Origin of the sequence: Azonexus fungiphilus (genome assembly GCF_003634965.1) — a bacterium.
In the GTDB taxonomy this organism is placed as follows: Bacteria; Pseudomonadota; Gammaproteobacteria; order Burkholderiales; family Rhodocyclaceae; genus Azonexus; species Azonexus fungiphilus.
Window position 1 is genome coordinate 267,297 of sequence record NZ_RBXP01000016.1, and the last position, 54,789, is coordinate 322,085.

General features: G+C 66.0%; 57 protein-coding genes, 1 other RNA gene and 1 riboswitch (2 of these 59 running past the window's edge). Of the genes, 40 read left to right on the plus strand and 18 right to left on the minus strand.

Annotated elements, in window-relative coordinates; translation table 11 throughout:
- Together DFR40_RS12320 and DFR40_RS12325 are read left to right on the plus strand one after the other, a co-directional pair.
- Positions 1-785: the 3' portion of a 2-dehydropantoate 2-reductase gene (locus DFR40_RS12320; RefSeq protein ID WP_121458792.1), read on the plus strand. 196 nt of this gene lie to the left of the window's left edge; the window shows 785 of its 981 coding nt (coding positions 197-981); its start codon lies beyond the left edge, outside the window; its stop codon occupies positions 783-785.
- A complete protein-coding gene (locus DFR40_RS12325) occupies positions 782-1,441 on the plus strand; it encodes a hypothetical protein (protein WP_121458793.1) in 660 nt (219 codons plus the stop codon). The genes DFR40_RS12320 and DFR40_RS12325 overlap by 4 nt, the downstream gene beginning before the upstream one ends.
- A 28-nt stretch (positions 1,442-1,469) precedes the next feature.
- On the opposite strand, the gene cobO is transcribed toward DFR40_RS12325, so the two are convergent.
- From cobO to DFR40_RS12345, 4 genes are read right to left on the minus strand one after another with little or no spacing between them, the layout of a single operon-like run.
- The gene (gene cobO, locus DFR40_RS12330; RefSeq protein ID WP_121458794.1) at positions 1,470-2,060 is read right to left on the minus strand and encodes a cob(I)yrinic acid a,c-diamide adenosyltransferase; all 591 of its coding nucleotides are present in this window, start codon (positions 2,058-2,060) and stop codon (positions 1,470-1,472) included.
- Between the two features lie 4 nt (positions 2,061-2,064).
- Entirely contained in the window at positions 2,065-2,838 is a 774-nt protein-coding gene (locus tag DFR40_RS12335; RefSeq protein ID WP_121458795.1) for an ABC transporter ATP-binding protein, read from the minus strand.
- A complete protein-coding gene (locus DFR40_RS12340; protein ID WP_121458796.1) occupies positions 2,835-3,818 on the minus strand; it encodes a FecCD family ABC transporter permease in 984 nt (327 codons plus the stop codon). Before DFR40_RS12340 ends, DFR40_RS12335 begins: the two co-directional genes overlap by 4 nt.
- A gap of 5 nt (positions 3,819-3,823) precedes the next feature.
- The gene (locus tag DFR40_RS12345) at positions 3,824-5,656 is read right to left on the minus strand and encodes a TonB-dependent receptor domain-containing protein (protein WP_121458797.1); all 1,833 of its coding nucleotides are present in this window, start codon (positions 5,654-5,656) and stop codon (positions 3,824-3,826) included.
- 106 nt (positions 5,657-5,762) lie between these two features.
- A riboswitch (cobalamin riboswitch) is annotated at positions 5,763-5,967 on the minus strand.
- A gap of 115 nt (positions 5,968-6,082) precedes the next feature.
- Here DFR40_RS12345 and DFR40_RS12350 point away from each other — a divergent pair.
- The 5 genes from DFR40_RS12350 to DFR40_RS12370 all read left to right on the plus strand — a co-directional run bounded on the left by DFR40_RS12350 (position 6,083) and on the right by DFR40_RS12370 (position 8,132).
- Complete coding sequence (locus DFR40_RS12350; protein WP_121458798.1) at positions 6,083-6,280, plus strand: hypothetical protein; 198 nt, start codon at positions 6,083-6,085, stop codon at positions 6,278-6,280.
- A 1-nt stretch (position 6,281) separates the two neighbouring features.
- The gene (locus DFR40_RS12355) at positions 6,282-6,608 is read left to right on the plus strand and encodes a cell division protein ZapA (protein ID WP_121458799.1); all 327 of its coding nucleotides are present in this window, start codon (positions 6,282-6,284) and stop codon (positions 6,606-6,608) included.
- A 27-nt stretch (positions 6,609-6,635) separates the two neighbouring features.
- Positions 6,636-6,816, plus strand: a non-coding RNA gene (ssrS, locus tag DFR40_RS12360) — 6S RNA.
- Positions 6,817-6,867: 51 nt separating this feature from the next.
- The gene (locus DFR40_RS12365; RefSeq protein ID WP_121458800.1) at positions 6,868-7,335 is read left to right on the plus strand and encodes an EVE domain-containing protein; all 468 of its coding nucleotides are present in this window, start codon (positions 6,868-6,870) and stop codon (positions 7,333-7,335) included.
- Complete coding sequence (locus tag DFR40_RS12370) at positions 7,296-8,132, plus strand: sulfite exporter TauE/SafE family protein (protein ID WP_425453952.1); 837 nt, start codon at positions 7,296-7,298, stop codon at positions 8,130-8,132. The genes DFR40_RS12365 and DFR40_RS12370 overlap by 40 nt, the downstream gene beginning before the upstream one ends.
- A gap of 4 nt (positions 8,133-8,136) precedes the next feature.
- On the opposite strand, the gene DFR40_RS12375 is transcribed toward DFR40_RS12370, so the two are convergent.
- A complete protein-coding gene (locus DFR40_RS12375; RefSeq protein WP_245985678.1) occupies positions 8,137-8,823 on the minus strand; it encodes a GntR family transcriptional regulator in 687 nt (228 codons plus the stop codon).
- A 192-nt stretch (positions 8,824-9,015) separates the two neighbouring features.
- Here DFR40_RS12375 and dctP point away from each other — a divergent pair, with 192 nt between their 5' ends.
- The 11 genes from dctP to DFR40_RS12430 are packed head-to-tail and all read left to right on the plus strand — an operon-like array spanning position 9,016 to position 18,892.
- On the plus strand, positions 9,016-10,041 hold the full coding sequence (gene dctP, locus DFR40_RS12380) for a TRAP transporter substrate-binding protein DctP (protein ID WP_121458802.1): 1,026 nt from the start codon (positions 9,016-9,018) through the stop codon (positions 10,039-10,041).
- Positions 10,042-10,090: 49 nt separating this feature from the next.
- Positions 10,091-10,675 carry a TRAP transporter small permease subunit gene (locus tag DFR40_RS12385; protein ID WP_121458803.1) on the plus strand — a complete coding sequence of 195 codons (585 nt, stop codon included), beginning with the start codon at positions 10,091-10,093 and terminating at the stop codon, positions 10,673-10,675.
- The gene (locus DFR40_RS12390; RefSeq protein ID WP_121458804.1) at positions 10,672-12,012 is read left to right on the plus strand and encodes a TRAP transporter large permease; all 1,341 of its coding nucleotides are present in this window, start codon (positions 10,672-10,674) and stop codon (positions 12,010-12,012) included. Before DFR40_RS12385 ends, DFR40_RS12390 begins: the two co-directional genes overlap by 4 nt.
- 19 nt (positions 12,013-12,031) lie before the next feature.
- Positions 12,032-13,684, plus strand: coding sequence for a malonate decarboxylase subunit alpha (gene mdcA / locus DFR40_RS12395; protein ID WP_121458805.1), 1,653 nt, complete (start codon positions 12,032-12,034; stop codon positions 13,682-13,684).
- Between the two features lie 5 nt (positions 13,685-13,689).
- The gene (gene mdcC / locus DFR40_RS12400) at positions 13,690-14,004 is read left to right on the plus strand and encodes a malonate decarboxylase acyl carrier protein (protein ID WP_121458806.1); all 315 of its coding nucleotides are present in this window, start codon (positions 13,690-13,692) and stop codon (positions 14,002-14,004) included.
- Entirely contained in the window at positions 14,001-14,897 is an 897-nt protein-coding gene (locus tag DFR40_RS12405) for a biotin-independent malonate decarboxylase subunit beta (protein WP_121458807.1), read from the plus strand. Before mdcC ends, DFR40_RS12405 begins: the two co-directional genes overlap by 4 nt.
- Positions 14,894-15,616: a biotin-independent malonate decarboxylase subunit gamma gene (gene mdcE / locus DFR40_RS12410; protein WP_121458808.1), complete on the plus strand. Its 723-nt coding sequence runs from the start codon at positions 14,894-14,896 to the stop codon at positions 15,614-15,616. The genes DFR40_RS12405 and mdcE overlap by 4 nt, the downstream gene beginning before the upstream one ends.
- 3 nt (positions 15,617-15,619) lie before the next feature.
- The gene (gene mdcG / locus DFR40_RS12415) at positions 15,620-16,288 is read left to right on the plus strand and encodes a malonate decarboxylase holo-[acyl-carrier-protein] synthase (RefSeq protein WP_121458809.1); all 669 of its coding nucleotides are present in this window, start codon (positions 15,620-15,622) and stop codon (positions 16,286-16,288) included.
- Positions 16,281-17,159, plus strand: a complete 879-nt coding sequence (gene mdcB, locus DFR40_RS12420; RefSeq protein WP_121458810.1) for a triphosphoribosyl-dephospho-CoA synthase MdcB — start codon at positions 16,281-16,283, stop codon at positions 17,157-17,159. The genes mdcG and mdcB overlap by 8 nt, the downstream gene beginning before the upstream one ends.
- 1 nt (position 17,160) lies before the next feature.
- Entirely contained in the window at positions 17,161-18,075 is a 915-nt protein-coding gene (gene mdcH / locus DFR40_RS12425; RefSeq protein ID WP_121458811.1) for a malonate decarboxylase subunit epsilon, read from the plus strand.
- 10 nt (positions 18,076-18,085) lie between these two features.
- Positions 18,086-18,892: a sulfite exporter TauE/SafE family protein gene (locus DFR40_RS12430; protein ID WP_121458812.1), complete on the plus strand. Its 807-nt coding sequence runs from the start codon at positions 18,086-18,088 to the stop codon at positions 18,890-18,892.
- Between the two features lie 9 nt (positions 18,893-18,901).
- Here DFR40_RS12430 and DFR40_RS12435 read toward each other — a convergent pair whose 3' ends face one another.
- Entirely contained in the window at positions 18,902-19,678 is a 777-nt protein-coding gene (locus DFR40_RS12435; RefSeq protein ID WP_121458813.1) for an enoyl-CoA hydratase/isomerase family protein, read from the minus strand.
- A 125-nt stretch (positions 19,679-19,803) separates the two neighbouring features.
- Here DFR40_RS12435 and DFR40_RS12440 point away from each other — a divergent pair, with 125 nt between their 5' ends.
- A complete protein-coding gene (locus DFR40_RS12440; RefSeq protein WP_173580934.1) occupies positions 19,804-20,124 on the plus strand; it encodes a DUF485 domain-containing protein in 321 nt (106 codons plus the stop codon).
- Positions 20,124-21,785: a cation acetate symporter gene (locus DFR40_RS12445; protein ID WP_121458814.1), complete on the plus strand. Its 1,662-nt coding sequence runs from the start codon at positions 20,124-20,126 to the stop codon at positions 21,783-21,785. Before DFR40_RS12440 ends, DFR40_RS12445 begins: the two co-directional genes overlap by 1 nt.
- A gap of 101 nt (positions 21,786-21,886) precedes the next feature.
- On the opposite strand, the gene DFR40_RS12450 is transcribed toward DFR40_RS12445, so the two are convergent.
- On the minus strand, positions 21,887-22,552 hold the full coding sequence (locus DFR40_RS12450; protein ID WP_121458815.1) for a GntR family transcriptional regulator: 666 nt from the start codon (positions 22,550-22,552) through the stop codon (positions 21,887-21,889).
- A gap of 166 nt (positions 22,553-22,718) precedes the next feature.
- On the opposite strand from DFR40_RS12450, the gene scpA reads away from it, so the two are divergent.
- The 5 genes from scpA to DFR40_RS12475 all read left to right on the plus strand — a co-directional run bounded on the left by scpA (position 22,719) and on the right by DFR40_RS12475 (position 29,812).
- Positions 22,719-24,869: a methylmalonyl-CoA mutase gene (scpA, locus tag DFR40_RS12455; protein WP_121458816.1), complete on the plus strand. Its 2,151-nt coding sequence runs from the start codon at positions 22,719-22,721 to the stop codon at positions 24,867-24,869.
- Between the two features lie 7 nt (positions 24,870-24,876).
- On the plus strand, positions 24,877-25,887 hold the full coding sequence (meaB, locus tag DFR40_RS12460; protein WP_121458817.1) for a methylmalonyl Co-A mutase-associated GTPase MeaB: 1,011 nt from the start codon (positions 24,877-24,879) through the stop codon (positions 25,885-25,887).
- A 27-nt stretch (positions 25,888-25,914) separates the two neighbouring features.
- Positions 25,915-27,450: an acyl-CoA carboxylase subunit beta gene (locus DFR40_RS12465; protein ID WP_121458818.1), complete on the plus strand. Its 1,536-nt coding sequence runs from the start codon at positions 25,915-25,917 to the stop codon at positions 27,448-27,450.
- Between the two features lie 21 nt (positions 27,451-27,471).
- Positions 27,472-29,484 (plus strand): acetyl-CoA carboxylase biotin carboxylase subunit, encoded by a 2,013-nt coding sequence (locus DFR40_RS12470; protein ID WP_121458819.1) that lies wholly within the window; start codon positions 27,472-27,474, stop codon positions 29,482-29,484.
- A 70-nt stretch (positions 29,485-29,554) separates the two neighbouring features.
- A complete protein-coding gene (locus DFR40_RS12475) occupies positions 29,555-29,812 on the plus strand; it encodes a hypothetical protein (protein ID WP_121458820.1) in 258 nt (85 codons plus the stop codon).
- A 3-nt stretch (positions 29,813-29,815) separates the two neighbouring features.
- Here the strand turns inward: DFR40_RS12475 and ccmI are convergent, their stop codons facing one another.
- The 10 genes from ccmI to DFR40_RS12525 form a co-directional block, all read right to left on the minus strand.
- Positions 29,816-30,655 carry a c-type cytochrome biogenesis protein CcmI gene (ccmI, locus tag DFR40_RS12480; protein ID WP_121458821.1) on the minus strand — a complete coding sequence of 280 codons (840 nt, stop codon included), beginning with the start codon at positions 30,653-30,655 and terminating at the stop codon, positions 29,816-29,818.
- Complete coding sequence (locus DFR40_RS12485; protein WP_121458822.1) at positions 30,652-31,131, minus strand: cytochrome c-type biogenesis protein; 480 nt, start codon at positions 31,129-31,131, stop codon at positions 30,652-30,654. Before DFR40_RS12485 ends, ccmI begins: the two co-directional genes overlap by 4 nt.
- Positions 31,128-31,715, minus strand: a complete 588-nt coding sequence (locus DFR40_RS12490) for a DsbE family thiol:disulfide interchange protein (RefSeq protein WP_121458823.1) — start codon at positions 31,713-31,715, stop codon at positions 31,128-31,130. The genes DFR40_RS12485 and DFR40_RS12490 overlap by 4 nt, the downstream gene beginning before the upstream one ends.
- On the minus strand, positions 31,712-33,682 hold the full coding sequence (locus tag DFR40_RS12495) for a heme lyase CcmF/NrfE family subunit (protein ID WP_121458824.1): 1,971 nt from the start codon (positions 33,680-33,682) through the stop codon (positions 31,712-31,714). Before DFR40_RS12495 ends, DFR40_RS12490 begins: the two co-directional genes overlap by 4 nt.
- 2 nt (positions 33,683-33,684) lie before the next feature.
- The gene (gene ccmE, locus DFR40_RS12500; protein WP_121458825.1) at positions 33,685-34,173 is read right to left on the minus strand and encodes a cytochrome c maturation protein CcmE; all 489 of its coding nucleotides are present in this window, start codon (positions 34,171-34,173) and stop codon (positions 33,685-33,687) included.
- Entirely contained in the window at positions 34,170-34,358 is a 189-nt protein-coding gene (ccmD, locus tag DFR40_RS12505; protein ID WP_211329790.1) for a heme exporter protein CcmD, read from the minus strand. The genes ccmE and ccmD overlap by 4 nt, the downstream gene beginning before the upstream one ends.
- A complete protein-coding gene (gene ccmC, locus DFR40_RS12510) occupies positions 34,355-35,101 on the minus strand; it encodes a heme ABC transporter permease CcmC (protein WP_121458826.1) in 747 nt (248 codons plus the stop codon). The genes ccmD and ccmC overlap by 4 nt, the downstream gene beginning before the upstream one ends.
- Entirely contained in the window at positions 35,098-35,766 is a 669-nt protein-coding gene (ccmB, locus tag DFR40_RS12515) for a heme exporter protein CcmB (RefSeq protein ID WP_121458827.1), read from the minus strand. Before ccmB ends, ccmC begins: the two co-directional genes overlap by 4 nt.
- 10 nt (positions 35,767-35,776) lie before the next feature.
- Positions 35,777-36,391, minus strand: a complete 615-nt coding sequence (gene ccmA, locus DFR40_RS12520; protein WP_121458828.1) for a cytochrome c biogenesis heme-transporting ATPase CcmA — start codon at positions 36,389-36,391, stop codon at positions 35,777-35,779.
- Between the two features lie 124 nt (positions 36,392-36,515).
- Entirely contained in the window at positions 36,516-37,520 is a 1,005-nt protein-coding gene (locus DFR40_RS12525) for a cytochrome-c peroxidase (RefSeq protein ID WP_211329791.1), read from the minus strand.
- Between the two features lie 158 nt (positions 37,521-37,678).
- Between DFR40_RS12525 and DFR40_RS12530 the strand changes: the two genes are divergently transcribed.
- Positions 37,679-38,584, plus strand: coding sequence for a hydrogen peroxide-inducible genes activator (locus DFR40_RS12530; protein ID WP_121458829.1), 906 nt, complete (start codon positions 37,679-37,681; stop codon positions 38,582-38,584).
- Here the strand turns inward: DFR40_RS12530 and DFR40_RS12535 are convergent.
- A complete protein-coding gene (locus DFR40_RS12535) occupies positions 38,566-42,819 on the minus strand; it encodes an EAL domain-containing protein (protein WP_121458830.1) in 4,254 nt (1,417 codons plus the stop codon). The genes DFR40_RS12530 and DFR40_RS12535 overlap by 19 nt on opposite strands.
- Positions 42,820-43,099: 280 nt before the next feature.
- Between DFR40_RS12535 and DFR40_RS12540 the strand changes: the two genes are divergently transcribed.
- From DFR40_RS12540 to hybE (DFR40_RS12600), 14 genes are all read left to right on the plus strand, one after another.
- Positions 43,100-44,200 (plus strand): hydrogenase small subunit, encoded by a 1,101-nt coding sequence (locus tag DFR40_RS12540; RefSeq protein ID WP_121458831.1) that lies wholly within the window; start codon positions 43,100-43,102, stop codon positions 44,198-44,200.
- 1 nt (position 44,201) lies between these two features.
- Positions 44,202-45,998, plus strand: a complete 1,797-nt coding sequence (locus tag DFR40_RS12545) for a nickel-dependent hydrogenase large subunit (RefSeq protein ID WP_121458832.1) — start codon at positions 44,202-44,204, stop codon at positions 45,996-45,998.
- Between the two features lie 22 nt (positions 45,999-46,020).
- The gene (gene cybH, locus DFR40_RS12550) at positions 46,021-46,725 is read left to right on the plus strand and encodes a Ni/Fe-hydrogenase, b-type cytochrome subunit (protein WP_121458833.1); all 705 of its coding nucleotides are present in this window, start codon (positions 46,021-46,023) and stop codon (positions 46,723-46,725) included.
- A 102-nt stretch (positions 46,726-46,827) separates the two neighbouring features.
- The gene (locus tag DFR40_RS12555) at positions 46,828-47,439 is read left to right on the plus strand and encodes a HyaD/HybD family hydrogenase maturation endopeptidase (RefSeq protein WP_121458834.1); all 612 of its coding nucleotides are present in this window, start codon (positions 46,828-46,830) and stop codon (positions 47,437-47,439) included.
- Positions 47,439-47,741: a HypC/HybG/HupF family hydrogenase formation chaperone gene (hypC, locus tag DFR40_RS12560; protein ID WP_121458835.1), complete on the plus strand. Its 303-nt coding sequence runs from the start codon at positions 47,439-47,441 to the stop codon at positions 47,739-47,741. The genes DFR40_RS12555 and hypC overlap by 1 nt, the downstream gene beginning before the upstream one ends.
- Positions 47,738-48,196 carry a thioredoxin domain-containing protein gene (locus DFR40_RS12565; protein ID WP_121458836.1) on the plus strand — a complete coding sequence of 153 codons (459 nt, stop codon included), beginning with the start codon at positions 47,738-47,740 and terminating at the stop codon, positions 48,194-48,196. Before hypC ends, DFR40_RS12565 begins: the two co-directional genes overlap by 4 nt.
- Entirely contained in the window at positions 48,193-49,068 is an 876-nt protein-coding gene (locus DFR40_RS12570) for a hydrogenase expression/formation protein (protein ID WP_211329792.1), read from the plus strand. The genes DFR40_RS12565 and DFR40_RS12570 overlap by 4 nt, the downstream gene beginning before the upstream one ends.
- Positions 49,065-49,265, plus strand: coding sequence for a rubredoxin (locus DFR40_RS17255; protein ID WP_211329793.1), 201 nt, complete (start codon positions 49,065-49,067; stop codon positions 49,263-49,265). Before DFR40_RS12570 ends, DFR40_RS17255 begins: the two co-directional genes overlap by 4 nt.
- On the plus strand, positions 49,262-49,735 hold the full coding sequence (hybE, locus tag DFR40_RS12575; protein WP_211329794.1) for a [NiFe]-hydrogenase assembly chaperone HybE: 474 nt from the start codon (positions 49,262-49,264) through the stop codon (positions 49,733-49,735). The genes DFR40_RS17255 and hybE (DFR40_RS12575) overlap by 4 nt, the downstream gene beginning before the upstream one ends.
- Positions 49,732-50,634: a hypothetical protein gene (locus DFR40_RS12580; protein WP_121458838.1), complete on the plus strand. Its 903-nt coding sequence runs from the start codon at positions 49,732-49,734 to the stop codon at positions 50,632-50,634. Before hybE (DFR40_RS12575) ends, DFR40_RS12580 begins: the two co-directional genes overlap by 4 nt.
- A complete protein-coding gene (hypA, locus tag DFR40_RS12585) occupies positions 50,627-50,968 on the plus strand; it encodes a hydrogenase maturation nickel metallochaperone HypA (protein ID WP_121458839.1) in 342 nt (113 codons plus the stop codon). Before DFR40_RS12580 ends, hypA begins: the two co-directional genes overlap by 8 nt.
- A 17-nt stretch (positions 50,969-50,985) precedes the next feature.
- Positions 50,986-52,041 (plus strand): hydrogenase nickel incorporation protein HypB, encoded by a 1,056-nt coding sequence (gene hypB, locus DFR40_RS12590; protein ID WP_121458840.1) that lies wholly within the window; start codon positions 50,986-50,988, stop codon positions 52,039-52,041.
- Positions 52,038-54,353, plus strand: a complete 2,316-nt coding sequence (hypF, locus tag DFR40_RS12595; protein ID WP_121458841.1) for a carbamoyltransferase HypF — start codon at positions 52,038-52,040, stop codon at positions 54,351-54,353. Before hypB ends, hypF begins: the two co-directional genes overlap by 4 nt.
- A protein-coding gene (gene hybE, locus DFR40_RS12600) for a [NiFe]-hydrogenase assembly chaperone HybE (protein ID WP_121458842.1) crosses the window boundary here: on the plus strand, positions 54,350-54,789 show its 5' portion. 58 nt of this gene lie beyond the right edge of the window; the window shows 440 of its 498 coding nt (coding positions 1-440); its start codon is at positions 54,350-54,352; its stop codon lies off the right edge, out of view. Before hypF ends, hybE (DFR40_RS12600) begins: the two co-directional genes overlap by 4 nt.

Genomic DNA, 54,789 nt, shown 5'->3' on the forward strand with positions numbered 1-54,789 from the left:
TTCACGAGCAGATTCCTTCTGCCTGTCATCCCGATCTGGTGTTGCTGTGTGTCAAAAGCCGCGCCACTGAAGCGGCAGCGCAGGCGCTTGAGCGCCATCTGGCGGCGGGCACCCCGGTGCTGTCGCTGCAGAACGGCCTGCACAACGTGACGCTGGCGCAGGCTGTGGCGCCCGGTCTGAATTGGCTGGCGGGCATGGTGCCGTTCAATATTGCCGAAATCGGGCCCGGCTGTTTTCACCGTGGCAGCAGTGGCCAGCTGGCAGCCGAGGAGCATGCCCGGCTGCGTGCCTGTACCGGTCTGTTCGCGCAAGCCGGCGTGCCACTGGCCCTGCATGCCGACCTGAAACCGATCCAACGGGGCAAGCTGTTGCTCAACCTCAACAATCCGGTCAATGCGCTTTCCGGTCTGCCGTTGCGTGCCCAATTGCTGGACGCGGCGCACCGCCGGCAGTTTGCCGGCTTGATGCGCGAGGCGCTGGCGCTGATGCGGCTGGACGGGACAGAGCCGGCTGTGCTGACGCCCCTGCCCTGGAATCTGCTGATCCGCATCCTGTGCTTGCCGACGCCGCTGTTTCGCCTGATAGCCGCTCGCTTGCTGCGTATCGATCCGCAGGCCCGTTCCAGCATGGCGGACGATCTGGCTGCCGGGCGGCCGACCGAGATCGACGTACTTTGCGGCGAGATCGTGCGCCTGGCCGAGCGGCTGGGTCGGCGCGCCCCGCTGAACGAGGCCATGGTCGCCCGCATTCAGGCCCTGAGTACCGGCCCGACGACTGCGCCATGATGACGACGACCCAACGCGATGCGGGCTTCAGCCTGCTGCTGGCTTGCCTTTTTCTCGCCCTGTGCTTTGGCGCTGCCGAATGGACGGCGGGCACGCCCTTGTTTTCGCTTTCGCCACCGGGCGGCGGTGCCGCCGATATGGCCGAGTCCTTGCGCCAGGACCTGCACCTGACCTTTTTCACCATCTGGGCCGCATTGCTGCTGGCCGCGCCAGCGCTGGCGCTGTTGCCCGGCATCAACCGTTCACGCCAGGCCTGGCGTTGGTGGCGCATCACCTGGAGCGCTTCCCTGGTGGTGTTCGCCGTGCATTTCTACTGGGCCGTGGTCATCATTTTCGACAACGACTGGTCGCGCATCCTGAACACTCCCCGGGTCACCGTGCCGCGTCTGGACACCGTGTTTGCCGTCTGGTGGGTGATTGACGTCGGCCTGGCCTGGACCTGGCAGACCAGGGCGTACTGGATGCTCTGCCAACGCTGGGCGCTGCACCTGCTGGCCTTTGTCCTCTTCTTCGTAGGCGCGGCGCGCGAGGGAGAGTTGCCGATTTCCCGCGCACTCGGCTGGGCCATGGCGGTGCTTGTGCTCCTCGGTCTGCTGCGCTGGCTGTTCCGTCGAAATACTGCCGCTGACTTGGATTCGGGCGTGTTCCGGCGGTAGTCGGAAGGCCTTGCTTAGGCCCGGGGAATCACCACTCCAGCCCCGGCATCGCCTTGACCCCGGCCTGGAAGGCATGCTTTTCCATGCCGATGTCGCTGACCGTGTCGGCAGCGTCGCGTAGCGCCTGCGGCGCGGCTCGGCCGGTGACGATGACGTGCTGCAGGGCCGGGCGCGAAAGCAGTTTGGCGATTACCGCATCGAGGTCGAGCCAGCCGTACTTGAAGGCGTAGGTCATCTCGTCGAGGACGACCAGACCGATCTCCGGATTTGCCAGGTGGCCGCAGGCGATTTCCCAGGCTAACTGGGCGGCCTTGGCGTCGCGGTCCTTGTCCTGGGTTTCCCAGGTGAAGCCTTCGCCGCCGACGTGCCAGGCGACGTTCGGCTGCTGGCGGAAGAAGGCTTCTTCGCCGGTGTCCGAGCGGCCCTTGACGAACTGGACGACGCCGACCTTCATGCCGTGGCCGAGCGCCCGGGCGACGACGCCGAAGGCGGCCGAGGACTTGCCCTTGCCGTTGCCGGTGTTGATCACCAGCACGCCGCGTTCCTGCTGGGCGGCGTCGATCTTGCCGTCGATCACGGCTTTTTTCTTCTGCATGCGTTGTTCGTGGCTGATCGCCATGGGCTTACTCCGGGATGAAACAGCGCTGGCCGCGGTCTTCGATCTGCCGCAGGCCGTAGCCGTAGAGTTCGGACAGCGTTTTTGCCGTCAGGATGGTGTCGACCGTGCCCTGTTCGCAGCGGCCGTCGCCGTAGACCAGCAGCGCCCGGTCGCAGAAGCGGTGGGCCAGCGCCGGGTCGTGCAGGACCATGACGACGCCGGCGCCGCAGTCGCGGGCGGTACCGGCGAACAATTCGAGGACCGCCATCTGGTGATTGAGGTCGAGGTGCGACAGCGGTTCGTCGAGCAGGTAGAGCGTCGCCGCCTGGGTCAGCAGGGTGGCGATTGCCAGGCGCTGGCGTTCGCCGCCGGACAGCGTGTGCACCTGGCGCGTCTCCATGCCGGCCAGACCGAGCGCCTGCAGCGCGCCGCGCGCCAGTTCGGCGTCGCGCTTCGATTCCCAGGCCCAGCGGCCGAGGTGCGGATGGCGGCCGGTGAGCGCGGTTTCGAGCACGGTCGAACCGAAGGGATCGTTCTGGAACTGGCCGAGCCAGGCCCGGCGCAGCGCCGCCTGGCGCGGCGGCAGCAGGGTGCAGTCCTCGCCGTCGAGCAGCACGGCGCCGGCCTGCGGTGGGCGCAGGCCGGCCAGCGTGGACAGCAGTGTCGACTTGCCGGCCCCGTTGCGGCCGAGGATGGCCAGGCGTTCGCCCGGCTGCAGGTTCAGGTTGAGACGGTCGACGACGGTCTTGCCGCCGATGTCGAGGCTGAGTTGCCGGGCTTCGAGCAAGGGGGCGCTCACTTCGGTTGCCTCGACAGCAGGAAGAGGAAGACCGGCACGCCGATCAGCGCGGTGAGGACGCCGACCGGCAGCTGTTGCGGGGCGATCACGGTACGCGCCGCGGTGTCGGCGAGCACCAGCAGCGAACCGCCGGCCAGCACCGAGGCCGGCAGCAGCAGGCGCTGGTCGTTGCCGATGGCGAGCCGGACCAGGTGGGGGATGACCAGGCCGACGAAGCCGATCGAGCCGGCGGTGGTCACCGAAGCTGCCGTGGCCAGCGAAGCGAGCAGGTAAATTGCGTAGCGCAGGCGGTCGACCGCGACACCCAGCGCCTGCGCCTGCATCAGGCCACGCGACAGCAGGTTGAGTTCGCGGGCGAAGGGCATCGCGCAGAGTAGTGCGCCGCCGAGCGCCAGCAGCGCCGGCCACCAGCTGAAGGTCTGGCCGAGGTCGCCCATCAGCCAGAAGAGCATGCCGTGCAGCTTGCGTTCGTCGGCCAGAGAGAGCATCAGCGCGATCAGCGCGCCGCAGCCGGCGGCAACGATGACGCCGGTGAGCAGCAGGCGGGTCTGCGTCCAGCTGCCGTCGCCGTGGGCCAGGCCGAAGACCAGGAACATCGCCGCCAGGGCGCCGGCGAAGGCCAGTCCGTCGACGGCCAGCAGCGGCAGCCCGAGGATCATCGCGAACATCGCACCGACGCCGGCGCCGCCGGAAATGCCGAGGACGTAGGGATCGGCCAGCGGATTGCGCAGCAGTACCTGCATCAGTGCGCCGGCCAGCGCCAGCAGGCCGCCGCAGGCGAAACCGGCGAGCGCCCGCGGCAGGCGCAGTTCGACGACCATCTCGCCGGCGCCGGCGCCGGCGCCGCGGCCGAACAGCGCCGCCAGAATCTCCGCCGGCGGCACGCGCAGGCTCCCCGCCGTCAGCGCCAGCGCGAAACTCGCCAGCGCCAGCAGGCAGAGCGCAGCGAGGATCAGGAAGGCGCGGCGGCGGGTCGGCATGATGGTCAGCGCGGACTATAACGGATACCGACGAAAGCGTTGCGTCCGGGCGTCGCGTAGGTGTCGGCGAGCACGTAGTCGCGGTCGAACAGGTTGTTGACCCGGGCGAAGAGGCTCCAGTCCGGAGTCAGGCGATAGTTGGCGTAGAGATTGGTCAGGGCGTAGCCGGCGAGCGTCACCCGGCCTGCGGTCGGATATTCGTAGCGCTTGCCGCTGCCTTGTACTTCGGCACGCCAGTCCCATTGGCCGAGCGTCTGACCGATCGAAGCCGTCGCCGAATGACGGGCGCGTCTGGCCAGCTGGCGGTCGGCGTTGCGGTCGCTGGCGTCGAGCCAGTCGTAGCTGCTACCGACGTCGAAGCTGCCGAACTTGCCCTGCCAGGTGAGGGTCACCCCCTCGAGGCGTGCCGAGTCGATGTTCGTCGGCATGTTCAGGGGGCCGACCCTGGTCCAGGCGATCAGGTCCTCGACCCGGTTCAGGTACCAGGTTGCCGAGACGCTGTGCTGGCCGGTTTCGTAGTGCAGCGTCAGCTCGCGGTTGAGTGCCGATTCCGGCTTGACGGCCGGATTGCCGACGTAGGTGCCGGTCACCGGGTAGTAGAGTTCGTTGAAGGTCGGTGCCTTGAACGCCGTGCCGACGCTGGCGCTGGCCCGCCAGTTGCTGGACAGGCGATAGCCGTAGGCCAGCGAGCCGGTGGTCTTGTCGCCGAACAGCGAGTCGTCGTCGTGGCGCACGCTGGCCTGCAGGCGATGGGCGCCGAAGCCCCGGTTCCAGCCGAGCTGGACCGAGTCGTTGTGGCGGTTGCGGCGGGCATAGTTGCCGGTCGACGCGATCGCCTGCTCGTTGCGTTCGAAACCGATCAGGAAATTGCCCAGTTCCCCGCTCAGGTCGTTTTGCCAGCCGTAGAGTTTCTGTTCGGTGTTGAATTCGCTGTTGCGCACATCGTTACGCAGGATCTTCGAATGATCGATGCTGCGTCCGATGGTGAGCGTGCTGTTCCAGGCCGCGGCCAGGCGGTTCTTGACGACCAGGGAGGCGTTGCCGTTTCTGGTCTGGTTGACCCAGTCGACCGTGGCACCGCTGCCGTCGTAGCGGCTGCGGCCCTCGGCATAGAGCGCCGAAAGCGTCACCTCGTGGCCAGGAGCGAAGGTATAGCCGAGGCGGGCGGCGCTGGCCAGGTTGCGGAACCCGTCCTTGTCGCGGTTGGCAGTCGCTGTCCACGGGCGGCTGTCGAAGCCGTCGGTGGTCTCGTGCGATACCGTCGCGCCATAGTGCCAGCCAGCCTGGCGGCCGGACAGGTGCACGCTGCCGCTACGCATGCCGTAGTTGCCGGCGCCGGCTTCGGCGGAAAAATGCAGGGGTTTGTCGCTGTGCCGGGTAAAAACCTGGATCACGCCGCCGATGGCGTCGCTGCCGTACATCGCCGAGGCGGGGCCGCGGATGATCTCGATGCGTTCGATCTGGGCGACCGGGAGGCGCGACCAGGTCGGCTCGCCCGAGGTCGCCGACCCGACTCGCATGCCGTCTACCAGCAGCAGGACGTGCTTGGCGCTGGTGCCGCGGATGAGCAGCAACGAATTGGCGCCCCAGCTGCCGTTGGTAACCAGCTGGATACCCGGCTGGGCGGCCAGGATCTGTTCGAGGCTGCTGTGTCCGGCAGTCTCGATTTCGCTGCGCTCGATGACGCTGATGTCGCTGAGCACTTCGTTGACCCGCAGCGGCTGGCGGGTGGCCGTGACGACCATGGTATCGAGGCTGGCCAGTTGTTCGGCGGCCTGGAGCGGGTTGGCGAAAGCGAGCGGCAGCAGCAATGCCAGCCGGGTGTGGCGTTGATTCATGGATTCCCCTTCCCGGCAGGCGTCCCCGCATGCCGGAATGCATTGAAAAGAAAGTGCGCAGGGGGACAGGGCTGGTCGGGAAACCGGCACCACCACCCCGTGGCATTTCCGTGAGTCATGGCAGGCCGGTATCCGGGCTCGCAAGTCTTGACGTATCGCCTTCCCAGGTTTCCCCAGTGGCCTCGTGATACGTCCGCACTCGCTTACCGTTGCGGGGGCAGCAGCGGCTTGGTCGCATTGGCGACGCACCGCTTTCCCGTTTAACTGCGTTGGTCGAAACCAGCCGCAGCACCTGTCAAGGCGCCGCATTCTACAGGGCATTGCGGCAACAGGCGAGCCAAGGCCGGCGGCACTCCCGATAAAACACTTTGAAAATAGCCGCTTAGTCCTTGACCGGTCAGCATTTGTCCCACTATAGTGCGCGCCATGAACAGCGAATTCGAAGCGCTCGAAGCCAAGATCGAACAGGTCGTCGCCCTGGTCCACCAGTTGCGCGCCGAGAACGAGGTCTTGAAGAACCAGATGGCCGCCGCCGAGGCGGAACGCCTGCATCTGCGGGCGACGATGACGGCTGCCCGGGAGCGCCTGGAAGGCCTGATGGACAAGATTCCAGAGGATGCCTGAAATGAGCGCCGAGCCGAATTTCCTCGACGTCAAGATCATGGGCCGCGAGTACCGCGTCGCCTGCCAGCCCGAAGAGCGGGCTGCGCTGCAGGCTGCCGTCGAACTCGTGGACAACAAGATGCGCGAAATCGCGCAGCGCACCAAGAGCACCATCGCCGAGCGCGTCGCGGTCATGGCGGCCCTCAACATCGCCCACGAACGACTGGCGGCGCCGGCGTCGACGGCCAGTGAAGAAACGGTTGCGTCGGACGAAACGAAGCGTAGAATCGGTGACATGGGAGCGCGGTTGGATGCCGTGCTGGCGCCCCAACAGCAACTGGACCTCTGATTGCCGGTTGCCGGGCGACCCGCCGAGTGTCCCCTGCGGTGTTTGTTAAGGCCATATATTCCTTGAACCAATGCTGATTGGCATCGGTTGCGGACCGAAAAACCGTTGTTGTGTCGCGTTCTTCGTCGAACGTGCCTGATGCGGAAGGAAAGCAACCACTCTGAACCCCGGTTCAGGATGCCGGCCTGACGGCACTCGCGGGGGCTTTTATCCGGACAGGTGGCAGATTTCTGCCACCTGTTTTCATTTGTGGGGTGGCATGCAGTACTGGCTGATGAAGTCGGAGCCCGACGATGTTTCGATCGACGATCTGGCGGCCGAGCCGCAGCGGGCCTTCCCGTGGACCGGTGTGCGCAACTACCAGGCGCGCAACTTCATGCGCGATGCGATGCAGGTCGGCGATCTTGCTTTCTTTTACCACGCCGGTTGCGCCGAACCGGGCATCGCCGGTATCTGTGAGATCTGTTCGGAGAGCTATCCGGACCCGACCCAGTTTGTTGCGGTCGACCCCTATTTCGACCCCAAATCCACCCGTGAAAACCCGCGCTGGTGGTTGCGTGACGTCCGCTTTGCCGGGCGCGGACGGTATCTGTCGCTGGGCGCTCTGCGGGCCTGTCCGGAACTTGCTAATATGCGCCTCCTGGCCCGTGGCAACCGACTGTCGATTACGCCAGTAACGATTGGCGAATGGGTATTCATCACTCGGCTTTTGGCGTTGAATTCATGACAATCTGGTGGCTTTCCTATCCTCTCCTCGGTGTTTTCGGTGGCTTTGTGGCGGGGCTTTTCGGTGTTGGCGGGGGTTTGACGCTGGTGCCGTTCATGTACATGCTGTTCGTTGCGCAGGGATTCCCGGTTGAGCATGTGATGCATCTCGCACTTGGGACCTCGATGGCGACCATCGTGTTTACCTCGATTTCGAGCATGCGCGCTCATCATGCGCATGGTGCGGTACGTTGGGAGATCGTCCGGACGATGGCGCCGGGTCTGGTGCTCGGGACCTTTGGCGGTTCGCTGGTTGCCGGCCAGGTGCCGACCGGGCCGATGACGGCGATTTTCGTTGTGATTGTTTATTACGCCTCGCTGCAGATGATCCTCGACTTCAAGCCGCATGCGCATCGTCAGATGCCCGGTGCTTGGGGGCGTTTCCTGGTGGGTGGCTTGATCGGCGTGGTTTCCAGCCTAGTGGCTGCCGGCGGTGGATTTCTTTCGGTGCCATTCATGTTGTTCTGCAACGTGGCCATTCATCAGGCGGTTGGCACTTCCTCGGCACTCGGGTTCCCCATCGCCGTTGCCGGTGCCATTGGCTACATCCTGGCCGGTGCAGGCGATGCCGGCTTGCCCCCGTACACCTTTGGCTACGTCTATCTACCGGCATTTGTCGGCATAGTCGTGATGAGCATAACGATGGCGCCGGTCGGTGCCCGGTTGGCGCACAAGCTCCCGGTCAAAAAGCTGAAAAGGGCTTTTGGCGGCTTTCTTGCACTGTTGGCAACAAAGATGCTGCATAGCCTGATCGGCTGAAAGGCTAGTTCCCGGCCTTGAAATCGCGCAAGGTGGCGACGAGGTCGGCGAAGCGTTCGCCCTGAACGGTGACATGGGCGCGCAGCAGCGCAGAGGCCAGGTCGCCATCGCCCTTGATGATTGCCTCGACGATGGATTGGTGCTCATTGAACGATGTGGCCATCCGGTTGCGCACCCGTAACTGCAGTCTGCGGTAGGGGCGTAATCGTCGGTGCAGGGCATTTGCCTGCTCGACCAGGAAACTGTTGTGGCTGGCCTCGTAGATTCGCTGGTGGAAAATCTCGTTCAGCTGATAGTAGATATCAGGCTGATTGGCGTCGCGAGCGGCCTCGCAGGCGCGATGTGCTTCCTGGAGGGCAAGCTGTTCCTCTGGCGCGATCCGGCGCGCCGCAAGACGCCCGCACATGGCTTCCAGTTCGGCCATCACTTCGAACATTTCACACACTCGATCGGCACCGACTTCAGGTACGGTCGCGCCGCGTCGCGGCCGGATTTCAATCAGGCCGGCCGAAGCGAGCTGAATTAGTGCTTCACGGACAGGTGTTCGGGAGACGCCGTAGGTATCGGCCAGTTCCTGTTCGTCGAGTCGTGTCCCCGGCGGATACACACCAGTAACGATGCGTTCCTCGATCAGTTCACCGAGTCGTTCCGACTGGCGAGTGGTAGGGGGAGGGGCAATGGGGCTATTCACGATGCGCTCCACAGAGGCGGGTAATTAAATAATACGAAACTCGTTGACTGGTATTCAATATTTGATATTGTGTATACAAGACGGTGATTTTTGAACACATCATAAGTATAGACGCTATTCGGAAACCCGGATAAGCCTGTCAGCCAGCGAGGTATCACCGTTCATGCGTAATCAACCCTGGAGGAGACATCCATGATTAGCAAGACCAAGCGTTACCTGGGCCTGGCGATTGCCGCCGCTACCTTGACGTTCGTCCTGCCTGGGGCACATGCCCAGGCGCCGCGGGTGATCAAGATTTCACACCAGTTTCCGGCAGCGACTAGCGAAGACGGTGATTTTCGTGATCGACTGGTTCGTCGCTTTGCCGCAGAAGTCGAAAAGCGGAGCAACGGCAGCCTGAAATTCGAGATCTATCCGGGCAGCTCGCTGATGAAGACCAACAGCCAGATCGGTGCCCTGCGCAAGAGCGCGCTGGACATGAGCCTGGTGCCGCTGGCCTACGGCGGTGGCGAGATTCCCCAGGTGAACATCACCCTGATGCCGACCCTGGTCAGCAGCTACGAACAGGGCATGCGCTGGAAGAATGCGCCGGTCGGCAAGGAACTCGACCGCATCCTGGCTGACAAGAACATCAAGATCCTCACCTGGATCTGGCAGGCCGGCGGCATCGCTTCGACCAAGAAGGCGGTGGTCGTGCCGGACGACGCCAAGGGCCTGAAATTCCGCGGCGGCAGCAAGGAAATGGACCAGATGCTGAAAGGCGCCGGCGCGGCGGTGACCGGCATGCCGTCGTCGGAGATCTATTCGGCGATGCAGTCGGGCGTGCTCGATGCGGCGCTGACCTCGAGCACCTCGCTGATCAGCTTCCGCCTGCAGGAGTTCACCAAGTTCGCGACCAGTGCGCGCAACAAGAGCTTCTGGTTCATGTTCGAGCCGCTGCTCATTTCCAAGAGCCTGTACGACTCGCTGACGCCGGAACAGCAGAAGATCGTCAGTGAGGTCGGCGCCAGCCTGGAGCAATTCGGTGTCGATGAATCGAAGAAGGACGATGCGCGCATGGCCGAGGTTTATGCCAAGGCCGGCGCCAAGGTCGCCGACATGGACGAGAAGGCTTTCGCAGCCTGGCGTGCCGTTGCCGAACAGACCGCGTTCAAGGATTTTGCCGAGAACATCAAGGGTGGCCGCGAGCTGCTCGACATGGCGCTGTCGGTCAAGTAATCCCCCGGGCCGGGCTGGGCCCGGCTCCTCCTTCTTCTTGAGGTGAATCATGAGCCCCGGAGTCTTCATCAGCCGCGCGGTCAAGGCCTTCAACATTGCCACGGGTTACCTGTCGGCCTTTCTGATCGTCGCCGCCACCGGCATTCTCGTGTTCGAGGTTGCCGTCCGTTATTTCTTCGCCTGGCCGACCGACTGGGAAATCGAACTGTGCGTGATGCTGCTCATCGCTTCCAGTTTCCTGTCGGCCGCCCACACCCAGTTGAATCGCGGTCACGTGACCATCGAGATTCTTGACGAGGTCACGCCGCAGAGCTGGACGCAGTGGCGGATGGCCCTGTCCGACCTGCTGTCTTTCCTGTTCTGCGCCTTCGTTGCCTGGAACTGCTGGCATCTCTTCTACGAAGCCTGGGACGAGGGGCGCATGAGTGATACCTCGTGGGCGCCGAAGATGTGGCCGGTTTTCGCCACCATGGCGGTGGGCATGACTTCACTGGCGCTGCAGATCTTCGTCCAGTTCATCGAGGATTCCCTGCCGGAAGCGATGCGTTCGCATCAGCCGCCGCCCCAGCACAACGCCGCCATCCAGGTGGCCATCGAACGCATCCAGCGCGATGACGAAGGAGAACGCAAATGAGCGTCGGAACCCTGGGCCTGCTCTATGCGGCCGCCACTTTCCTCTTCCTCTTCTCGGGCATGCCGATTGCCTTCGCGGTCGGTTCGGTCGCCCTGATTTTCATGTATTTCTTCATGCCGGCGGCGCAGTTGTCGATCATCGCCGAGACCATCTTTTCCGAACTGAACAGCTTCACGCTGCTGACCATCCCCTTGTTCATCATGATGGGCGCGGCGATCGGCAAGTCGCGCGCCGGCTCGGACTTGTACAACTCGCTGAATCGCTGGCTGTACAAGGTGCCGGGTGGCCTGGGTCTGGCCAACACGCTGGCCTGCTCGGTGTTTGCAGCGATGTGCGGCTCCTCGCCGGCGACCTGTTCGGCGATCGGCTCCTCGGGCATCCCGGAAATGCGCAAGCGTGGCTATTCCGAACGTCTGGCAACCGGCCTGATCGCAGCCGGCGGTACCCTGGGCATCCTGATCCCGCCGTCGCTGACGCTGATCCTCTACGGTCTGGCAACCGAACAGTCGATCGGCAAGCTGTTCATGGCCGGTGTCGGCCCCGGTCTGCTGCTGACGGCCCTGTTCTCGATCTGGGTGATGTACAAGTCGTGGGCGGAGAAGAACGAGAAGATCGCACTCAGCAAGGCGACGGCGAGCGCACCGCCGGCCGAAGAGTTCTACAGCTGGAAGGAGCGTCTGGAGACGCTGCCGCGGCTGGCGCCTTTCCTCGGCCTGATCATCGTCGTCATGGTCGCCCTCTACGGCGGCTGGGCGACGCCGTCGGAAGTGGCCGGGATTGGCGCCTTCGGCGCACTGTTGATGGTCATGACCATCTACGGTTGCTGGCGCTGGAGCGACCTCAAGGTCATCCTCTCCGGCACCGCCCGCGAGTCGTCGATGATCATGCTGATCATCGCCATGTCCTTCCTGTACACCTACGTGATGAGCTACCTGCACATCACCCAGTCGGCAGCAGCCTGGATGATCTCGCTCGAGATGAGCAAGTGGGAGTTCTTCTTCTGGGTCAACATCCTGCTCATCGTGCTCGGCTTCTTCCTGCCGCCGGTGGCCATCATCCTGATGGTGACGCCGATCATCCTGCCCGCCCTGAACGCGCTCGGTATCGACCTGATCTGGTTCGGCGTGATCATGACCATCCTGATGGAAATGGGCCTGATCCATCCGCCGGTCGGCCTCAACCTGTTCGTCATCAGCGGCATCGCGCCGGACATCAAGTTGAAGGAAATCATGTGGGGGACGGTGCCCTTCCTGCTGCTGATGGTGCTCGGCATCGTCCTGCTGTGCATCTTCCCGGAAATCGCCACCTGGCTGCCGGCGCAGTACAGCGGTTCCTGAAGCGAGCGGAGCGAAGATCATGAACGCCCCCCTTCCCCGCGTCTGGGATTCCTTGCGCCAGAGCCGTGGCAAGCGCCTCGAACGGGCGGCCAGCCTCGGTTTTGGCAAGGAAATCCCGGTCGACCGCATCATCGACCTGCTCGAAGCCGTCATCCAGCCGGGCGACCGCGTCTGCCTCGAAGGCAACAACCAGAAGCAGGCCGATTTCCTCGCCGAGTCGCTGGCCGACTGCGATCCGGCACGCATCAATCACCTCCAGATGGTCCAGTCTGTCCTGGCGCTACCGAGCCATGTGGACCTTTTCGAGCGCGGCCTGGCCAGCCGCCTCGACTTTTCCTTCAGTGGCCCGCAGGGCGCCCGGCTGGCCAAGCTGGTCCAGCAGCAGCGCATCGAGATCGGTGCCATCCACACCTATCTCGAACTGTTCGGCCGCTACTTCCTCGACCTGACGCCGAACGTTGCGCTGATCGCGGCGCAGGCGGCGGATGCCCAGGGCAATCTCTACCTCGGTCCGAATACCGAGGACACGCCGGCCATCGTCGAGGCGACGGCGTTCAAGGGTGGCATCGTCATCGCCCAGGTCAACGAGCGGGTAGAGAAATTGCCGCGCGTCGATGTGCCGGCCGACTGGGTTGATTTCACCGTCCAGGCACCGCGCCCGAACTACATCGAGCCGCTGTTCACCCGCGATCCGGCGCAGATTACCGAGGTCCAGGTGCTGATGGCGATGATGGCGATCAAGGGCATCTATGCCGAGTACGGCGTCACCCGCCTGAACCACGGCATCGGCTTCGACACGGCGGCGATCGAGCTGCTGCTGCCGACCTATGCCGCCGAGCTTGGCCTGATGGGCAAGATCTGCACGCACTGGGCGCTGAATCCGCATCCGACGCTGATCCCGGCGATCGAATCCGGCTTCGTCGAATCGGTGCATTGCTTCGGTTCGGAAGTCGGCATGGACGCCTACATCGCCGCCCGCTCGGACGTCTTCTTCACCGGTGCCGACGGCAGCATGCGTTCCAACCGTGCCTTCTGCCAGACAGCCGGGTTGTACGCCTGCGACATGTTCATCGGCTCGACCCTGCAGCTCGATCTGGCCGGCAACAGCTCGACGGCGACGCTGGGCCGGATCACCGGTTTCGGTGGCGCCCCGAACATGGGTTCCGACCCGCACGGCCGCCGTCACGCCAGCCCGGCCTGGCTCAAGGCCGGCCGCGAAGCCTACGGGCCGCAGGCGACGCGCGGGCGCAAGCTGGTCGTGCAGATGGTCGAGACCTTCCGCGAGCACATGGCACCGGTCTTCGTCGAGGAACTCGATGCCTGGCAACTGCAGCGCAGCATGGGCGCCGAGCTGCCGCCGATCATGATTCACGGCGACGACGTCAGCCACATCGTGACCGAGGAAGGGATCGCCAACCTGCTGCTCTGCCGGACGCCGGAAGAGCGCGAGCAGGCGATCCGCGGCGTCGCCGGCTTCACCCCGGTGGGCATGGCGCGCGACAAGGCGATGGTCGAGAACCTGCGCGACCGCGGCATCGTCCGTCGTCCCGAAGACCTCGGCATCAATCCCCGGCAGGCCAGCCGCGACCTGCTCGCGGCGCGCTCGGTCAAGGACCTGGTGCGCTGGTCGGGCGGCCTCTACGCACCGCCTTCCCGTTTCCGCAATTGGTGAATGCCATGGAAAAACTCGAATTCAAGTTTCCCTCGCAAGCCCTGCTTGCCGCTGCGCCACCCGCGCTATGCGGCGTGGTCGGCTCCGGCAATCTCGAAATTCTGGTCCGTTCGGGCGTCGACCGTCAGATTTGCGAAATCAGCGTCAACACCTCGGCACGCGGTTTCGGCGAAACCTGGCGCGCCGTGCTGGCGACCTTCGCCGCCAGCCAGGCAGTCGGCGGGACGAGCATCGCCATCAACGACATGGGGGCGACCCCGGCGGTCGTCAGCCTGCGCCTGGCGCAGGCGCTGGCCGACTATCGCGGAGGTGCGCAATGAGTCTGTCCATCCGTCATAGCTGGTTCGAGGCCACCGCCCGCCAGCGTCTGGCCGGCCTGCTCGACCCCGGCAGCTTTTGCGAATTCCTGCCACCGGCTGTTGCGCAACCGAGTCCGCACCTGGCCCAGCTCGACCTGCCCGGGGCTTTCGACGACGGCGTCGTCGTTGGCGCAGGTCAACTCGGCAGCCGGCAGGTCCTGGTCGCCGCCCAGGAAGGCCAGTTCATGGGCGGTGCCGTCGGCGAAATCCACGGCGCCAAGATTGTCGGCCTGCTGCGACGCGCTGTTGCCGAAAGACCGGCGGCGGTGCTCTTCCTCATCGATTCCGGCGGCGTTCGCCTGCACGAAGCCAACGCCGGGTTGATCGCCATTTCCGAAATCATGCGCGCCGTGCTCGATGCGCGGGCTGCCGGGGTGCCGGTCGTTGCGCTGGTCGGCGGCAGTTGCGGTGCCTTCGGCGGCATGGGCATCGTCGCCAAACTGTGTTCGGCGGTGGTCATGTCTGAAGAGGGGCGGCTGGCGCTGTCCGGTCCGGAGGTCATCGAAACGGTGGCCGGCGTCGAGGAATTCGATGCCAAGGACCGGGCCCTGGTCTGGCGCGTCACCGGCGGCAAGCACCGTTACCTGATGGACGACTGCGCAGCCTTGGTCGACGACGATATCGCTGCTTTTCGCCGGGGCAGCATCGAGCTCCTCGACGACTGGCAGGAAACGCCCGACACCCTGGCCAGGTTGCGCGCCAAGCAGGCTCGTCTGCAGGGGCGACTGAGCGCCTACGGCCGCTGCCGCGACGGTCTCGAAATCTGGGCAGCGCTCGGCATCAGCGAGCCGGAGCGCGTACCGCTGCTCGATTGCGACGAGCTGATTGCCTTGAAGGAAGGATTGCCGACATGACGCTGAATACCATTCTCGATGCGCTATTCCCGGCCGGCCACGCGGTCGCCGTGGCCAACCAGGTGCTTGCCGGCGAGGCGCAGACTGCCCTGGGCCCGGTCGCGGTACTTGGTACCACCGACGCGGCGGCCATCGATCATGCGATGGCGCTGGCGCTGGCCGGCACGGTTCTCGATACGGTCGAGCAGCATCCCGGACGACCGCTGGTCTTCCTGGTCGACACCAGCGGTCAGGCGCTGTCGCGCAGTCAGGAACTGCTCTGCCTGAACGGTTCGCTGGCGCATCTCGCCAGTTGTGTCGATTTCGCCCGTCGCCAGGGGCATCCCTCGCTCGCCCTGGTGACCGCCAACGCGGTCAGCGGCGGTTTCCTCTCCTTCGGCCTGATGGCCGACCAGGCCTATGCGCTGGCCGATGCCCAGGTTCGGGTGATGGACTTGCGGGCGATGGCGCGGGTGACCAAGATCGCTTACGAACGGCTGGTCGAACTGGCGGCGAGTTCGCCGATCTTCGCCCCGGGAGCTGCGAGCTACCAGAAGATGGGCGCGATCGCGGCGATCTGGCCGGCACCGTCGGCGACGCTACTGCTCGATGCCTTGCGTGACATCGCTCAGGCGCGGGGTGCCGGCGACCAACGCCAAAGCCTCGCCACGACGCGTGGCGGGCGGCAACTGGCGGCCGGCGTGAGCCGACAGGTAGAGCATGCGGTGGGTGCCGGCTGACTCATGTTGCGTCACGACCTGGTTTACCTGCAGCCGGAGGCCGCCTGGCAGTCGCCTTGCGCCGCAGCTGGCAGCCCGATGGCGCAGGCCGTACAGCGCTGGCTCGCCGCTGGCCGGCCACTGGTGGCAGCGCGCCAGCCCGCCGATGAGCAGATGCTGTTGCTCGGTCTGACGTTGCCGACGGGGCAGGGACGGCATCGCCTGAGCATCCGTGCCGAGCCGGCGGCGGTCGCACGCTGTCGGCCGCCATTGGCATTGGCGCAGTGCCTGCATCGCCTGCCGGCCACATATGCTCCGGAGCTTCGAATGCTGGCTGAACGGGCGCAGGCCGGTGCGATCACGTTTGGTGTTTACGGTTCGCTGGCCTGGGAAGTGATCAGCGGCGAGTCCTATCGCCATCAGGCATCGGATATCGATCTGATCTGCGAAATCGCCAGCAAGAGGCAACTGATGATCGCGCTTGGCGAACTGGCGCTGGCGGCCGATCGTCTGCCCTGCCGTCTCGATGGCGAAATCCGTTTTCCCGATGGCAATGCCGTTGCCTGGCGCGAAGTTCTCGCCCATCTGCAGACGCCGGAGATGCCGGTGCTGGCAAAAGGCCAGCGCGACGTTGCCCTGTTGCCGCTGGTGCGCCTGATCGAAACCCTGTCACCGGAGCATCGCGATGACTGAAACTGCCGTACGGGCATCCGCTAGATGCTGGCTTCCGGGGCTGGCGACGTCGATTGACCATCTCGGCCGTCTGGCGATTCGCAGTCTCTACCGCGAGGTGGCCCTGCCGCTTAAGCCGGGATTGGTCTGCCCGGGAAGTCGGGGGAGTCATGCCGATATGGATTTCGCCAGTTTCGTGCGCAGCTTGCAGGCGCTGCGCGCATATTTTCCGGCGATTACGGCATGCGGTTGCGACAATCCCCGACTGCCTGCGCTGCAAGCGCTGGGTATTGCCGCCGAGCGACGCATGCTGGCGGCGACCGGTGGCGTTAACACGCACCGTGGCGCGATTTTCAATCTCGGCTTGCTTGGTGCCGCCAGCGGGTACTTGCTCGCAGGCGAGCAGGTGCTCGACGCTGCCAGCGCTTGCCGCTGCGTCGCTGAACGCTGGGGCAAGGAGATTCTGGCCGATCTTGCGCAGGCACCGGCGGACAGCCATGGGTTGCTCGTCGCCAGGCGTTACGGGAGCGGCGGCGCCCGTCAGGAAGCGGCAGCCGGTTTCCCGGCCGCATTGGCGATCGGCTTGCCGGCCTACCGCGGCATCCTGGCCGCCACCGGCGATCCCGAACTGGCGGCTGCACAAGCCCTGTTTGCACTGATCGCCGAAGTCGAGGACAGCAATCTGCTGTGGCGCGGCGGTCTGGACGGACTCGCCTTCGGCCGCCGGCAGGCGGCCGATTTTCTTGCCGCCGGCGGTGTCCTGGCCAGCGATTGGCGCGAGCGGGCGCAGGCAATCGATGCCGCCTTCGTCGCCCGCCGCCTGAGCCCCGGCGGTAGTGCCGACCTGCTCGGGGTGACCTTGTTCCTGGCCGAACTCGACGGGCTTGCCTGAGATGCGGCTGGCGCTCCTGTTCAGCGGCCAGGGCGGGCAGACCCCGGCGCATTGGCGGCAGCTTGTCGACACCGGCGACACCGGCTTGCTTTCCGCAGTGTCGGCGGTCGTGCCCGAATTCCATGCGGACAAGCCGTCGCCCTCGGATTGGCTGGCCGAAAACAAGGTCGCGCAACCGCTGATTTTCGCCCAGCAGATGGTGTTGTGGGCTGAGTTGCGCGATCGTTTGCCGCAACCGGTCTGTGTTGCCGGCTATTCGCTGGGCGAGATGGCTGCCTGCTGCGTCGCCGGTGCCTTTTCGCCGATTCAGGGCGTCGGCTTGTGCGCAATGCGCGCTGCCTTGATGGATCAGGCTGCGCCCGGCGAGTACGGCATGCTCGCCGTGCTCGGTCTGGCGGAGGCGCAGGTTGCCCGACTGGCGAGCGCGGCTGGGTTCGCCATTGCCATCCGCAACGCGCCGCGCCATCTGGTGCTGGCCGGCCCGCAGGCGGCTCGGCCTGAACTGGCCAACGCGCTGGCGGCGGCCGGGGCAACGCGTCTGGTGGAACTCGCGGTGCGGACGCCGTCGCATACGGCGCGGCTGGTGCCGGCGGCGCTGGCTTTCGGGCAGCATCTGGCAGCGCTGGCTGACGCCCGTTTGTGCTGCCCGGTACTCAGCGCCATCGATGCGACGCCGGCCCGGCGCGCTGCGCCGGCGCTCGCTGCGCTGGCCCGCCAGCTGGCCGAGCCGCTCGATTGGGCGGCCTGCCTGCAGGCAATTCGCGAGATGCAGCCGGATGCGGTCCTCGAAATTGGCCCGGGCAACGCCCTGGCACGCCTGTTCGGCGAACTGGCACCGGAGATCCCGGTACGGGCCAGCGACGATTTCCGGAGCTGCGACGGTATTGTCGGCTGGCTGGCCTCGTGCACCGGCTGACCCTGGCCTGATGTCGCTGATGCTGCTTGCCGCTTATCTGGCAACGGGCGCGGTCGCCGGCTTTTTCGCCGGCTTGCTCGGCGTCGGCGGCGGCGTCGTGGTGGTGCCGATGCTGGCCTTGCTGTTCGCCGGACAAGGCTTTCCGGAAAACGAAGTGCTGCATCTGGCGCTCGGTACATCGATGGCGACCATCCTGTTCACCGCCGCTTCCAGTCTGCGTGCCCACCACGCCCACCGGGCCGTGCTCTGGCCGGTGGTGCGGCGGCTGACCCCGGGCATCCTGCTTGGCACCTTGTGTGGCGCTTATCTTGCCGCACTCGTGTCGTCGCGCGGCCTGGCCTTGATCTTCGTCGCCTTCATGCTCTTCGTCGCCGGCCAGATGATCGGCCAAAGACGTCCGCCAGCCGGCCGCCGCTTGCCCGGCGTGCTCGGTCTGAGTCTGGCCGGCGGTGTGATCGGCGCTTTCTCGAGCCTGGTGGCGATTGGCGGCGGCGCTTTGACGGTACCCTATTTGATCTGGTGCAACGTCCGGCCACAGCAGGCGATCGGGACCTCGGCGGCGGTTGGCCTGCCGATCGCCATCGGTGGTACTTGCGGTTATGTCTGGCATGGCTGGGGGCAGGCCGGGCTGCCGCCGGGCAGTCTCGGTTTCGTCTATCTGCCGGCGCTGGCCGTGATTCTTGTTGCCAGTGTGCTGGTCGCACCGCTTGGCGCACGGCTCACGCACCGGTTGCCCGTTCGCCTGCTGCGCCGCATCTTCGCCGGGCTGTTGCTGCTGCTTTCGGCGAAGATGCTGTGGAGCCTGTTCGCTGCCTGAGTCTGCGCTTCAGCGTGCCTTGAACTGCGGTTTGCGCTTCTCGAGGAAGGCCGCCAGGCCTTCGCGGTAGTCCTCGGTGGCGAGGAAGGCGAAGGATTCGGCTTTTTCGGCTTCGCTCAGCGGTCGACCGTCAAGCAGTCGGCGAATCCACTGCTTGTGCCAGCCGGCGACCAGTGGCGCGCCGAGGCAGATGCGACGGGCGGTGGCGTAGGCTTCGTCGACCAGTTGCGCGTCGGCGACGACGCGGGTGACCAGGCCTTTCTCGTAGGCCTCGCGGGCGTTCAGGATGCGCCCCTCGAGCAGGATTTCCTTGACCACCGCCGGTCCGGCGAGGCGCAGCAGGCCTTCCATTTCGCCCGGATACATCGAGAAGCCGAGCTTGTTGATCGGCGCGCCGAACTTCGCACCCTCGCCGGCGATGCGCAGGTCGCAGGCGCCGGCAATCTCGAGGCCGCCGCCGATGCAGGCGCCGCGGATCAGCGCCACGGTCGGCTGCGGACAGTCGGCGATGGCGTTGAGCGCGGCGGCGACTTCGCCGTGATAGTGCAGTGCCTGCTCGAGCGTGGCGCGTCCGCTGACGAACTCCTCGAGGTCGCCGCCGGCGGCGAAAGCCTCGTCGCCGGCGCCGCGCAGGACGATGCAGCGAATCTTGCGGTCGACCGCGAGAATGGCCATTTTTTCGCTCAGCGAGCGCCACATCGACAGGTCGATGGCATTCAGCTTGCCCGGGTTGTTGAGCGTCAGGGTCGCGACTTCGTCGTCGATGCTGAGGTCTATGCTACTCATTTTATTGATGATTTCCGTTAAAACCACCGAGTGCAAAACTTACACGCGGTGTAAGGTTGTTGAGTCTTATATAAGATACAATGCCCGCGCCGATTCTTCGGTAATTATTAATAAGGAGAACAATTATGAGCAGCGCGATGTACGAAAGGATGCGGGTTAATCCCAAATTCCAGGAGCTGGTCGCCAGGAGGGGACGCTTCGCCTGGACCTTGGCCGCAATTGTCTTGATCATGTTCTACGGTTTCGTGATGGTCGTCGCCTTCGCCCCGCAGTCGCTGGGCCAGCCGATCGCCGAAGGCTCGCGATGGACCGTCGGTGTCGTCGTGGAACTCTTCATGTTCATCTTCTTCTGGGTGCTGACCGCGGTTTACGTGCGTCGTGCCAATACCGAATTCGACGCCCTCTCGCAGGAAGTGGTGCGTGAAGCCTGGAAGGAGAACAAATAATGCGCAAGATCATTTCCGCGCTCGGGCTGCTCAGCCTGTGCACCCTGGCCGTTGCCGCCGATGCGGTCGGCGCGACCGAAAAGCAGGCGACCAACTGGCACGCCATCATCATGTTCTGCATCTTCGTGACGCTGACCATGGGGATCACCTACTGGGCGGCCAGCCGCACCAAGTCGACTTCTGACTTCTACACCGCCGGCGGCGGCATCACCGGTTTCCAGAACGGCCTGGCGATCGCTGGTGACTACATGTCGGCGGCGACGCTGCTCGGTCTGACGGCGATGGTCTACATGCAGGGCTACGATGGCTACATCTACATGCTCTGCTTCTTCGCCGGCTGGCCGATCATCCTCTTCCTGATGGCCGAACGCCTGCGCAACCTGGGCAAGTTCACCTTCTCCGACATCACCGCCTACCGCCTCGACCAGGGCAAGGTGCGGACGATGGCCGCGGTGTCCTCGCTGACCGTCGTCTGCTTCTACCTGATCGCCCAGATGGTCGGTGCCGGTCAGCTGATCAAGCTGCTCTTCGGCCTCGAGTACAACGTCGCGATCTTCGCCGTCGGCATCCTGATGATGGTCTACGTCACCTTCGGCGGCATGGTCGCCACGACCTGGGTGCAGATCATCAAGGCCTGCATGCTGCTCGCCGGCGGCTCGCTGGTTATGTTCCTGGCGATGGGGCATTTCAACTTCTCGTTCACCAACGTCCTCGATCAGGCGATGTCGGTGCACAAGCTGGGTGAGAAGCTGATGCACCCGGGCAGCCTGCTCGCCGACCCGGTCACCGCGATCTCGCTCGGCCTCGGCCTGATGTTCGGTACCGCCGGCCTGCCGCACATCCTGATGCGCTTCTTCACCGTCACCGACGCCAAGGAAGCCCGCAAGTCGGTGCTGTATGCCTCCGGTTTCGTCGCCTACTTCTTCAACGTCATCTTCCTGATGGGCCTGACCGCGATCATCATCGTCGGCCAGAACCCGGAATTCTTCGAGGGTGGTGAAATCGGCAAGAAGCTGATCGGCGGCGGCAATATGGTTGCCATGCACCTGGCCAAGGCGGTCGGCGGCGACATGCTGCTCGGCTTCCTCGCGGCGGTTGCCTTCGCCACCATCCTGGCGGTCGTTTCCGGTCTGGCACTGGCTGGTGCTTCGGCAATCTCGCACGACATCTACGCCCGCGTGATCAAGAAGGGTACGGCCTCGGAAGCCGCGGAAATCCGCGTTTCCAAGATCGCCACGATCTGCCTCGGCTTCGTTGCCATCGTTCTCGGCATCGCCTTTGAAAAGCAGAACATCGCCTTCATGGTCGGCCTGGCCTTCGGTGTTGCCGCAGCCGCCAACTTCCCGGTGCTGATCCTGTCGATGTACTGGAAGGGCCTGACCACCCGCGGCGCCCTGTGGGGCGGTTACGGCGGCCTGGTTTCGGCGGTGCTCTTCGTGCTCTTCTCGAAGTCGGTGTGGGTCGACGTGCTCGGCAATGCCGCGCCGCTGTTCCCCTACACCCAGCCGGCGCTGTTCGCGATGCCGGTTGCCTTCCTGCTCGCCTACCTCTTCTCGAAGTCGGATTCGAGCGTGCGGGCGCAGTCGGAAATCGAAGCTTTCGACGACCAGTACGTGCGCGCGCAGACCGGTTACGGCGCTGCCTCGGCGTCCAACCACTAAGCGGCAAGTCGACAAAAAACCCCGGGCGATCAATGTCGCCCGGGGTTTTTTTATGGGTTTTTGCCTGGATTTGACGGTCGACCGTCAAATCCGGCGAATTTTCAGCTGCCCTTGGTCGCTTGCGAGTCCATCCGTGCCAGCGCCTCGCGGCCGGACTGGATGTGGTCGAGCATCAGCTTTTCCGATTTCGCGGCGTCGCCGGAGAGCATGCTGGCGAGAATCGCCCGGTGCTCGTCGAGCGACTGCTGCAGTCGGCCCTCAAGCGACAGCGAGTGCAGCCGCGAGAGCTTGAGCACCTTGCGCAGGTCCTGGATCACCGAGAGCAGCCAGCGGTTGCCGGAAAGCGCCTGGATCTTCTTGTGGAATTCCTGGTTGGCCTCGAAGAAGGCGTCGATGCGACCATCGCGTGCGGCCGACTCGAGCTGCTCGTGGATCGCCTTGAGCGCCGCCAGGTCGGCGCTGCGTGCGCGCTTGACTGCCTCGAAGGCACAGCGCGCCTCGAGCATGGCCATCAGCGGGAAGATGTCATCGAGATCCTGGCGCGAGATTTCGGTCACGTAGCAGCCGCGGCGCGGCTTCAGTTCGACCAGTCCTTCGGAAGCCAGGACCTTGAGCGCTTCGCGCAGCGGCGTCCGGGAGATGCCGTACTGTTCGGCGAGCTTCTGCTCGTCGATCCAGGTGCCGGGTGTCAGTTCGTGGGCGAAGATGCGTTGCCGCAGTCGTTCGGCGACTTCCTGGTAAAGCGCGGTAGGTGCAATGCGGTTCATTTTTTGGTGAGTTGTAGGCAGGGCAGCCGGTACATTGCCGACTTGCCTCCGTAATTATGGATAAAGTATTATGATGGGCTGACCATGTCAAGCTGGGCCCTGAAAGCGTAGAATTTTGAATTCTGCATCATCGGCCCGAAAAAATCGAATCGGCGAGAGGTGTTTCATGTCTGAAAAGTTCTTTGATTCCAACAACCTGGATGTCTGGGAAAAGGCCGCGGCCAAACAGTCCCCGGGTGGCGATGTCAACAACCTGGTGTGGAATACCCCCGAAGGCCTTGCCGTCAAGGCGCTGTACACGAAAAAGGACGTCGACGGCCTCGAATTCGCCGACACCCTGCCCGGCGTCGCGCCCTTCCTGCGCGGCCCGCAGCCGACGATGTACGCGGTCAAGCCGTGGACCATCCGCCAGTACGCCGGCTTCTCCACCGCCGAAGCCTCCAACGCCTTCTACCGCAAGGCGCTTGCCGCCGGCGGCCAGGGCGTTTCCGTGGCCTTCGACCTGGCCACGCACCGCGGCTACGACTCGGATAACGCCCGCGTCACCGGCGACGTCGGCAAGGCCGGCGTGGCGATCGACTCCGTGGAAGACATGAAGATCCTCTTCGACGGCATCCCGCTCGACAAGATTTCCGTGTCGATGACGATGAACGGCGCCGTGCTGCCCATCCTCGCCGGCTACATCGTCGCCGCCGAGGAACAGGGCGTGAAGCAGGAGCAGCTCTCCGGCACGATCCAGAACGACATCCTCAAGGAATTCATGGTGCGGAACACCTACATCTATCCGCCCAAGCCGTCGATGAAGATCATCGCCGACATCTTCGCCTACACGGCGCAGAACATGCCGAAGTTCAACTCGATCTCGATTTCCGGTTATCACATCCAGGAAGCCGGTGCCAACCAGGCGATCGAACTCGCCTTCACGCTGGCCGACGGCATGGAATACGTGCGCACCGGCATCGCGTCCGGCATGGACGTCGATACCTTCGCCGGCCGCCTGTCCTTCTTCTGGGCGGTCGGGATGAACTTCTATCTCGAAATCGCCAAGATGCGCGCCGCCCGTCTGCTCTGGCATCGCATCATGTCCGGCTTCAACGCCAAGAGCCCGAAGTCGATGATGCTGCGCACGCACAGCCAGACTTCCGGCTGGTCGCTGACCGAGCAGGACCCGTACAACAACGTCGTCCGTACCACCATCGAAGCGATGGCAGCCGTGTTCGGCGGCACCCAGTCGCTGCACACCAACGCGCTCGACGAAGCGATCGCGCTGCCGACCGAGTTCTCGGCGCGCATCGCCCGCAACACCCAGCTGATCATCCAGGAAGAGACGCACATCACCAACGTCATCGACCCCTGGGCCGGTTCCTACATGATGGAAAAGCTGACCCAGGACATGGCCGACAAGGCCTGGGCCATCATCCAGGAAATCGAGGCGATGGGCGGCATGACCAAGGCCGTCGAATCCGGCTGGGCCAAGATGCAGGTCGAAACCTGCGCCGCCGACAAGCAGGCGCGCATCGATTCCGGCAAGGACGTCATCGTCGGCGTCAACAAGTACAAGCTGGCCAAGGAAGACGCGATCGACATCCTCGATATCGACAACCACGCCGTCCGCGAAGCCCAGATTGCCCGCCTCAAGAGCATTCGGGCCAGCCGCGACAGCGCCGCCGTCAATGCCGCGCTCGACGCGCTGACCCAGGCCGCCGAAAGCGGCGAAGGCAACCTGCTCGACCTGACCGTCAAGGCGATCCGCCTGCGCGCCACGGTCGGCGAAGTGTCGGATGCGCTGGAAAAGGTCTTCGGCCGTTTCCGCGCCAACAACCAGACCATTTCCGGGGTTTACGGAGGCGTCGTCGAAGGCATGGAAAGCTGGGAAGAAATCAAGGCCGATGTCGCCAAGTTCGCCGAAGAAGAAGGCCGTCGCCCGCGCATCATGATCGCCAAGCTCGGCCAGGACGGCCATGACCGCGGGGCCAAGGTCGTTGCCACGGCCTATGCCGATCTCGGCTTCGACATCGACATGGGCCCGCTCTTCCAGACCCCGGAAGAAGCTGCCCGCCAGGCGATCGAGAACGACGTCCATGCCATCGGCTGCTCGTCGCTGGCCGCCGGCCACAAGACGCTGGTGCCGCAGATCATCCAGTCGCTGAAAGCCCAGGGCGCCGACGACATCATCGTCTTCGCCGGCGGCGTGATTCCGGCGCAGGACTACGATGCGCTGTACGCGGCCGGTGCCAAGGCGATCTTCGGTCCGGGCACCCGGATCGAGGATTCGGCCAAGCGCGTGCTCGAAGAAATCCGCAAGGCGCGCGGCTAAGGCCGGGATGAAACTGGACGAGGCGCCGGTGCAGGCGAATCTCCTCTCGGATGCCGACCGGCAACTGGTCGATGGCGTCAGCCTTGGCCAGCGCCGGGCGCTGGCCAAGGCGATCACGCTGATCGAATCGACCCGCGCCGATCACCAGCGGCGTGCCCAGCAGGTGCTGACCGCGCTGCTGCCGAAGACCGGCAACGCGATCCGGGTCGGCATCTCGGGCGTGCCCGGGGCCGGCAAGTCGACCTTCATCGAGGCGCTCGGCGTCTGGTTGATCGAGCAGGGCAAGAAACTCGCCGTGCTCGCCGTCGATCCGTCGTCGTCGGTCTCCGGCGGTTCCATCCTCGGCGACAAGACGCGCATGGAACTGCTCAGCCAGCGCGAGGAAGCCTTCATCCGGCCGAGTCCGTCGGCCGGTTCGCTCGGCGGCGTCGCCGAGAAGACGCGCGAAGCCATGCTGCTCTGCGAGGCGGCCGGCTACGACGTGATCATCATCGAGACGGTCGGCGTCGGCCAGAGCGAAACCACGGTCGCCGGCATGGTCGACATGTTCTGCCTGCTGCAGCTGCCGAACGCCGGCGACGACCTGCAGGCGATCAAGAAGGGCATCGTCGAGATCGCCGACATGGTGGTCATCAACAAGGCCGACATCGACAAGCAGGCGACCGCCGTCGTCCGCGCCCAGTGGCGCAACGCGCTGCACATGCTGCGTCCGGCGTCGAAGAACTGGTCACCGCCGGTGATCGCGCTGTCGGCGCTGCACAAGCAGGGGATCACCGAGTTCTGGGCCGAGGTCGAGAAATTCCGCGAAATCTTGCGGTCGACCGGCGAATTCGAGCAAAAACGCCAGCACCAGTCGCTGGCCTGGATGTGGCAGCTGATCGACGCCGGCCTGCGTCAGCATTTCCGTCTCCATCCGCGCGTGCAGGAGAACCTGCCCGCGCTGACTCGTTCCGTCGAGTCGGGGCATACGACACCGGCCGCCGCCGCGTATGCGCTGCTCGACTATCTGAAACACTGATCACCCGTTCCATTTTGGGAGTTTTCTATGCATGACATCATCCGCCAGCTGGAAAAAAAGCGTGAACTGGCCCGCCTCGGCGGTGGCCAGAAGCGCATCGACAGCCAGCACAAGAAGGGCAAGCTGACTGCCCGCGAACGCCTCGAACTGCTGCTCGATCCGGGCTCGTTCGAAGAATGGGACATGTTCAAGGAACACCGCTGCGTCGATTTCGGCATGGATCAGGCCGAGAAGACCCCGGGCGACGGCGTCGTCGTCGGCTACGGCACGATCAACGGCCGTCTGGTCTTCGTCTTCTCGCAGGATTTCACGGTGTTCGGCGGCTCGCTGTCGGAAACCCACGCCGAGAAGATCTGCAAGGTCATGGACCAGGCGATGAAGGTCGGCGCCCCGGTGATCGGCCTCAATGACTCGGGCGGCGCCCGCATCCAGGAAGGCGTCGCTTCCCTGGGCGGTTACGCCGACGTGTTCCAGCGCAACGTGATGGCCTCCGGCGTCGTGCCGCAGATCTCGATGATCATGGGCCCCTGCGCCGGCGGTGCGGTGTACTCGCCGTCGATGACCGACTTCATCTTCATGGTCAAGGATTCGTCCTACATGTTCGTGACCGGTCCGGAAGTGGTCAAGACCGTCACCCACGAAGACGTGACCGCCGAGGAACTGGGCGGCGCGGTGACCCACACCAGCAAGTCCGGTGTTGCCGACCTGGCCTTCGAGAACGACGTTGAAGCGCTGTCCATGCTGCGCCGCTTCATGAACTTCATCCCGGCCAACAACAAGGAAAAGCCGCCGGTCACGCCGACCAACGATCCGGTCGACCGCTTCGACTATTCCCTCGACACCCTGGTGCCGGATAACGCCAACAAGCCGTACGACATGAAGGAGCTGATCATCAAGGTTGTTGATGACAACGACTTCTTCGAGATCCAGCCCGACTACGCCAAGAACATCATCATCGGCTTCGGCCGCATGGATGGCCATCCGGTCGGCATCGTCGCCAACCAGCCACTGGTTCTGGCTGGCTGCCTGGACATCAAGTCGTCGATCAAGGCCGCCCGCTTCGTCCGTTTCTGCGACGCCTTCAACATTCCGGTCGTCACCTTCGTCGATGTCCCGGGCTTCATGCCGGGTACCGCCCAGGAATACGGCGGCATCATCAAGCACGGCGCCAAGCTGCTCTACGCCTACGCCGAGTGCACCGTGCCCAAGGTCACCATCATCACCCGCAAGGCCTACGGCGGCGCCTACGACGTGATGTCGTCCAAGCACCTGCGCGGTGACGTGAACCTCGCCTGGCCGTCGGCGGAAATCGCCGTCATGGGGCCGAAGGGCGCGGTCGAGATCATCTTCCGCGAGGAAAAGAACGATCCGGCCAAGCTCGCCCAGCGCGAAGCCGAGTACAAGGAAAAGTTCGCCAATCCGTTCGTCGCCGGCGCCCGCGGCTTCATCGACGACGTGATCATGCCGCACGCCACGCGCAAGCGGATCGCCCGCTCGCTGGCCATGCTGCGCGACAAGAAACTCGACAACCCGTGGCGCAAGCACGGCAACATCCCGCTGTAAGCGTCAGGGAGGAATAGCTAAATGTTCAAGAAGATTCTGATTGCCAACCGCGGCGAGATCGCCTGCCGCGTCATCAAGACCGCCCGCAAGATGGGCATCAAGACCGTCGCCGTCTACTCCGAGGCCGACAAGGACGCGCTCTTCGTCGACCTGGCCGACGAAGGCGTCTGCATCGGTCCGGCCGCCTCGAAGGAGTCCTACCTGGTCGCCGACAAGATCATCGCTGCCTGCAAGCAGACCGGCGCTGAAGCGGTCCATCCGGGCTACGGCTTCCTGTCCGAGAACGCCGAGTTCTCGCGTCGCCTGGAAGAAGAAGGCATCAAGTTCATCGGTCCGAAGCACTACTCGATCGCCAAGATGGGCGACAAGATCGAGTCCAAGAAGCTGGCCATCGAAGCCAAGGTCAATACCATCCCCGGTCACAACGATGCCATCGACGGCCCCGACGCCGCCGTGGAAATCGCCCGGAAGATCGGTTATCCGGTGATGATCAAGGCCTCCGCCGGCGGCGGTGGCAAGGGCCTGCGCGTCGCCTACAACGACGCCGAAGCGCACGAAGGCTTCTCGTCCTGCGTCAACGAAGCGCGCAACTCCTTCGGTGACGACCGCGTCTTCATCGAAAAGTACGTGCTCGAGCCGCGCCACATCGAAATCCAGGTGCTCGGCGACAGCCACGGCAACTATGTGTACCTGAACGAGCGTGACTGCTCGATCCAGCGTCGCCACCAGAAGGTCATCGAAGAGGCGCCGTCCCCCTTCGTCGATCCGGAAATGCGCAAGGCGATGGGCGAGCAGGCCGTGGCCCTGGCCCGCGCGGTGAACTACGAATCGGCCGGTACGGTCGAATTCGTCGTCTCCGGTGCGACCAAGGAGTTCTACTTCCTGGAAATGAACACCCGTCTGCAGGTGGAACACCCGGTCACCGAACTGATCACCGGCCTCGACCTGGTCGAGCAGATGATCCGCGTCGCCTACGGCGAGAAGCTGCCGCTGACCCAGGCCGACGTCAAGATCAACGGCTGGTCGATGGAATGCCGGATCAACGCCGAAGACCCGTTCCGCGGCTTCCTGCCCTCCACCGGCCGCCTGGTCAAGTTCCTGCCGCCGGCCGAGACCAGCGATGCCCAGGGCACGACCCGCGTCGATACCGGCGTCTACGACGGCGGCGAGATCTCGATGTTCTACGACTCGATGATCGCCAAGCTGATCGTGCACGGCAAGGACCGCAACGCCGCCATCGCCCGCATGCGCGACGCGCTGAACGCCTTCGTCATCCGCGGCATTTCCTCGAACATCCCGTTCCAGGCCGCGCTGATGCAGCACCCGGTCTTCCATTCCGGCATCTTCGACACCGGCTTCATCCCCAAGCACTACCCGACCGGCTTCGACGCCTCGATGGTGCCGCACGACGATCCGGCGCTGCTGGTCTCGGTTGCTGCCTACGTGTACCGTGCCTTCACCGACCGCTCCGCCTCGATCACCGGCCAGCTGCAGGGCCACGAGCGCATCGTCGGCGACCAGTGGATGGTGGTTCGCCTGAACGGTGACCAGAAGGAAAACCACCCGGTGACGGCGCGTCCGATCCCCGGCGGCTACCACGTCGAGTACAACGGCAAGCCCTACGAGATCCTGTCGAGCTGGAAGCTGGGCGAGTCGCTTTTCGTCGGTACCTGCAACGGCCAGGAATTCACGCTCCAGGTCGAGCGCCACAAGACCAAGTACTCGCTGTTCCACTGGGGCACGCGCGCCGACTTCATGGTCATGAGCGCCCGTGCTGCCGAACTGCTGGCGCTGATGCCGGAAAAGCCGGCGCCCGACCTGTCGAAGTTCTTGCTCTCGCCGATGCCCGGCCTGCTGCGCGACGTCGCGGTCAAGGTCGGCCAGGAAGTGAAGGCCGGCGAGAAGCTGGCGGTGATCGAAGCGATGAAGATGGAGAACATCCTCAAGGCCGAGCAGGACTGCAAGGTCAAGAAGATCTCCGCCGCCGTCGGCGAAAGCCTGTCGGTCGACCAGGTGATCATCGAGTTCGAATAAACTCGCGTTCACGGTCAACCAGCAAAAAGGCCCGTTTTTCAACGGGCCTTTTTTTCGGGAAGCGAAAGTCATGAGCGGATTCGAACACTACCGGCAGGAAATCGCCGCCCTCGATCACGAGATCCACAAGTACGCGATGATCTGCGGCGTCGATCTTGGCCAGCGGCACGAAATCGAAGCCTGTCTCGCCGAGCATCACGCTGCCTGGGCCGACGACAAGGCGCGCGAGTCCTTGCGCGGCCTGCTCGTGCTGCGGCTCAAGGTCGAGACCGAGATGCTCGACCAGGGAATGACTCCGCCGCCGCTGGTGGCGGCGGCTGGCGACTGAAACTCAGCCGCCGCGCTTCTTCATTTCCTCGATGCCCTGGCGCAGCATCTGGTCGAGTTCGGAGCCGGCCTCGACTTGCGGCAGCAGCGCTTCCCAGTAGGCGATGCCGTTCTTGGCGTCGCCGGCTTCCATGGCGGCGGCGCCGGCCAGGAACAGCGAGTGCGCGTGCTTGGGGTCGAGCTTCAGCGCCTGGTCGATCAAGGTCCTGGCCTTGCCGCTCAAACCCTTGCCCGAGGCCATCGCCAGCGTTTCGGCGTAGCTGGCGAGCAGTTCCGGATCCTGGGCGATGAAGGCCTCGGCCTTGGCGTAGGCGTCGACCGCCTCGGCGTAACGGCCGAGCATCTTGTACGAACGGCCGAGCATCACCCAGCCGTTCATGTCGTCCGGGTTGTCCTGCATCTTCGCGGCCAGCTTGGCGACCATGCCTTCGATGTCGGCGGCGGTCATCTGTTTTTGCGGCGCGGTGTTGACCGGATCGAGCGCGGCCGGGTTGCCGAGCAGCGCGTAGCCGCCCATTGCGGCGATCGGCAGCAGGAGCAGCAGGACGATCGCGGTCGGCCGGCTGGTCGGCGGGCTGGCCGCGGTGTCGCCATCGGCAACGTCGACTTCGTCGAGCAGGCGGCGCTGCAGCTCGCTGCGTGCCTGTTCGTAATCCTCGGCGGTGAGCGAGCCTTCGCTGCGCTCGCGCTCGAGTTCGGCGAGCTGGTCGCGGAAGATCGCGAGATTGGCCGCCTTGCGGTCGGCGTCAACGGCGCGGCGGCGCTTGCCGAACCACAGCGAGGGCAGGACCAGCGCCGCGGTGGCGACGATGATCAGGATGGCGTAGAGGGCGAACTGGGTCATTTCGGATCGGCTTCGTTGAGCAGCGCTTCGGCGCGGCGGGCTTCATCGGCGGAAAGCGGCTTGTCGGCGACGGCAACCTCGACGGCGCGGCGCTTGAGGTAGCTGCGCATGGCCAGGATGCCGATCAGCAGGAGCAGGATCGGGCCGGCCCAGAGCAGCAGCGTGATGCCCTTGACCGGCGGACGGTAGAGCACGAAATCGCCGTAGCGGGTCACCATGAAGTCGAGGATCTCGTTGTCCGAGCGACCGTCGCGGATCATGCCGCGGATCTCGCGGCGGAGGTCGACGGCGAGCTCGGCGTTGGAATCGGCGATCGTCTCGTTCTGGCAGACCAGGCAGCGCAGTTCCTTCGAGAGGGCCTGCAGGCGCTTTTCGGCGACCGGGTCGTCGGCGATCGCGGCTTCGTAGGTGGCCGAGGCGAAGACAACGGTCGACAGCAGTCCGAGGGCAAAAACCAGGGTGCGGACGATGATCATTTGTTGAGCTCCGCGACCAGGGGCAGGATCTTCTCGTTGAGCACCTGCGGGCTGACCGGTCCGGTGTGCTTCATGCGGATGATGCCGGCCTTGTCGATGACATAGGTTTCCGGGACGCCATAGACGCCGTAGTCGATGCCGACCCGGCCGTCGATGTCCATTGCCGTCAGCAGGTAGGGGTCGCCGTGTTCCTTCAGCCAGCCGGCGGCGCGTTCGAGCGCCATCGGCACTTCCTGCTCGGCCGGGACGCGGCGCATGTCGATGGCGCCGTCGCCGCGCAGTTCCTTGTAGTTCAGGCCGACGATCGGGGTGCCGTTGCCGCGCCGCGAGAAATCGACCAGCACCGGGTGCTCCTGGCGGCAGGAGACGCACCACGAGGCCCAGACGTTGAGCAGCCAGACCTTGCCCTTCATGTCCTCGGGGCCGATAGTTTTGTCTGCCTGGCCGAGCACCGCCAGGCGGAACGCCGGGGCCGGTTTGCCGACCAGCGGCGAGGGCACTTCGCGCGGGTTCAGGTTGAGCCCGACGGCGAGCAGCACGACGAGCGCGGCGAAGGCGCCGAGAATCCAGTAGTAGCGGTTCATGCCTGTTCTCCGGTGGCCTTGCGCCGGTTGCGGTAGCGGCGGTCGAGCATGGCCAGCAGGCCGCCCAGCGACATGATCACGCAGCCGCCCCAGATCCAGTCGACGAAAGGCTTGTAATAGACGCGGACGGCCCATTCGCCGTCCGGCTTGTCGGGATTGATCGGTTCGCCGAGCGAGACGTAGACGTCGCGCAGCAGGCCGGCGTCGATCGCGGCTTCGGTCATCGGCATCGACGACGAGAAGTAGTTGCGCTTCTCCGGGTCGAGCTTGCGGATGAAGCGGCCGTTCATCGCCAGGTCGAAATCGCCTTGCGCGGCCTGGTAGTTCGGCCCCTGCACCGAACGCACGCCGTTGAAGGTGAAGCTGTAGCCGCTGACCTCGATGGTGTCGCCGGGGCCCATCTTGACGTCCTTTTCCTGCTCGTAGCTGGATACCATGGTGACGCCGACGACGAACACGGCAACCCCGACGTGCGCCAGATGCATGCCGGCGAAGGCTGCCGGCTGATCGAGGGCGGCGGCGATGAAACCGCGTTCGCCGCGGGTTGCCTGGACGCGCTGAACGAAGTTGATTGCCGCGGTCAGCGTGATCCACACCGCGAGCAGCAGGCCGAGCGCGGTCAACGCCTTCCACTGGCCATAAACCAGCGGCAGCGCGATGGCGACGGCGACCGCAGCGGCGAAGGCCCAGCGGGTCAGGCGCAGGATCTCCGGCAGCGAGGCCGATTTCCAGCGGGCGAACGGGGCGACGCCCATGAGGAAGAGCACCGGCACCATCACCGGTACGAAGACCGCATCGAAATACGGCGGACCGACCGAGATCTTGCCGACGCCGAGGGCATCGATCAGCAGCGGATAGAGCGTGCCGAGCAGCACCGTCGCGCAGGAAACGACGAGCAGCACGTTGTTGGTGAGCAGCAGCGATTCGCGCGAGACCAGCCCGAACTTGCCGCCGAGACCGACCGAGGGGGCGCGCCAGGCGAACAGCGCGAGCGAGGTGCCGATCACCGCAACCAGGAAGACGAGGATGAAGATGCCGCGGGTCGGGTCGGTGGCGAAGGCATGCACCGAGGTGAGCACGCCCGAGCGGACGAGGAAGGTGCCAAGCAGCGACAGCGAGAAGGCGGAAATTGCCAGCAGCACCGTCCAGTTCTTGAAGCTGCCGCGTTTTTCGGTGACCGCCAGCGAGTGGATCAGCGCCGTGCCGACCAGCCAGGGCATGAACGACGCATTCTCGACCGGGTCCCAGAACCACCAGCCGCCCCAGCCCAGCTCGTAGTACGCCCACCACGAACCCATCGCGATGCCGAGTGTCAGGAACACCCAGGCTGCCGTCGTCCACGGCCGCGACCAGCGCGCCCAGGCGGCGTCGAGCTTGCCCGAGAGCAGTGCGGCGATGGCGAAGGCGTAGGCCACCGAGAAGCCGACGTAGCCCATGTAGAGCAGCGGCGGGTGGATGATCAGGCCGGGGTCCTGGAGCAGCGGGTTGAGGTCGCGGCCTTCGGCGACGCCGGGCAGCAGGCGTTCGAAGGGGTTCGACGTGAACAGGATGAAGAGCAGGAAGCCGAAGCAGACCAGGCCGAGGGTGCCGAGCACGCGGGCGAGCATGGCTTCCGGCAGCTGCTGGGAGAAGATGCGCACGGCCAGCGCCCACCATGACATCATCAGCATCCACAGCAGCAGCGAGCCTTCATGGCCGCCCCACACGGCCGACATCCGGTATTCGAGCGGCAGCAGCGAGTTCGAGTGCTGGGCGACGTAGACCACCGAGAAGTCGTTGGCGACGAAGGCCCAGGTCAGGCAGGCGAAGGACAGGGTGACCAGCAGCGCGAAGGCGGTGGTTGCCGGGCGGGCCAGCGCGATCCATGGCTGGCGCCCGGTGTGCGCGCCGATCAGCGGCAAGGTGCCGAGCAGCAGGGCGATCAGCGTGGCGAGGATGAGGGCGAAATGGCCAAGTTCGGGAATCATGCTCAGTAGCTCGCTTTCGGTTGGGCCGCCTTGGCCGCTTCCTGCTCGGCCTGTTTCTGGACGCCGCGGACGTGTGCGTCGTTGAGCGCCTTGGCCGCTTCCGGCGGCATGTAGTTCTCGTCGTGCTTGGCCAGCACTTCCTGGGCCTTGAAGCTGCCGTCCGGCAGCAGGCGCCCCTGGGCGACGGCGCCCTTGCCTTCCATGAACAGGTCGGGAAGGATGCCGACGTAGTCGACGACGATGTCGGATTCGGAATCGGTGACGATGAAGCGGATGGTCACGCCGTCGGCCTGGCGCTGGATGCTGCCCTCCTTGACCAGGCCACCGATGCGGAACAGCTTGTCCTGCGGGGCCTTGCCCTGGGCGACATCGGTCGGCGAGATGTACAGGGCGATGTTGCTGTTGAGGGCGTTCAGCACCAGCGCGGCGATGATGCCGACGAGCGCGACCGCCCCGCCGATCAGGGCGAGTTTCTTGTGGCGTGACTTCATGCTTCGGTACTCCGGGATTCTGCGCGCAGCTGGCGCTTCAGGCGGGCGACGGTGGCCTTGCGGTTGCGGGCGACGACGATCGGTTCGATCAGCATCGCCAGCGCGGTGACGCCGAAGGAGCCCCAGACGTAAAGTCCGTAGCCGCCCATGGCGAGGAAATCGGAAAAGCTGTTCCAGTAGATCATTGCTCGCCTCCGGCCAGTTCCTTCCTGACCCACTCGGTGTGGCGCTCGCGCTCGAGCAGGATGGTGCGCACCCGGGCCAGGGCGACGGCGATCGAATACATCCAGAAGGCCAGCGCCATCAGCAGCATGCCCCAGAGCATGACCTCGGCCATTGCCGACTTGGTCAGGTTGACGCTCGACCCCTGGTGCAGCGTGTTCCACCATTTCACCGAGAAATAGATGATCGGGATATTGACCACGCCGACCAGCAGCAGGATGCCGCCGGCCTTGTCGGCCCGGCGGGCGTCGTCGATCGCGGCGACCAGGGCCATGTAGCCGATGTAGAGGAAGAGCAGGATCAGTTCGGAGGTCAGCCGGGCGTCCCAGACCCACCAGGTGCCCCACATCGGCTTGCCCCACAGGGCGCCGGTCCACAGCGAGAGGAAGGCCATCAGCGCACCGGTCGGTGCCAGCGCCTGCGCCATCATGCCCGACAGGCGGGTGTTGAAGGCCAGGCCGATGGCCGCCCAGAAGGCCATGACGAGGTAGATGAACATGCTCATCCACGAGGTTGGAACATGGATGAAGATGATCCGGTAACCCTCGCCCTGCTGGAAGTCGGTCGGTGCGACGAGCATGCCGACATAGAGCCCGGCAAGGCCGAACAGGATGCCGGCGGCGACGAACCAGGGAATCATCTTGCCGGCCAGCGGGTAGAAGGTGGCGGGCGACGCGAAACGGTACAGGTTGAAGCGGTCGTTCATTCGAGGGCGATCTTCAGGGCCGCAGCCGACGCCCAGGGGGCGAAACCGATTGCGGCGATGGTCATTGCAGCGAGCAGTGAAAGATGTCCTTCCCCCCCGAGACCGGACACCGTGGCATCGACTGCACCAGCGCCGAATATTAGCACCGGAATGTAGAGGGGGAGAACAAGCAGGGACAAAAGTACGCCGCCGCCGCGCAGGCCCAGCGTCAGCGCCGCGCCGATGGCGCCGATGCCGGACAACGCCGGGGTGCCGAGCAGGATGGCGCCGGTGAGCACGAGCAGGGCGTCGCCGGCGAGGTCGAACTGGATGCCCAGCACTGGCGCGATCAGCGCCAGCGGCAGGCCGGAAACCAGCCAGTGGGCGATCACCTTGCCGGTGACCACCAGACCGAGCGGATGCGGCGACAGTGCCAGTTGCTCGAGCGTCCCGTCGCGGTGGTCGTCGGCGAACAACCGGGGCAGCGAGAGCATTGTCGCCAGCAGCGCGGCAACCCAGAGCACGCCGGGCGCCAACTGCCGCAGGAGATCGACCTCGGGGCCGATGCCGAGCGGAAACAGGCTGACGACGATGACGAAGAAGAACAGCGCCGAGACGATGTCGGCCTGGCGACGCATCGCCAGCTTGAGGTCGCGGGCGATTACGGAAAAGACGATGTCGAGCATGCCTGCTTCCTCAGCCGATGCGCAGTTCGCGGACGCGCCCGGCGGGGATGGCGACCGGCTGGTGGGTGGTCATCACGGCCATGCCGCCGCGCTGGAGGTGGCCGGAAATGATGCCGGCGAGCCAGTCGACCGCCAGCACGTCGAGAGCGACGAACGGTTCGTCGAGAATCCATAGCGGGCGCCGGTCGACCACCAGCCGGGCCAGCGCGACCCGGCGCTTCTGGCCCTGCGACAGGTATTTGCAGGCGAGGTCCTCGCGGCCGGCGAGGCCGACCTGTTCGAGGGCGTCGATGGCGTCGTCCTCGGGCAGCGTGGTGCCGCCGAGACGGGCGGCGGCGAGCAGGTTCTCGAGCGGCGTCAGCTCTTCCTTGATGGCGTTGAGATGGCCGAGATAGCAGAGGGCGCCGTGATAGTCGTCCTTCTGGCTGCGGATCGGCCTGCCCTGCCAGCGGATCTCGCCGTCTTCCGGCGGCAGCAGCCCGATCAGCATGCGCAGCAGGCTGGTCTTGCCGGCGCCGTTGCGTCCCTGCAGATACAGCAGTTCGCCGGCGGACAGTGTGAAGCCGAGGCCTGCGAACAGGCGGCGCTCGCCGCGCACGCATTCCAGATTTTCAGCTTCCAGCATGGCAAATACCCTGATGCGACAGGGGCAAATTATGGACGCGCAAGTGTACCGGCAGATTGAGGTGAATCAAACAGGAAAAAAACGGGGGCCGAAGCCCCCGAATCGGAGAGATGGAGCGGCCTGTTTACTTGAACGGCGTCGGACGCGGGGTGGCGTCGGCGGACGGCGGCAGGATCGGCAGCGTGAAGGTCGGCTGGTCGCCGGTCAGGGTCTTCAGGAAGGCGACGATCTTGGCGTTTTCGTCCTTGGTGAACTTCTTGCCCAGTTGCAGACGGCCCATGATGTCCACCGCTTCGGTCAGCGTGTTGGCGGCGCCGTCGTGGAAGTACGGATAGGTCATTTCGACGTTGCGCAGGGTCGGCACCTTGAAGTTGAAGCGGTCGGCATCCTTGCCGGTGACGCCGGCACGGCCTTCGGCGGTGGCGGTGGTCTTGTACGGCTCGACCAGACCCATCTTCTGGAAGGAGTTACCGCCGACGGCTTCGCCGTTGTGGCAGGCAACGCAGCCGCTGTCCTTGAACAGGGCGTAGCCTTCCTGCTCCTGCTTGGTCAGTGCGCTCTTGTTGCCGAGCAGCCACTGGTCGAAGCGCGAATTCGGGGTGACCAGGGTCTTCTCGAATTCGGCGATGGCCAGGGTGACCTGGTCGATGTCGATCTTGTCCTTGCCGAAGACCAGCTTGAACTCGCGGACGTAGGCCGGGATCGATTCGAGGACGTTGATCGCCAGCGTGTGCGTGAAGGCCATTTCACCCGGGTTGGCGATCGGACCGCCGGCCTGGGCCTTGAGGTCGGCCGCGCGGCCGTCCCAGAACTGGGCCAGGTTGAGGCTGGAGTTGAGCACCGTCGGCGCGTTGATCGGGCCTTGCTGCCACTTGTCGCCGACCGAGGTCGGGATGTTGTCGGTACCACCCATCGACAGGTTGTGGCAGGTGTTGCACGACATGATGCCGGACTTCGACAGGCGCGGATCGAAATAGAGCTTCTTGCCCAGTTCGACCATGCCGAGATTGATGCTGGCCGGCGGCTTGATCGGGCTGATCGGCTCGTCGTTGGCGGCCTGGGCGGCGGTGTGGATGGCGAGTCCGGAGGCCAGGGCGATGGCTGTGGTCAGGATGGTTTGTTTCATCATTGTTCTCCCTCGTTGACAAAAGTGTCCGGCCATTCTCCCCCGGGGGGGTATGCTAGACTTGATCCAAGTCAATGTTTTTTATGGGTTTGGACTATGGCTACCATAGGGAACCCCTATAGATCATGAGGGTATGATCACCGGCCTAAGGAGAGAAGCAAATGACCTTGACCGAGTTGCGTTACATTGTGGCGCTTGCCCAGGAAAAGAACTTCAGTCGTGCCGCCGAGCGTTGCTCGGTCAGCCAGCCGACGCTGAGTGTCGCCATTGCGCGTCTCGAGGATGAACTCGGCGTGCAGCTGTTCGAACGCGGCAAGGGCTTCGTCAGCCCCAGCCTGGTCGGTGCCCGGGTCGTCGAGCAGGCCCAGCTGGCGCTCGAGGAAGCCGAGAAGGTGCGCCAGATCGCCCAGCGCGGTCGCGATCAGCTCGACGGCACCTTGCGCCTCGGCGTCATCCACACGATCGGCCCCTACCTGCTGCCGCAACTGATCCATTCGCTGAAGGCGGTGGCGCCGAACATGCCGCTGGCGATCGAGGAAAACATGACGGCGAATCTTGCCGACATGCTGCGCGACAACGACATCGACGTCGCCATCCTGGCCTTGCCCTTCGACTTGCCGGGCGTACTCACCCGGCCGCTCTACGACGAGGTGTTCAAGGTCGTCGTGCCGCTCGGCCATCGCTGGGAGAACCTACCGGCGATTCCACCCGAGGAAGTGGCCGGGGACGAGGTGCTGCTGCTCAAGGCCGGCAACTGCTTCCGCGACCAGGTGCTGGGTGCCTGTCCGCAGGTCAGCAGCCCGGAGACCGACATCCGCCTCGGACACTCGATCGGCACCATCCGCTGCATGGTGGCTTCCGGGCTCGGCGTTTCGGTGTTGCCCGAAGGTGCCCTCCAGCATCCTTACAGCAACGACATGATCCGGGTCATTCCCTTCGTCCCGCCCGAACCGTCACGGCGGGTGGCGCTGGCCTGGCGCAACTGCTTCGTCCGGCCGAAGGCCATCGATGCCCTGCTGGCCGCGGTGCGCGGCCTCGATTCGCCGGCCTACCGGTTGCTGGTCTGATTACCGATCAGGATTTCCGCCTGCAGTTGCTGGAGCAGTTCGGACAGTTCGCGGGCGGCCGCCTGGATTGAAGGCCGGAGCGCCGCCACCGCCTGGTCGCGACCGGCCTGCTTGAGTTCGAGCGCCTGGCGGGCCAGTGCGTGCAGTCCCAGGTGGACTTCGGAGATCGCCTGGAAGGGGGCGATCCGCCCGTAGCGCTGCTGCCCGATCCCGTAATACCAGTGGCCGAAGCCGCAGGCCCGGGCGTCGAGTTCCGGCGCGGATTGGCTGCCGCCGGGGGCGCCGAGGCAGAGTTCGAGATGCTTCAGCCAGCGCCGGTGATCGACCTCGGCAATCAGCATCGGTAGATCCTCGCGCGACCAGGCGAAAGCCGAGGCGGCGCCCCACAGGTCGTCGGGGCGGAAGGCCTCGATCCAGCCGGGAAGCTCGGTTGCCGGCATCGGCCGGGCGATGCCGAAGCCCTGCGCCAGGTCGCAGCCGAGCAGCAGCAGGACCAGCCCGTGTTCGACGGTTTCGACGCCTTCGGCGATGACCTGGCGGCGGAAGGCGCGGGTCAGGCCGATGACGCCCTCGACGATGGCCAGATCCTCGGGATCGTCGAGCATGTCGCGGACGAAGGACTGGTCGATCTTGAGGATCTCGGCGGGCAGCCGGCGGAAGTAGGTGAGTGAGGAATAACCGGTGCCGAAGTCGTCGAGGGCGAAGCTGACGCCGAGCCGGCGGCATTCGTCGAAGAGCTTGGCGGCCCGGCCGATGTCCTCGATGGCCGCGGTTTCGAGGACTTCCAGCTCCAGTTTCTCCGGCGCCACGCCCGGGTGGGCGGCCAGCTGGCGGGCGAGTTCGTCGACGAAGCCCGGATGCTGCAGGTGTTCGCCGGCGATGTTGATGCTCAAGGCCAGGTCGAGACCGATCGCCGACCAGCTGGCGAGCTGGTCGAGGGCGCTGCGGATGACCCAGTTGCCGAGTTCGATCGCCTGCTCGCTGCCCTCGATGGCCGGCAGGAATTCCTGCGGCAGCAGCAGTCGACCGTGCTCGGGGTGCTGCCAGCGGATCAGTGCTTCGGCACCGACCACCCGGCCCTGGCGCATGTCCACCTTGGGCTGGTAGTGCAGCGTGAATTCGCCGGCCGCCAGGCCTTCGCTGATGCGCGCGATGTCTTCGCGGCGGCGGCGGGCACGGCGGTCGTTTTCCGGGTCGAACAGGTGGTGGCGGTTGCGTCCGGCCTGCTTGGCCACGTACATCGCCTGGTCGGCGTGGCGGAGCAGGGTGTCGGCGTCGGAGCCGTCGTGCGGATAAAGGGTGACGCCGATGCTTGCCGAGATCGTCACTTCTTCGCCGGTGATCGCGAAAGGCCGGGTCAGCGAAGCGGAGATGCGGTTCAGCGCCTGGTCGCATTCGTGGATGTCGGCGAGGCCGGACAAGAGCAGCACGAACTCGTCACCGCCCAGGCGGGCGACCGTGTCGCCACCGCGGACGCAGGCTTTCAGGCGCTGCGCTACTTCGACCAGGAGGCGGTCGCCGGCGGCATGGCCGAAACGGTCGTTGACCGGCTTGAAACCGTCGAGGTCGAGGTAGCAGACGGCGAGCAGGCCGCGGTTGCGGGCGGCGTGGGCCATCGCCAGCTGCAGGCGGTCGGCGAGCAGCATCCGGTTGGGCAGCTGGGTCAGCGCGTCGAAGTGGGCCAGGTGCTCGAGCCGCTGCTGGTGTTCCTTGAGCAGCGTGATGTCGGAAAAAATGCCGACGAAGTGCGTGATCTTCTGGCTCGGTCCGCGCACCGCCGAGATGGTCAGCAGCTCGACGAAGATCTCGCCCGATTTCTTGCGGTTCCAGACTTCGCCGCGCCAGTGGCCGTCGGCGCGAATGGCGCGCCACATCTCGCGGTAGAAGGTATCGTCGTGGTGGCCGGAATTGAGCAGTCCGGCACTCTGGCCGATGGCCTCGTCGCGGGCGTAGCCGGTCAGTTCGCTGAAGGTCGGATTGACTTCGACGATGCGGCCGCCAATGTCGGTAATCATGATCCCTTCGTGGGCATTGGCGAAGACGCTGGCGGCCAGCCGTTGGCGTTCTTCCAGGACCTGGCGCTCGAGCGCCAGCGCGAACTGGCGGGCCATGTTCTGCACGGCCAGGCAATTGCCGGCGGAAATCTGTTCGGTGTGGCGGCCGGCCAGGTTGAGGCAGGCGACCGCCTGGCCGTCCACGACGATCGGCTGGATCAGCAGGCAGCGCAGTCCTTCCTCGACCATGTGCGGCGCATCGAGCAGGCCGCAATCGTTGGTCTGCTCGCAGCACTGCCGGCAACTGCAGATGATCCGCTGCGTGCGCACCAGCGCTGCCTGCTGCGAATGGGCCGGGTAGTGCCGTACGTGCTCGACGAACTGCGGGCTCAGGCCGCGCTGGGCGAGCAGTTCGTAGCCGCCGTCCTCGGTCAGCTGGTAGATGCCGCCGCAGTCGAATTCCGGAAAGCGCAACGACAGGTCGAGCATCGTCGCCAGCAGGCCGGCGCGGTCGCCGCCGGTGGTCAGGGCATGGGCGAGGTCGCGTTCGATGCCCAGGCGCAGTTCCTCGGCGCGGCTGCCGCCGATGTCGACGGCGCTGGCGATGACTGCCGGCTGGCCGTCGTAGCGGGTTGCCGTGAGCTGCACGCGGATCAGCACGATCTGCCCAGAATGCTTGCGTCCCCAGTATTCGATCGATTGCGGACGGCCGCCCAGGGCAGCGCGGATTGCGGCGGCGGCCTCGCCCGGCGGATTCATCCCGGGCGCCGCCATGTCGTCCGGCGTGCGTCCGCAGAGCATCTCCCGGGGATAGCCGGTCATCGCCTCGGCGGCCGGGTTGACGTCGAGGAAGCGGCCGTCGGCGTCGAGCACGAAGAGCGCGTTGGCGACCGTTTCGAACAGCTGGCGGAAGGTGTTGCGGCTGCTCTGCAGTTCGGCCGACTGGCGCTGCTGGCTGATCAGCAGTGCCGCCAGCTGGCTGGCCTGGCGGATTGTCTCGCGGTTGCCGTCGGGCACCTTGCCCGGGGTTTCCTGGTAGGCGGCAAAGGTGCCGAGCAGTTCCTGGTCGGGGCCGAGCAGGGCTTCGGCCCAGCCGGAACTGCCGCCGAGCAGGCGCGCGAAATCGCGGTAGGGTTCGCCTTCGGGCTGGTTGTAGACGTCTTCGATGTAGGCCTCGCCGCGGCGCCAGGCGGCGGTTCCGGATACGCCGCAACCCTCGGCGACCGGCATGCTGCGCAGGACGTCGCAGGCGGCGTCGGGCAGGCTGGGGGCGGCGGCCAGGTAGAGCTGGCTGCCGTCGGCGCTGGCCAGCATGATCGCGCAGCGGATGCCCGGGACTTCGTGCTCGGCCGAGAGGACGATCAGCTCGAGCAGGTTCTCCAGGCGTTCGCCGCGCAGCAGGCCGGCCATCGCCGCGTTACGGATCAGCAGCGCCTCGTCGTAGCGGGTCTGCAGGCCCCGCTGCTCGCTGACCGTCTCGTCGAGCAGGTCCATTTCCAAAGGGCGAATCAGGCTGTGTTCGGTGAGCAGCCCAAGCAGGCGATGGTCACGGTCGACCACCGTCAAGTGACGAATTCTGGATTCCAGCATCAGCGCCGCCGCCTCGGCCGCCGAGGTTTCCGGGAAGACGCTGGTCAGCGGCGCGGTCATGATCTCGCCGAGGGTCGGGTTGCCGTCGACCTGCAGGTAGAGGCGGACGATGTCGCGTTCGGTGACGATGCCGCAGGCGGTTTCGCCATCGACGACGACGACGCTGGTGGCGCGGGCGGTTTCCATCGCGGCCAGGGCTTCGTCGAGCGAGGCCGTGCGCGGCAGGCGCGGAAAGACGCGGTCCATCAGGCCCTCGACGGTGTTCAGCTGGCGGTAGAAATCGAGGCCGAAGAACCGCCGGAAATCGGTTTCGCTGACGATGCCGAGCAGGCGGCCTTCGCCGGCGGTGACGACGAGGTGCCGGATGCCGAGGCGGGCCGCCTGGCGGAAGGCGGTGCGGACCTCGGTGTCGTGGCTCACCGTATGTACCGGCGAAGTCATGAACTCGCGCACCGGCCGTCGCTGGTCGTCGTGCTGGCGCATCGCGTGCAGCATGTCGCGTTCGGTCAGGATGCCGGCGATCCGGCCGTCGTCGATGACCACCACCGACGAGATGCGGGCCTCGACCATGATCGCGGCGGCATCGGCAAGGGTTGAATCGGGTGCCACGCTGTCGGCGTGCAGGGTCATCAGGTCGGCTACGGTAGGCATGCCGGGATTTTAGTGAGCAAAAAAGCACTTGTCTTGATTGATCTCAAGGCTTGTTCCGGCGGCCAGGGCAAAGCGCCGATCCGGCATTGTCGGAAAACTGGATGGATTCTTTCCAGTGATGGTTTTCCGGTTTCCGCTTGGCCCGCCGAACAATTCCCTGCGAAATTTGCGGGAATTTCCCAAGTGACTGGTTTTTCGACGAAATCGGCTGCCTGTCCGGGGTGGCACAGGCTTTGCGGAGAGGGCGCCACTGCATGTCTGACCAGAGGGGGGAAGCGCCGTGACCGAAACCTTTTACGAAGTGCTGCGCCGCCAGGGGATCACCCGGCGCAGTTTCCTGAAGTTCTGCAGCCTGACCGCGACCTCGCTCGGGCTGGGCAGCGCCGCCGCACCGCGCATCGCGCATGCGATGGAAACCAAGCCACGGACGCCGGTGCTCTGGCTGCACGGCCTCGAATGCACCTGCTGTTCGGAATCCTTCATCCGCTCGGCGCACCCGCTGACCAAGGACGTCGTCCTCTCGATGCTGTCCCTCGATTACGACGACACGCTGATGGCTGCCGCCGGTCACCAGGCCGAGGCGATCCTCGACGAGGTCAAGAAGAAGTACAAGGGCAACTACATCGTCGCCGTCGAGGGCAATCCGCCGCTCAACGAGGACGGCATGTTCTGCATCCAGGGCGGCCGCCCCTTCGTCGAAAAGCTGCGCGAGACCTGCGCCGACGCCAAGGCCATCATTTCCTGGGGCGCCTGCGCCTCCTACGGTTGCGTCCAGGCCGCCAAGCCGAACCCGACGCGGGCGACGCCGGTGCACAAGGTGATCACCGGCAAGCCGATCATCAACGTCCCGGGTTGCCCGCCGATCGCCGAGGTGATGACCGGCGTCGTCACCTACATGCTGACCTTCGACCGGATTCCCGAACTCGACCGCCAGGGCCGGCCGAAGATGTTCTACGGCCAGCGCATCCACGACAAGTGCTATCGCCGCGGCCACTTCGATGCCGGCCAGTTCGCCGAAGCCTGGGACGACGAGGGCTCGCGCAAGGGCTACTGCCTGTACAAGATGGGCTGCAAGGGCCCGACCACCTACAACGCCTGTTCGTCGATGCGCTGGAACGGCGGCGTCAGCTGGCCGGTGCAATCCGGCCACGGTTGTATCGGCTGTTCGGAAGACGGTTTCTGGGACAAGGGCAGCTTCTACGACCGCGTCACCGACATCAAGGCCTTCGGTGTCGAAGCCAACGCCGACACCATCGGCAAGGCCGCCGCCGGCACCGTCGGTGCCGCGATCGCCGCGCACGCGGCGGTGACCGCGCTGGCCCGCGCCCGCCAGAAGGCTGGCGACAGTGAACACGTGAGCGAAAACCAGGGAGAGAAATAAGATGAGCGCCTACGAAACCCAGGGCTTCAAGCTCGACAACTCCGGCAAGCGCGTCGTCGTCGACCCGGTCTGCCGTATCGAGGGCCACATGCGCGTCGAGGTCAACCTCGACAGCAACAACGTGATCCGCAACGCCGTGTCCACCGGCACCATGTGGCGCGGTCTCGAAGTCATCCTCAAGGGCCGCGATCCCCGCGATGCCTGGGCCTTCGTCGAGCGCATCTGCGGCGTGTGCACCGGCACGCATGCGCTGACCTCGGTGCGCGCGGTCGAGGACGCGTTGTCGATCAGGATTCCCGATAACGCCAACATCATCCGCAACCTGATGCAGCTGAATCTCTACATTCACGACCATCTGGTGCATTTCTACCACCTGCACGCGCTCGACTGGGTCGATGTCGTATCGGCGCTGAAGGCCGATCCGAAGGCGACCTCGACGCTGGCGCAGAGCATCTCCAGCTGGCCGCTGTCGTCGCCGGGCTACTTCCGCGACATCCAGAACCGCCTGAAGAAGTTCGTCGAATCCGGCCAGCTCGGCCCGTTCATGAACGGCTACTGGGGCAACCCGGCCTACAAGCTGCCGCCGGAAGCCAACCTGATGGCCGTCGCGCACTACCTCGAAGCCCTCGATTTCCAGAAGGAAATCGTCAAGGTGCACACCATCTTCGGCGGCAAGAACCCGCACCCGAACTGGCTGGTCGGCGGCGTGCCCTGCGCCATCAACCTCGAGGGCACGGGCGCGGTCGGCGCCATCAACATGGAGCGCCTGAACCTGGTCAAGAGCATCATCGACCGCTGCACCGAGTTCGTCGAGCAGGTCTACATTCCCGACCTGCTCGCCATCGGTTCCTTCTACAAGGGCTGGCTGTACGGCGGCGGCATTTCGTCGCAGAACCTGCTCTCCTACGGCGACATCCCGAACATCGCCAACGACTATTCGACCAACAGCCTGCTGTTGCCGCGCGGCGCCATCATCGACGGCAAGCTCGACGAGATCCACCCGGTCGACCTGCGCGACCCGGAACAGGTCCAGGAATTCGTCGCCCACTCCTGGTACAAGTACCCGGACGAGAGCAAGGGCCTGCATCCCTTCGACGGCGTCACCGAACCGAATTTCGTGCTCGGTCCGAACACCAAGGGCAGCAAGACCAACATCCAGGAACTCGACGAGGGGGCCAAGTACTCGTGGATCAAGGCGCCGCGCTGGCGCGGCCACGCCATGGAAGTCGGCCCGCTGGCCCGGATGGTGATGGGCTACCTGCAGCCGAAGCAGTTCCCGGAAATCCACGGTCTGGTCGAAGGTGCGCTGAAGAAGCTCGACGTGCCGGTCGGCGCGCTGTTCTCGACGCTCGGCCGGACCGCCGCGCGCGGCCTGGAAACGGCGTACTGCGTCAAGCTGCAGAGCGAGCAGTTCGACAAGCTGATGACCAACCTGAAGAACGGCGACCTCAACACCGCCAACATCGAGAAGTGGGAACCGGCAACCTGGCCGAAGGAGGCCCGGGGCGTCGGCTTCACCGAGGCGCCGCGCGGTGCGCTCGGCCACTGGGTGACGATCAAGGAGACCCGGATCGACAACTACCAGTGCGTCGTGCCGACCACCTGGAACGGCGGTCCGCGCGACCACAAGGGCCAGATCGGTGCCTTCGAGGCATCGCTGATGGACACCCCGGTGGCCAAGGCCGACGAGCCGCTGGAAATCCTGCGCACGCTGCATTCCTTCGATCCCTGCCTGGCCTGCTCGACGCACGTGATGAGCCCGGACGGCCAGGAAATGACGTCGGTCAAGGTCCGCTGAGCGGTCCGGAAAGGAGGCTGAAATGCTTTCACAACAGGACATGCTGGAGGCCGAGCGGCACGGTCGGCAGGTACGTTCGATCTACGTCTACGAGGCGCCGGTGCGCCTCTGGCACTGGATCAACGCGCTGGCCATGGTGGTGCTGGCGGTGACCGGCTACTTCATCGGCAAGCCCCTGCCGACGGTGCCCGGCGAGGCGGCGGAGAATTTCCTGATGGGCTACATCCGTTTCGCCCATTTCGCCGCCGCCTACATCTTCGCCGTCGGCCTGCTCGGGCGCATCTACTGGGCCGCGGTCGGCAACCATCACGCGCGGCAGATCTTCAAGCTGCCGATCACCAACAAGCACTGGTGGAGCGAGGTCTTCTTCGAACTGCGCTGGTATCTCTTCCTGGAAAAGACGCCGAAGAAGTACGTCGGCCACAATCCGATGGCGCAGCTGATGATGTTCTTCTTCTTCACCGTCCTTGCCGTCGGCATGGTCATCACCGGTTTCGCGCTCTACGGCGAGGGAACCGGCCTGGGCAGCTGGAGCGACCGGCTGTTCGGCTGGGTCATCCCGGCGCTCGGCGGCTCGATGCAGGTGCACAACCTGCACCGGCTGGGCATGTGGATCATGATGACCTTCGCCGTTGTGCACATCTACGCGGCCGTCCGCGAGGACATCATGAGCCGGCAGTCGCTGATCTCGACGATGATCAGCGGCTGGCGGATGTTCAAGGACTGAGCGTCGTTCGACAGTTTTTCGGTTTTACCTTGCGTTAGGTTTGCCCCGGCGCACCGTGGTGCCCGGGGCTTTTTTCCCCACAGGGAAAGCGAGAAGAAGCGGATGGAAAAACGGATACTCGTACTCGGCATCGGCAACCTGCTGTGGGCCGACGAAGGCTTCGGCGTGCGTTGCGTCGAGGCGCTCAACGCCGGCTGGCGCTTCGGCGCCAACGTCACGGTGATGGATGGCGGCACGCAGGGGCTCTACCTCCTGCCCTACGTCCAGGAGGCCGACTGCCTGCTGGTCTTCGACGCGGTGGACTACGGCGACACGCCGGGCGACTTGCGCGAGGTGGTCGGCGACCAGGTGCCGCGCTTCATGGGCGCCAAGAAGATGAGCCTGCACCAGACCGGCTTCCAGGAAGTGCTGATGGCCGCCGAGCTGACCGGCAAGCTGCCGGCCGAACTGGTGCTCATCGGCGTCCAGCCGGAAGAGCTCGAAGACTATGGCGGCAGCCTGCGCGACGTCGTCAAGGCGCAGATGGCGCCGGCCCTCGATCTCGCCCTGGCCTGGCTCGGGCGCTGGGGCGCCACCGCCAGCCGGCGCGACGATGCCGCCGAGGCGATCACCGACCGGGCGCTGGCCATGGACGTCTACGAAGCCGGCCGGCCGCCGGCCGACCAGGCCTGTCGCCTGGGCGACGCCCGTTTCCTGAACGGGGAAGCCGCCTGATGTGCCTCGGCATTCCCGTCCAGGTGATCGACTGCGGCGAGCATTTCGCCCGCTGCCGCGGCCGCGCTGGCGAAGTGGACATCGACATCCGCCTGGTCGGAGTGCAAGCGCCGGGCACCTGGCTGCTCTGCTTTCTCGACGCTGCCCGCGAAGTCATCCCGGCCGAGCGTGCCGCCGCCGTCAATGCCGCGCTTGCCGCGCTGAGCGCGGTCGACGCCGGCGCCACCGATCTCTCGGCCTTCTTTGCCGACCTCGACCGCGAACCCCAACTGCCTGAATTCCTGAGGATGCAAACCCCATGAGTCTCGAACTGAAAGCCGGCCCGACCTCGCTCGAGCGCCTGGCAACCGCGCTGGCGCGGATGCAGCAAAAACATGGTTTTCTGACGGTCGACCGTGAACATCCGCAATTTCCCGCCGGCCTGGCGGCGCTGCTGCTCACCGACGACCCGCAGCGCAACCTGGAAGTGCTCGATGCCTGCGTGATCCTGCCCGAGGCGCTCAACGGCCTCGGCGCCGAGGTCACCCGCCTGGTTGCCGGCCCGGAAGCCGCCGCCGCGCTGATGCAGCGCTTCGCCATCGCGCGCGCCCCGGCCGTCGTTTTCCTGCGTGACGGCGAGTATCTCGGCAGCCTCAACGGCATCCGCGACTGGCAGGAATACCGCGACGAAGTCGCCCGTCTCGCCGCCGGCCCCGCCCGGCCGCGTCCGATTGCCATCCCGGTGCGCGGCGCCGGCCAGCCAGGAGCCTGCGCATGAACCCGTCCACGCTGCGTCCCTTCCCGATCTCCGTCTTCGCCATGGGCCCGCTCACCGGCCCCGGGTCGCAGGGCGACGAAGCCCCCGCCTACCTGCCGATGCCGCAGGGCATGCAGACCTTCGCCGCGCCCTACCTGCCGGAAAATGCGGCGCCGGAAACCGTTGCCGCGGTGCTCGCGCTGCTCGGCGAGTTTGTCGCCGCGGCCGGCCGCCAGGGGCTGGCCGGTGCGGCCAGCGTCGATCTGCTCGGCCAGCCGGCGGCGGTGCGCGAGCTGATCAACCAGTCGCTCGGCTTCGGCGAAGTCAGCGCCTTCACCACCGCGCCGCGCCACTGGCGCGTCCAGGAAACCGCCTTCGCCGGCTTCTGGCGCGTGCTCGAGGTCGGCGACGACGGCCGCTTCCTCGCCGACCGTCTGGAAACCGGCGCCATTCCCGGCGTGCTCCTCGACGCGATGCAAGCCTGCGCCGGCAGCACGCTGGCGCCGCCCGACTACGCCGCCGGCTGCATGAACGCCCAGGCGCTGGTCGAGGAAATCCGCATGCAGGCGGCCGCCTGGCAGCCCGGCGACGCTGCCCACGTCATCAACCTGAGCCTGCTGCCGGTCAGCGAGGCCGACCTCGACACGCTCTACGGCTGGCTCGGCCACCGCGAGGTGTCGATCCTGTCGCGCGGCTACGGCAACTGCCGGATCACCAGCACGCGGCTGAGGAACGTCTGGTGGGTCCAGTACTTCAACAGCATGGACACGCTGATCCTCAATTCGCTCGAGGTCGTCGGCGTTCCCGACGTCGCGCTCGCCGCCGCCGACGACTTTGCCGATTCGCTCGAACGCCTCCGGGAATACCTGGCGCTGATGGCGGAGCCGGCATGATCTTCGAAGGCAGCTTCCGTGCCGTGCAGCCCGACGACCGCCTTGAATGCGGCGTCTGCTGGTGGGTGTACGACCCGGCGGCGGGCGACGACGTGCGCGGCATCGCGCCCGGCACGCCCTTCGCCGAGCTGCCCGACGACTGGTGCTGCCCCGGCTGCGACGCCGGCAAGCACAAGTTCATGGTGCTGGCGGCGTGAAAATCTGGCCTGAGGACCCGTCGACCGTGATCGTCGCGGTCTTTTCCGGGATCGCGGCGACGCGCATGGCCGGCCTGCCGATCTGCAACCCGGCGCTGGCGGTCGAGGCCATCGGTTTCCGGCAGGCGGACAGCGGTCACTGGGTGGGCGCCCTGGTCACGCCGTGGGCGATCAACCTGCTCTGCCTGCCCGGCCACGCCGACTGGCCGGCGGCCGCGGCCGGCAGCCACTGCGACTGGGCATTTCCGTCCGGCGTCTATGAATTCATCGTCGCCGACGAGGCCAGCCTCGGCCGCTACCACCTCTGCTCGCTGTTCTCGCCGGCCGGCGAGTTCGCCAGCCATGAGCAGGCCCGACTGACTGCGCTGGCGGCGATCACCGCGCTGTTCAACGACCCGCTCGCCGCGCCGCCGGCGCCGGTCGATGCGGCGCCGGCCGGGCGCCGCGCCTTCCTCGGCCTGCGCGGATGAATCCGGCCGGCTCGCTGACCATCCGCGCCGCCTTCGCCGACGGCGGCGTGCGCGTCGACGCGGTGGTCCTCGAGCGGCCGCCGTTGACGCGGCTGTTCGTCGGCCAGAACGCCGACGCTGCGGTGCGCCTGGTTCCCCATCTCTATGCGCTGTGCGCCGAGGCCCAGCGCTTGACCGCGCAGGCCGCGCTGGCCGCGGCCGACGGCCGGACGCCGGCGCGCAGCGAGCTCGACGAGCGCCTGCTGTGGCTGGAAATGCTGCACGAGAACCTGTGGCGGTTGCTGCTCGACTGGCCGGTGGCCTGCGGCCTGCTGCCCGCACGCGATGCCTTCGTCGCCTGGCGCAGCGACCGGCTCGGTGTCGATGGCGCCGCCGCGACCCGCCGGCTGATCGACGAGACGCTCTGTCCGCTCGTTGAAAAATGCCGTCAGACGCTGGTCGACCGTGGCATTGCGCCGACCTGGCCGGCGCCCGATGCCGGCGCCTGGCTGAGCTGGTGGCGGGCCGCCGACGCTGCCCCGGCGCCGCGCCCGGCGCCGCCCGAGGACATCACCGCTGCCTGGCTGGCCCGCGTCGCCGACGTCGCCCGCGCCGCTGCCGCGCTCGAGGCCGGCGAGCCGTTCCCGCTGGTCGCCGCCGGCGGCGACGGTTTCGGCGTGGCGCAGAGCGTCACCGCCCGTGGCCTGCTGACGCATGCAATCGCCGTCGAGCAGGGGCGGGTGAAGCGGTATCATCTCGAAGCGCCGACCGACGCCTGCTTTGCCGGCCGCGAGGCGCTGGCGGCACTGCTCGCCGGGCGTCGCTTCGACGCCGCGGCAGCGGCCCGGATCGGCCTGGAAACGGCGATCCTGGCGCTCGATCCGTGCCTGCCCTACGCAGTGGAGTGGAAAGATGCATGAAATGTCGCTGGCCGAAGGCATCATCGAACTGGTCGAGGACACCGCGCGGCGCGAGAACGCCGCCCGGGTCGGCCTGGTCGTGCTCGAGATCGGCCAGCTGTCGTCGGTCGAGCCGGAAGCGCTGCGCTTCTGCTTCGACGTCGTCACCCGGGGCGGCATTGCCGACGGTGCGGCGCTGGAAATCGTCGCCGTGCCCGGCGCCGGCTGGTGCATGCCGTGCGCGGCAACGGTGCCGATCAGCGAGCTTTACGGCGCCTGCCCGGTCTGCGGCAGCCACCAGGTTCAACCCACGGCCGGCACCGAGATGCGGGTGCGGGAAATCGCCATCGAATAAGAATCAGGAGACCAATCATGTGTACAGTTTGCGGCTGCGCTGACGGCGAAGTGAGAATCGAGGGCGGGGCGCACGCGCACCGCCATGTCCATGCCGACGGCACGGTGCACGAGCACGGCCATGCGCACGATCACGAGCATGCGCACAGCCACGATGGCGAAATCGCCGATGCCCACGGCCATACCCATACGCACGCCGACGGCACGACGCATGTGCACGAGCACGTCCATCACGGCGAACACGCCCACGTACATGGTCATGACCACGATCACCATCATCACCACCACGGCGACCTCGACTACGGCAGCGGCCCGGCGCGCGCCCACGTTCCCGGCATGAGCCAGGCGCGCATGGTGCAGATCGAGCGCGACATCCTGTCCAAGAACGACGGCTACGCAACGAAGAACCGCGCCTGGTTCGACGAGCACGGCGTCTTCGCGCTCAACCTGGTATCCAGCCCGGGCTCGGGCAAGACGACGCTGCTGGTCAAGACCATCGAGGCGCTGCAGGCGCGGCTCGCCATCGCCGTCGTCGAAGGCGACCAGCAGACCGCCAACGACGCCGAGCGCATCCGCGCGACCGGCGCCCCGGCGCTACAGATCAACACCGGCAAGGGCTGCCACCTCGACGCGCACATGGTCGGCCACGCCATGGAACGCCTGCAGCCGGCCGACGGCTCGTTGTTCCTCATCGAGAACGTCGGCAACCTCGTCTGCCCGGCCGCCTTCGACCTCGGCGAGCAGCACAAGGTGGCGATCCTCTCGGTCACCGAGGGCGAGGACAAGCCGCTCAAGTACCCGGACATGTTCGCCGCCGCCGACGTGATGCTGCTCAACAAGTGCGACCTGCTGCCCTATCTGCAGTTCGACGCCGACCTCGCCGAAGCCAACGCCCGCCGCGTCAATCCGAAGCTGACCGTGTTCCGCGTCTCGGCGACGACGGGCGAGGGCATGGCCGACTGGCTGGCCTGGATCGAAAGCGGCGTCGCCGGCCAGCGCGCCCGTCTGGCCGACGACGTCGCCGCGCTGAAGGCGCGCATCGCCGACCTGGAGCGACAGCTGGCGGCCAAGTGAGCGCTCGCCTGCTGCACATCCGCGGCCTCGTTCAGGGCGTCGGCTTTCGCCCCTACGTCTGGCGGCTGGCCGGCGAACTCGGCATCGCCGGCTGGGTGCGCAACGACGGCGACGGCGTCACACTGCTCGCCGCCGGCGCCCGGCTGGACGACTTCCTCGCCCGCCTGCCGCGCGAAATCCCGCCGCTCGCCCGCATCGACGCCATCGACAGCAGTGCCAGCGACGAACGCCCGGCGCCCGGCTTCGTCATCCGCGACAGCGTCGCCGGCGCGGTGCGCACCGCCATCGGCCCGGACTCAGCGATCTGCCCGGACTGCATCGCCGACCTCTGCGACCCGACCAACCGCCGCTGGCGCTACGCCTTCACCACCTGCACCCACTGCGGCCCGCGCCATACCGTCAGCGCCGGCATTCCCTACGACCGCGCCCGTACCAGCCTGGCCGCTTTTCCGCTGTGCGCGCCGTGCACGAGCGAATACACCGACCCGGCCGACCGCCGCTTTCACGCCGAAACCACCTGCTGCCCGGATTGTGGACCGCAGTTGCAACTGCTCGATGAAAATGGCGCCGATCTGACGGTCGACCGTCAGATTCCGGCAAAAACCACCGACCCCATCGCCGCCACGCTCGCCCTGCTGCGCGCCGGCCGTATCGTCGCGATCAAGGGCCTGGGCGGCTTCCACCTCGCCTGCGACGCGCGCAATCCCGACGCCGTCGCCGAACTGCGCCGGCGCAAGGCGCGTGAGGCCAAGCCTTTCGCCGTGATGGGCCTCAACCCCGGCGCGCTCGCCGCTTTCGCCGAGTTCGGCGACGGCGAGCGGGCGCTGTTCGCCGATCTCGCCGCGCCCATCGTCCTCTGCCGCAAGGGTGCCGGCGAACTGGCCGGCGTCGCCCCCGGCCTGCCCTGGCTCGGCGTCATGCGCCCGGCGACCCCCTTACATCTGCTGCTCTGGCACGAAGCCGCCGGCCGTCCCGCCGGCACCGCCTGGCTCGCCGAGGAAAACGACCTGCTGCTGGTGATGACCAGCGCCAACCCGCAGGGCGAGCCGCTGGTCACCGGCAACGCCGAAGCCTTGCAGCGCCTGAACGGCATCGCCGACGCCTTCCTGATGCACGACCGCGACATCGTTGTCCGCTGCGACGATTCGGTGGTGCGCGTGGCCGATGGCGCGCCGGCCTTCCTGCGCCGCGCCCGCGGCTACGTGCCGCTGCCGATTGCACTCACCGACGACGGCCCGCCGGTGCTGGCGCTCGGCGCCCACCTGAAGAACGCCGTCTGCGTGCTGCGCGGGCGCGAGGCTTTCGTTTCGCAGCACATCGGCAGCCTCGACAACGCGGCGACGCTGGCTTTTCTCGAAGAAACCGTCGCCCACCTGCTCGCCGTGCTCGACGTCAAACCGGCGCTGATCGCCCACGACCTGCACCCGGACTACGCGTCGACCGCGCTGGCCCTGCGCCTGGCCGGCGAATTCGGCGTGCCGGCGCGCGCCGTCGGCCATCATCACGCGCATATTGGCGCGATCTGCGCCGAACATGGCGTCAACGGCCCGTTGCTCGGGCTGGCGCTCGACGGCGTCGGCCTCGGCCCGGATGGCGGCGCCTGGGGCGGCGAGCTGCTGCGCGTCGACGGCGCCGACTGTCACCGCCTCGGCCATCTGCGCCCGCTGGCCCTGCCCGGCGGCGACCGCGCGGCGCGCGAGCCGTGGCGGATGGCGATTGCCGCGCTGCACGGCGCCGGCCTCGGCGACCAGGCCGCCGACTGGCTGGCGCGCACCTGGCCGGAACGCGAAGCCGGCCCGCTGCTGACGCTGCTCGACCGCCAACTGCGCTGCCCGCCGACTTCCAGCCTCGGCCGCTGGTTCGACGCCGCCGCCGGCCTGCTCGGCGTGCGCGACGTTTCGCGCTACGAAGGGCAGGCGGCGATGGAGCTCGAAGGCCGGGCGGCAGCGCACGGACCGGTCGAACCCTTGGCCGGCGGCTGGCGGATAGCCGGCGATATCCTCGACTTCTCGCCGCTGCTGCCGGCGCTGCTCGACAGCATGGATGCCGGACAAGGCGCCGCGCTGTTCCACGCCACCGTCGCCGCCGGCCTCGCCGAGTGGGCGATGTTTGCGGTCGACCGCGAAAAACTTGCGAAAATGGCGGTCGGCGGCGGCTGCGCGGCGAACGCGATCCTCCTCGACGCGCTGCGCCGCCGTTTGACGGCGGCCGGCATCGAAGTCCTCGAAGCGCGCGCCGTCCCCGCCGGCGACGGCGGTCTGGCGCTGGGCCAGGCCTGGGTCGCGCGGCAAATGCACGGAGACAAGGCATGAACACACCGGCCAGCGCCGCCATCCACACCGACAACCCGGCGCCGCGCGTGCTCGCCCGTTACCGGCGCTGGCAGGCAGCGCTGAACGGCGGCCATCCCGGCCTCTCGGTCGACATCGCCGGCTTCCGGCGCTATCGCGGCGACTGGATCGGCGCCGTCGTCACCCCCTGGTTCATCCACCTCTTGCTGCTCCCCGGCGGCGGCGAACTGTGGCGCGAGCTGCCGGTCGAACAGACACTGCGCGTCGGCTTCCCGGCCGGCGATCTCGACCTGATCAGCGAACGCAGCGACGACGCCGACCTGCCGGCGAGCTTCTTCGTCCCCATCCTGGCGCCGGTCGACGAACTCGCCGATCAGGACGCCGCGCTGCGCACCGCGATGGACGCGCTGCACCTGCTTTTCGAACCGCCGGCCGCCGCGCCGACGCCCCCGAACCC

Excerpts from the sequence above, each read along its gene's own strand:
- DFR40_RS12435 (WP_121458813.1), bottom strand. The coding sequence starts at position 19,678 with ATGAGTAGCATAGACCTCAGCATCGACGACGAAGTCGCGACCCTGACG.
- ccmE (WP_121458825.1), bottom strand. The coding sequence starts at position 34,173 with ATGAAGTCACGCCACAAGAAACTCGCCCTGATCGGCGGGGCGGTCGCG.
- DFR40_RS12490 (WP_121458823.1), bottom strand. The coding sequence starts at position 31,715 with ATGAACCGCTACTACTGGATTCTCGGCGCCTTCGCCGCGCTCGTCGTG.
- scpA (WP_121458816.1), top strand. The coding sequence starts at position 22,719 with ATGTCTGAAAAGTTCTTTGATTCCAACAACCTGGATGTCTGGGAAAAG.
- cobO (WP_121458794.1), bottom strand. The coding sequence starts at position 2,060 with ATGGCGATCAGCCACGAACAACGCATGCAGAAGAAAAAAGCCGTGATC.
- DFR40_RS12370 (WP_425453952.1), top strand. The coding sequence starts at position 7,296 with ATGGGTATTCATCACTCGGCTTTTGGCGTTGAATTCATGACAATCTGG.
- mdcC (WP_121458806.1), top strand. The coding sequence starts at position 13,690 with ATGGAAAAACTCGAATTCAAGTTTCCCTCGCAAGCCCTGCTTGCCGCT.
- DFR40_RS12465 (WP_121458818.1), top strand. The coding sequence starts at position 25,915 with ATGCATGACATCATCCGCCAGCTGGAAAAAAAGCGTGAACTGGCCCGC.
- mdcH (WP_121458811.1), top strand. The coding sequence starts at position 17,161 with ATGCGGCTGGCGCTCCTGTTCAGCGGCCAGGGCGGGCAGACCCCGGCG.
- DFR40_RS12325 (WP_121458793.1), top strand. The coding sequence starts at position 782 with ATGATGACGACGACCCAACGCGATGCGGGCTTCAGCCTGCTGCTGGCT.
- dctP (WP_121458802.1), top strand. The coding sequence starts at position 9,016 with ATGATTAGCAAGACCAAGCGTTACCTGGGCCTGGCGATTGCCGCCGCT.
- DFR40_RS12570 (WP_211329792.1), top strand. The coding sequence starts at position 48,193 with ATGAACCCGTCCACGCTGCGTCCCTTCCCGATCTCCGTCTTCGCCATG.
- DFR40_RS12555 (WP_121458834.1), top strand. The coding sequence starts at position 46,828 with ATGGAAAAACGGATACTCGTACTCGGCATCGGCAACCTGCTGTGGGCC.
- meaB (WP_121458817.1), top strand. The coding sequence starts at position 24,877 with ATGAAACTGGACGAGGCGCCGGTGCAGGCGAATCTCCTCTCGGATGCC.
- hypA (WP_121458839.1), top strand. The coding sequence starts at position 50,627 with ATGCATGAAATGTCGCTGGCCGAAGGCATCATCGAACTGGTCGAGGAC.
- hypC (WP_121458835.1), top strand. The coding sequence starts at position 47,439 with ATGTGCCTCGGCATTCCCGTCCAGGTGATCGACTGCGGCGAGCATTTC.
- DFR40_RS17255 (WP_211329793.1), top strand. The coding sequence starts at position 49,065 with ATGATCTTCGAAGGCAGCTTCCGTGCCGTGCAGCCCGACGACCGCCTT.
- DFR40_RS12445 (WP_121458814.1), top strand. The coding sequence starts at position 20,124 with ATGCGCAAGATCATTTCCGCGCTCGGGCTGCTCAGCCTGTGCACCCTG.
- DFR40_RS12580 (WP_121458838.1), top strand. The coding sequence starts at position 49,732 with ATGAATCCGGCCGGCTCGCTGACCATCCGCGCCGCCTTCGCCGACGGC.
- mdcB (WP_121458810.1), top strand. The coding sequence starts at position 16,281 with ATGACTGAAACTGCCGTACGGGCATCCGCTAGATGCTGGCTTCCGGGG.
- cybH (WP_121458833.1), top strand. The coding sequence starts at position 46,021 with ATGCTTTCACAACAGGACATGCTGGAGGCCGAGCGGCACGGTCGGCAG.
- ccmD (WP_211329790.1), bottom strand. The coding sequence starts at position 34,358 with ATGATCTACTGGAACAGCTTTTCCGATTTCCTCGCCATGGGCGGCTAC.
- DFR40_RS12355 (WP_121458799.1), top strand. The coding sequence starts at position 6,282 with ATGAGCGCCGAGCCGAATTTCCTCGACGTCAAGATCATGGGCCGCGAG.
- DFR40_RS12385 (WP_121458803.1), top strand. The coding sequence starts at position 10,091 with ATGAGCCCCGGAGTCTTCATCAGCCGCGCGGTCAAGGCCTTCAACATT.
- DFR40_RS12525 (WP_211329791.1), bottom strand. The coding sequence starts at position 37,520 with ATGATGAAACAAACCATCCTGACCACAGCCATCGCCCTGGCCTCCGGA.
- ccmI (WP_121458821.1), bottom strand. The coding sequence starts at position 30,655 with ATGACCCAGTTCGCCCTCTACGCCATCCTGATCATCGTCGCCACCGCG.
- ccmB (WP_121458827.1), bottom strand. The coding sequence starts at position 35,766 with ATGCTCGACATCGTCTTTTCCGTAATCGCCCGCGACCTCAAGCTGGCG.
- ccmC (WP_121458826.1), bottom strand. The coding sequence starts at position 35,101 with ATGAACGACCGCTTCAACCTGTACCGTTTCGCGTCGCCCGCCACCTTC.
- DFR40_RS12365 (WP_121458800.1), top strand. The coding sequence starts at position 6,868 with ATGCAGTACTGGCTGATGAAGTCGGAGCCCGACGATGTTTCGATCGAC.
- DFR40_RS12350 (WP_121458798.1), top strand. The coding sequence starts at position 6,083 with ATGAACAGCGAATTCGAAGCGCTCGAAGCCAAGATCGAACAGGTCGTC.
- DFR40_RS12475 (WP_121458820.1), top strand. The coding sequence starts at position 29,555 with ATGAGCGGATTCGAACACTACCGGCAGGAAATCGCCGCCCTCGATCAC.
- DFR40_RS12545 (WP_121458832.1), top strand. The coding sequence starts at position 44,202 with ATGAGCGCCTACGAAACCCAGGGCTTCAAGCTCGACAACTCCGGCAAG.
- DFR40_RS12450 (WP_121458815.1), bottom strand. The coding sequence starts at position 22,552 with ATGAACCGCATTGCACCTACCGCGCTTTACCAGGAAGTCGCCGAACGA.
- DFR40_RS12340 (WP_121458796.1), bottom strand. The coding sequence starts at position 3,818 with ATGCCGACCCGCCGCCGCGCCTTCCTGATCCTCGCTGCGCTCTGCCTG.
- DFR40_RS12440 (WP_173580934.1), top strand. The coding sequence starts at position 19,804 with ATGAGCAGCGCGATGTACGAAAGGATGCGGGTTAATCCCAAATTCCAG.
- mdcE (WP_121458808.1), top strand. The coding sequence starts at position 14,894 with ATGACGCTGAATACCATTCTCGATGCGCTATTCCCGGCCGGCCACGCG.
- DFR40_RS12535 (WP_121458830.1), bottom strand. The coding sequence starts at position 42,819 with ATGCCTACCGTAGCCGACCTGATGACCCTGCACGCCGACAGCGTGGCA.
- DFR40_RS12470 (WP_121458819.1), top strand. The coding sequence starts at position 27,472 with ATGTTCAAGAAGATTCTGATTGCCAACCGCGGCGAGATCGCCTGCCGC.
- mdcA (WP_121458805.1), top strand. The coding sequence starts at position 12,032 with ATGAACGCCCCCCTTCCCCGCGTCTGGGATTCCTTGCGCCAGAGCCGT.
- DFR40_RS12405 (WP_121458807.1), top strand. The coding sequence starts at position 14,001 with ATGAGTCTGTCCATCCGTCATAGCTGGTTCGAGGCCACCGCCCGCCAG.
- DFR40_RS12495 (WP_121458824.1), bottom strand. The coding sequence starts at position 33,682 with ATGATTCCCGAACTTGGCCATTTCGCCCTCATCCTCGCCACGCTGATC.
- DFR40_RS12345 (WP_121458797.1), bottom strand. The coding sequence starts at position 5,656 with ATGAATCAACGCCACACCCGGCTGGCATTGCTGCTGCCGCTCGCTTTC.
- DFR40_RS12430 (WP_121458812.1), top strand. The coding sequence starts at position 18,086 with ATGTCGCTGATGCTGCTTGCCGCTTATCTGGCAACGGGCGCGGTCGCC.
- ccmA (WP_121458828.1), bottom strand. The coding sequence starts at position 36,391 with ATGCTGGAAGCTGAAAATCTGGAATGCGTGCGCGGCGAGCGCCGCCTG.
- DFR40_RS12485 (WP_121458822.1), bottom strand. The coding sequence starts at position 31,131 with ATGATCATCGTCCGCACCCTGGTTTTTGCCCTCGGACTGCTGTCGACC.
- DFR40_RS12565 (WP_121458836.1), top strand. The coding sequence starts at position 47,738 with ATGAGTCTCGAACTGAAAGCCGGCCCGACCTCGCTCGAGCGCCTGGCA.
- DFR40_RS12390 (WP_121458804.1), top strand. The coding sequence starts at position 10,672 with ATGAGCGTCGGAACCCTGGGCCTGCTCTATGCGGCCGCCACTTTCCTC.
- DFR40_RS12530 (WP_121458829.1), top strand. The coding sequence starts at position 37,679 with ATGACCTTGACCGAGTTGCGTTACATTGTGGCGCTTGCCCAGGAAAAG.
- mdcG (WP_121458809.1), top strand. The coding sequence starts at position 15,620 with ATGTTGCGTCACGACCTGGTTTACCTGCAGCCGGAGGCCGCCTGGCAG.
- hypB (WP_121458840.1), top strand. The coding sequence starts at position 50,986 with ATGTGTACAGTTTGCGGCTGCGCTGACGGCGAAGTGAGAATCGAGGGC.